Genomic DNA, 57,671 nt, shown 5'->3' with positions numbered 1-57,671 from the left:
CCGGCAGCAGGTCGGACAGCGGCTTGCCGTCGACGGTGCAGCGCGACGGGACCGGGACCATGGTGTCGCCGTGCGAGCCCAGCGTGAGCGCCTTGACGCTCTTCACCGGCACCGCGAGGGTCTCGGCGATCGAGTTGGTGAAGCGCGCCGTGTCGAGCACACCGGCCTGGCCGAACACCCGGTTCTTGGGGAACTGGGTGGCCAGCTGGGCCAGCGCGGTCATCTCGTCGACCGGGTTCGACACCACGATCACGACGGCGTTCGGCGCGTACTTGGCGATGTTCTCGGCCACCTGGCGCACGATCTTCGCGTTGACCTCGAGCAGGTCCATGCGGCTCATGCCGGGCTTGCGCGGCAGGCCGGCGGTCACGACGACCACGTCGGAGCCCTCGATGGCCTCGTAGCCCTCGCCGTTCGTGCCGGTGGTGACGCCGACGACCTTGGTCTCGAAGCCCTCGATCGGCCGGGACTGGTTCATGTCGAGCGCGAGACCAGCCGGCTTGCCGTCGATGATGTCGGTCAGCACGACGGTGTCGAAGATGTCGTACTCAGCCAGGCGCTGCGCGGTCGTCGAGCCGTAGAAACCGGCACCTACGACGGTTACCTTCTTGCCCATAGCTCTATCCACTCCCAGTCTCCGGGACGTTTTTTCGGACGCTATCAGTCGGTTACCGGCGTATTACCGGCCGGTCGCCTCAACGCGAGTTAAGCCACTGTCGCACCGTACGCGGTCGCGAACCGCACGGCCTGGCTGATGTCGATGGTGGCGCCGCCGAGGTCGACGCCCCGCAGTTCCACCCCGTCGAGGTCGGCGCCGCGCAGGTCGGCGCCCTTGAGGGTCGCGTCGGTCAGCCGGGCGTTCGACAGGTCGGCGTCGCGCAGGTCGGCCCGGCTGAGGTCGGCCCCCAGCAGGTCGGCCTCGCGCAGCCGCAGACCGGCCAGCCGGGCCCCGGTCAGGTTCTGCCCGCGCAGCGACACGAAACCCCAGTCGCCGCCCTCGACGGTGATCGGTCGCAGCCCGCAGTCGATGAACTGCGTGCCGGTCAGCTTGCAGTCGGTCAGCGTCGCGTCGAAGAACGAGCAGCGCTGCACGGTCGACTGCATGATGGCGACCCGTTCCAGCGTCGCCGCGTTGAACCGGACATTGCCGAAGGTGCAGTTGGTGAAGACGCAGCCGGTCAGCCGCGCCTCCGACCAGTCGACGTCGTGGAACGCGCAGTCCTCGTAGCGGACGCCGGTGACCTCCTCCAGCGCCCAGTCCCGGCCGCGGAAGGTCTCGTCCTGGACGAGGTCGGTCATCAGCCGTGGTAGAAGTGCCGGGTGCCGGTCAGATAGACGGTCATGCCGGCCTTGGCCGCCGCCTCGATCACCTTTTCGTCGCGGATCGAGCCGCCCGGCTGCACGACCGCCTTCACCCCGGCCGCGATCAGCACCTCGAGCCCGTCGGGGAACGGGAAGAACGCGTCGGAGGCGGCCACGCTGCCCTTGGCCCGGTCGGCGCCGGCCCGGTCGACCGCCAGGTGCGCCGAGTCGACGCGGTTGACCTGACCCATGCCGACGCCGACGGTCGCGCCGCCCGAGGCCAGCAGGATCGCGTTGCTCTTGACGCTGCGGATCGCGCGCCAGGCGAAGGCCAGGTCGGCCAGCTCGTCGGCGGTGGCGGGCTCACCGGTGGCGAGCGTCCAGTGGGCCGGGTCGTCGCCGGGGGCGTCGATGCGGTCGGCCATCTGCACCAGCACGCCGCCGCCGATCTGCTTCATCTCGGCCGGGGCCGGGTTCCAGGCCGGCGCGGCCAGCACACGCAGCTTCTTCTTGGCCCGGAAGATCTCGAGCGCGCCCGCCTCGTACGACGGGGCGACGATGACCTCGGTGAAGATGCCGTCGAGCTGCCGAGCCATCGCCTCGGTGACCTCACGGTTGACCGCGATGACGCCGCCGAACGCCGAGACCGGATCGCAGTCGTTGGCCTTGCGGTGCGCCTCGGCGACGTCGGCCCCGACCGCGATGCCGCACGGGTTGGCGTGCTTGATGATCGCCACGCAGGGCTGGTCGAAGTCGTTGGCGCTGCGCCAGGCGGCGTCGGCGTCGACGTAGTTGTTGAACGACAGTTCGCCGCCGTGCACGAGCTCGGCCTGGGCCAGCCCGACCGGCGCGTTCGGGTCGAGGTAGAGCGCGGCCTGCTGGTGCGGGTTCTCGCCGTACCGGAGGGTGTTGGCCCGCTTGAGGGCGAGGCCGGCGAACTCGGGCCATTCGCTGGGGGCCAGGGTCGTGGCCGTCCAGTTGGCCACGGCGACGTCGTACTCGGCGATGTCGGCGAAGGCCCGGGCCGCGAGCGCCTTGCGCTGGGCGAGCGTGAAGCCACCGTTCCGCACGGCGTCGAGAATCAGCCCGTACGCCTCGACGGCCGTGACCACCGCGACGGACGGGTGGTTCTTGGCGGCCGCGCGCACCATGGCCGGACCGCCGATGTCGATCTGCTCGACGCACTCGTCGACGCTCGCGCCCGACGCCACCGTCTGCGTGAACGGGTAGAGGTTGCTGACCAGCAGTTCGAACGGCTGGATGTCGAGCTCGGCCAGCTGTGCGGCGTGGCTCTCGAGCCGCTGGTCGGCCAGCAGGCCGGCGTGGACGCGCGGGTGCAGCGTCTTGACCCGGCCGTCGAGCGTCTCGGGGAAGCCGGTGAGCTGCTCGACCCGGGTGACCGGGACGCCGGCGGCCTCGACCGTCGAGGCCGTCGAGCCGGTGGAGACGATCTCGACGCCGGCCGCAGCGAGCGCCTGGGCCAGCTCGACGAGGCCGGTCTTGTCGTACACGCTCAGCAGTGCCCGCTTGATCGGGCGGCGGCCCTCGTCGGTCATGCCGACACTCCGCTTCGCTCCGCGCCGGCAAGCCCCTGGACGCTGAGCCTAATGATTCCCTCGCTGCACTCGGTCATGCGGAATGCGTACCTTCCTGTTCTCGATGGTCCAGCCCGCACGCACCAGGCGGCCGACAAAATCGACCAGCTGGGCCCGCTCGGCCACCTTGATCCGCTCGGTCAGCGTGTCCTCCGTGTCGTCGTCGAGCACGGGCACCGCGACCTGGGCGATGATCGGGCCGGTGTCGACGCCGGCGTCGACGAAGAAGAGGGTCGCCCCGGCGATCTTGACGCCGTAGGCGAGCGCGTCACGCGGGCCGTGGATGCCGGGGAAAGCCGGCAGCAGCGCGTTGTGGGTGTTGATGTAGCGGTCGCCGAACGCGGCCAGGAACTGCGGCCCGACCAGTTTGAGGAAGCCGGCCGAGACGATGAGGTCGGGCTTGAACTCGGCGACGTGGGCGGCGAGGGCGGCGTCCCAGTCGTCCCGGGTCTCGTACGCCTTGACCGAGTCGACAAAAGTGGGCACGCCGGCAGCGGCAGCCCGGTCGAGACCGGCGATGCCGGCACGGTCGGCGCCCACGGCCACGACCTGCGCGCCGTAGGCGGGGTCGGCGGACGCGTCGAGCAGGGCCTGCAGGTTGCTGCCCGAACCGGAGACGAGGACGACCAGGCGGGCGGGCGCGGGGTCGGTCACCTGAGCACCCTATCTCGCACACGGTGGGACGGCCGACAACGGGTCAGCCCGTCAGGCACGCAAAACAGCTGATCATCGGATACGCTGCCGGTCCTCAGACATTCGAATCGCTCACTTCGGTCAACACCGTCGGCAAACTGGAGGACAGCCCGTGACTACCCCACCCCCTTACTACGGTCCGCCCGGTGGCGAGCCGGGTGGCGTGCCGGCCGCCCCGCAGAACACCCAGGGTCTCGTCGGCATGATCCTCGGCATCGTGTCGATCCCGCTGGTCTGCTGCTTCTACCTCGGCATCCCGCTCGGTATCGCGGCCGCGATCGTCAGCTACCTCGGTCTGCAGAAGGCGAACGCCGGCCAGGCCACCAACCGCAGCCAGGCGATGGCCGGTCTGATCACCGGCGCCGTCGGCGCCGTGCTGGGCATCGCGCTGCTGATCTGGGCGGTCACCGCCGGTCAGAACATCAACTGGGAAGACATCACCAACAACTCGGGTAACTGAGCTGTCCGAAGGGGGACGCCCGGGTGGGCGTCCCCCTTCTTCATGTCTTCCGCCGGACCACCGCGCGTTCAAGCCTTCGGCGTACGGAACATCCGCGCGGCCGCCGCGCCCAGGGCTGCCGAGACGCCGAGCACGGCCGTGGCCAGCAGGCCGACCTGCCACGGATCGGGACCGATCGTCGCCATCCGGTCGTCGCCGAGCGGCCCGCCGGAGAACTCCGCGGCCAGGCCCAGCAGGATCCCGGCCACCGGACCGGCGATCAGGCCGCTGCCGAGGACGAGCGGCCAGGCGAGTTCCCTCGGCTTGGTCTCTTTCTCGCCGGCTTCCTTACCCTCGCGGGTGAGGCGCAGGGTGAGCAGCCAGCCGGCGGCCAGGCCGGCCAGCACGGGCAAGGCCAGCAACAGGGTGCCGGCCGCGCCCATCGGGCCGTTGGGCAGACCGGCCAGCAGCGGCAGGGTCGGCAGCGGGCCGACGGTCACCTCGGTCAGCCGCACGATCGAGCCGGTGCCGAGCGCGAACCCGGGACCGAGCAGATAGGCCGCCGCCCAGACCGAGCCGTTCACCCCGTAGGCCAGGCTGACCAGCGTGATGCCGGCCTGACCGGCCACCCCGGTGCGATAGGCGGAGATCATGTCCGCCGCCTGACCGCCGCCCAGCGCGATCGAGAGCCCGGTGACCGCTGCCCCGGCCGCGAGCACGAACAGGGCCGCGATGACACCGGTGCGGACGCCGTGCCGCAGCGGCCCGGGCAGCCGGCCGGCCCAGACGCTGAGCGCGTCGGTGCCGCGCAGCGACCCGGCCAGCGAACCGGCCAGGCCGATGAGGAAGAAGTTGAGCGCGGCCCGGCCCGCGGTGACCTCGGTGCCCTTGCCGTCGACGACGAGCGCCAGGATCGAGCCCAGCAGCGAGTAGGTCAGGGCGATGGCGAAGGCCACCGACAGCGCGCGGGACGTGGAGCCCGTGCGGCGGGCCCCGACAGCCCGGGTGACGTGCAGGCCGGCCCGGTTGAGCCGCCACACGATCAGCATGCTGAGCAGCAGCGGGGCCAGCCCGAGGGCACCGATCGACGTGCCGATGGACACGCCGTGGCCGAGCATCCAGCCGGCCAGCCCGGCGTGGGCGGCGCCGGCCAGACCGCCGCTGCCCTCGAGGGTGCGGGCGAGACCGACGACGGCGGCGACCGGGACGTACGACAGCAATGCGGCCCACAACGTGGCGAAGGCCGCCGCTACCGGCAGCGGGGCCCGGCTCTGCGGGCGCTGCGGCGGGCGGCGCTGGGTGGGCAGCCGGACGGTTTGGCGGTTGCCGAGCACCTCGTCGTCGACCAGGACCGTGCGCTGTTCCCGGGCTACGTCCACGGTTTCCCGGGACACCGGCCCGGTTCCCTGTGCCACGGCCTCGGTCGGGCGCCCGACCGCGATCGGCTCGGTGTCGTGGGCGACCTGCGTCGCCTCGGCGACCGCGAAGGGGTCGTCCGAGTCGTCGGGACGCTCGGGTGTGCTGGGCATCGGCGACTACTTTTCCACGCCGGAGCCGGGTGAGCGATGCAAAAACGGCGGCGCGCCGCCGTTCGGGTCGCGGGGACCCGGACGACGGCGCGCCGATCGCTGGTGGGTGATCAGCTCATGACCTCACGCATGAGACGGGCGGTCTCGCTCGGCGTCTTGCCGACCTTGACTCCCGCGGCCTCGAGGGCTTCCTTCTTGGCGTCCGCGGTGCCCGCGGAACCCGAGATGATCGCGCCGGCGTGGCCCATGGTCTTGCCGGGCGGGGCGGTGAAGCCTGCGATGTAGCCGACCACCGGCTTCGTGACGTTCGCCTTGATGAACTCGGCCGCCCGCTCCTCGGCGTCGCCGCCGATCTCACCGATCATGACGATCGCGTCGGTGTCGGGGTCGTCCTGGAACGCCTTCAGCGCGTCGATGTGCGTGGTGCCGATGATCGGGTCGCCGCCGATGCCGACCGCGGTCGAGAAACCGAAGTCGCGCAGCTCGTACATCAGCTGGTAGGTCAGCGTGCCGCTCTTGCTGACCAGGCCGATGCGGCCGCCCGGGGTGATGTCGGCCGGGATGATGCCGGCGTTGCTGGCCCCCGGTGACGCGATGCCCGGGCAGTTCGGGCCGATGATCCGGGTCTTCTGACCGCGGTCCACGTTGTAGGCCCAGAAGTGCGCCGAGTCCTGCACCGGGACGCCCTCGGTGATGACCACGGCCAGCGGGATCTCGGCGTCGATGGCCTCGATCACGGCGGCCTTGGTGAACGCCGGCGGCACGAAGATGACCGACACGTCGGCGCCGGTCTCCTTGATGGCCTCGCCGACACTCGCGAAGACCGGGAGCTCCGTGCCGTCGAAGTCGACGGTCGTGCCGGCCTTGCGCGGGTTCACGCCGCCGACCACGTTGGTGCCCGCGGCCAGCATGCGCCGGGTGTGCTTGGAGCCTTCGGAGCCGGTCATGCCCTGGACGATGACCTTGGAATCCTTGGTGAGCCAGATAGCCATGACAGTCACTTCCCCGCAGCAGCGAGCTCGGCGGCCCGGGCGGCCGCTCCATCCATCGTGTCCACTCGCTCGACCAGCGAGTTGTTGGCCCCGTCGAGGATGGCCCGGCCGGCCTCGGCGTTGTTGCCGTCGAGGCGTACGACGAGCGGCTTGGTCACCGTCTCGCCGCGCTCGCCGAGCAGGGCGAGCGCCTGGATGATGCCGTTGGCGACCTCGTCGCAGGCGGTGATGCCGCCGAAGACGTTGACGAACACGGACTTCACGGCGGGGTCGCCGAGCACGATCTCGAGGCCGTTCGCCATCACCTGGGCGCTGGCGCCACCGCCGATGTCGAGGAAGTTGGCCGGCTTGACGTTGCCGTGCTGCTCACCCGCGTAGGCGACCACGTCGAGAGTGGACATGACCAGGCCGGCGCCGTTGCCGATGATGCCGACCTCACCGTCCAGCTTGACGTAGTTGAGGTTCTTGGCCTTGGCCGCCTGCTCCAGCGGGTCGACCGCGGACTGGTCGATCAGCGCCTCGTGGTCGGGGTGCCGGAACGCCGCGTTCTCATCCAGCGTGATCTTGGCGTCGAGCAGCAGCACCCGGCCGTCGCCGACCTTGGCCAGGGGGTTGACCTCGACCAGCGTGGCGTCCTCGGCCACGAAGGCCTGCCACAGCTTCACGGCGATGTCGACGATCTGCTCGGCGACCTCGGCCGGGTATTGCGCCGCGGCGACGATCTCGCGGGCCTTCGCCTCGTCGACGCCCTTGACGGCGTCGATGGCGATCTTGGCCACCCGGTCCGGCTGCTCCTCGGCGACCGTCTCGATCTCCATGCCGCCGGCGACGCTGGCGATGCACAGGAACGTGCGGTTGGCCCGGTCGAGCAGGTAGGAGAAGTAGTACTCCTCCTTGATGTCGGCCGTCTCGGCCAGCATCACCTTGTGGACCGTGTGGCCCTTGATGTCCATGCCCAGGATGTCGGTCGCCCGGGCCTCGGCCTCGTCCGCGCCGTCGGCCAGCTTGACGCCGCCCGCCTTGCCCCGGCCGCCGACCTTGACCTGCGCCTTGACGACGACCTTGCCGCCGAGCCGCTCGGCGATCGCCCGGGCTTCCTGCGGGGTCTCGGCGACGCCACCGCCCAGCACGGGCAGCCCGTGCCGTTCGAAGAGGTCGCGCCCCTGATATTCGAACAGGTCCACGTGTCTCCTTTCGCTCGCGACGCCATGCGCCGGCAAGCCGCACCGCCCGCGTCCCGACCTGTTTGCGCGGCGGCCTTGGCGGCGTCGCCGGCGTGAAGAATGTCCGGCCCTACGGGCCATCATTCGCAGACTAGCGACCGGGACCACTGCTCCGGAGCCGCGGGTGCACGGTGTGCAAGACCGCACACCCGGGGTACGGGCAACAGCCGCGCCACGCGGGGCCGGAGTGACCCGGAAACTCCCGGGGTTCTTCGCGTAACCCTCCCTCGGAGGCTTCGTTGAGTGTGGTGTCGGAACGCTGAGGCAGACCGGCGCGAAGGCGGCCGATGCCCTGTCGGTCGAGGGGTGGCGGCGGGGCATCGTGCATGGAGGGGCCGGACGTGTGAGGGGTGCGTCCGGCCTCTCCCCTTGCCTTTTGTTCGCGTTGCCTTTTGTTCGCGTCGCCTTTGATTAGCGGGTAGCGGCCGATCGGCCCACCGGCTTCGCGCCTCGTGACCGATCAGCCCACCGGCTTCGCGCGTCGCGGCAGGTCAGCCCACCGGCGAAGAGACATTGGCGCGTACCCATTCAATGATGGACGCGGTAGTAGCGCCCGGAGTGAAAATGCGGGCCACCCCGAGCTGTTCCAATTCCGCGATGTCGTCGGCCGGGATGATGCCGCCGCCGAATACGACGATGTCACTCGCGTCACGTTCCGCGAGCAGCTCGATGACGCGCCGGAACAATGTCATGTGCGCCCCGGACAGAACGGACAAACCGATCGCGTTCGCGTCCTCCTGAACGGCGGTCTCGACAATCTGTTCCGGCGTCTGGTGCAGGCCCGTGTAGACAACTTCCATGCCGGCGTCGCGCAGCGCCCGGGCCACCACCTTGGCCCCGCGGTCATGCCCGTCCAGCCCCGGCTTCGCGACGACCACCCTGATCCGTGCTTGCATCCTGACCCTCCGAGCCACTGACCGCGTTGTCACCTGAACGAACGGTAACCTGCCGGGCCGCCGGGAGACAGTCGCCGCCCCGAACCGGAGATCACCTGCGGTGACCGAAAATGTATTCTGCGTCACCTCACTATCTGTTTTTGATGCCATTACTCCGCGTGCGCGAACACTTCTTCGAAAAAGGCCGCCAATTCGGACATTCGCTGCGCAATACGGACCAGGAACTGTCAGCGATTTGGCGCTGCGACTTGTGACCCGGCAGACGTTTGGCTACCGTGGCTCCCGGCTGTCAACCAGTTAACGCTGATCTGACAGCGCGGATGCCTCTCGAATCACCGGAAGTTCGGCCTCGGGAACCTGCACTTTGCCACCGACGGAGGGTTGTTCGTGCGCCAGCGCTTGTCGTCTGAGCCCGATCGTTATCGCGGTCGTCGCCGCGTCCCCACCCCTCCGCGCTCCCGCTACGCCATCGCCGTCACCGCTGCCTTCGCCGGGGCCGGTGTTGTCGCCCTGGGCGCCTCGAACATGCCCGACGCCAAGACCGTCGACCCGCAGGCCCTCAAGGGTCTCGGAGGCAGTCAAGTAGCGGCCGAGGCACTGGCCGAGCGTGACGCCGGCGCCGACGCCGCTTCCCGCGGCGAGAGCCGCAACTCGACGGCCACCACCAAGCTGAGCGCCGAGGAGGCCGCGGCCGACGTCTGGCTGCTCCCCCTCGAGGAATACACCTTCACCTCCGGCTACGGCATGCGGTGGGAGAAGCTGCACGCCGGCATCGACCTGGCGGCGCCCGAGGGCCTGCCCTACAAGGCCATCCACGCCGGCAAGGTCACCCAGGCGGGCTACTTCGGCGCGTACGGCTACGCGGTCACGATCGAGGACGACGAGGGCAACGAGGTCATCTACGCCCACTCGCGCCGCGTGCTCGTCGAGAAGGGCCAGGTCGTCAAGGCCGGGCAGGTCATCGGCCAGGTCGGCAACACGGGCGCCTCGTACGGCACCCACCTGCACCTCGAGATCCACGTCGACGGCGCCCCCACCGACCCGATCCCGTTCCTGCGTCAGCGCGGCGTCGACATCAAGCTTCAGGTCGAGTCGGTCTTCGCCGCCGGCGTGACCGGCGCTTCCTGATCTTCCCTTCCAGCGCTCGCTGAGGGTGTTCTACCCCTCGGTCCGCGCCTGAACCATCCCGATCGCGTGGTCCGGCCAGCTGGCGCTCGCTGACTCTGGTTCATACCTCCCACTGCGGACGACTCCGTACGGCGCTGGTCCTCGCGGACGACACCGCACGACGCTGGGCCGGGCGTACGCGGACGACACCCACCGCGCGGATGAGACGGCACCGCCGCTCAGCTTCAGGCACCGCGAGGGCACCAAGCGCAACCGGCGACGGCGAGCGGCACCGCCGGCCGAGTTCCACCCACCTGCGGGTGGCCCCGTTCATCAGGGGCCATGGTCTTCTTGGTTGCAAGTCGGGTGAACCGGGGTCTACCTCTCTCAAGAAGTCTTCGGGTGGGCCGACAGGCAGACGTCAGTGATCGTTCTGCCTGGGAGGTTGTGCCGCGTGGCGTTTCAAGCCGAGACCCGTTCCGCCGGGCGGCACCGCCGGGAACTGGCCGGGCGGCACCGCGCTCCGCGCTCCCTCACCCTCGCGAGCCCGCTGCTCCACTCCGTCGCGAGCCCGCTGCTCCACTCCGTCGCGAGCCCGCTGCTCCACTCCATCGCGAGCCCGCTGCTCCACTCCATCGCGAGCCCGCTGCGCAGCGACAAGGGCCGTGCTGTGCTGCTGACCGCGGCACTGGGCAGCGCGCTCATCACCGGTGTGGCCGGCGGTACCGCCGCGGCCGCCGCCGATTCGGCCACCCCAGCCTCCATCGTCGCAGCCGCCCCCACTCCGACTTCCGCTTCCGAGCCGGATGCCGTCACCGAGGCGCCGGTCGCTCCGTGGAAGCCCCCGGCGGCGGGCACGGCCGCCGGGACGCCACGCAAGGTCAAGCCCCGCCCGATCGCCCCGGTCAAGGCCAAGGCGAAGACGCAGGCCGCCACCACAGGCTGGGTCAACCCGAACCCGTCGGGCCGGGTGACCTCGTGCTACGGCCAGCGCTGGGGGCGCCTGCACGCGGGCGTCGACATCGCCGGGCCACACGGCTCACCCATCCTGGCCGCCGGCAGCGGTGTCGTGGTGCGGGCCGGTGACGCGCAGGGCTATGGCCTGGCCGTCCTCGTCGACCACGGCAACGGCTACCTCACCCACTACGGGCACCTGTCCGCCATCGCGGTGCACGAGGGCCAGCGGGTCGAGGCCGGCGAGCAGATCGGCGACGAGGGTTCCACCGGCCACTCCACCGGGCCGCACCTGCACTTCGAGGTGCACCAGGGCCTCTACAAGAACCCGATCGAGCCGACCGCCTGGCTACGCGAACGAGGAGTTCCCGTACCCGGCTGCGACTGACCCCGCAGCACCCCGAGGCGGCATCTCAGATCTTCTCGATGAGGGCGTCTCAGATCTTCTCGATGGGGGCGTGGCGCAGGATCAGCCACATCACCTGGTCGCCGAAGTCGACCTGGGCTCGAGCGCCGGGGCCCTGGCCCTCGACGGTGATCACGCGGCCCAGGCCGTAGCGCTGGTGGTTGACGCGGTCGCCCGGTGAGACCTTGGGCGCCTGACGCAGCTCGCTAGCGGTCGACAGCTTGCTGCCGTCGATGCCGAGGCGGCTCGCCAGCTGCTGGGCCTTGGGCGTACCCCCGGAGAAACCGCCGCCGCGGGACCGGTCGCCGCCACCGCGACCACCCACCCCGCCGCCCGTGCCGGACCACGAGGTGTAGGAGCCGGCCGTGCGCTCCCAGCGGATCAGCTCGGGCGGCAACTCGTCGGTGAAGCGCGAGGGCGGGTTGTACTGCGGCTGGCCCCATGCGGCCCGGGTGACCGCGCGGGAAAGGTACAGCCGTTGGCGGGCGCGGGTGATGCCCACGTAGGCCAGGCGGCGTTCCTCTTCCAGCTCGTTGTTGTCGCCGAGGGCGCGGGTGTGCGGGAAGACGCCGTCCTCGAGACCGGTCAGGAAGACCACCGGGAACTCGAGACCCTTGGCCGTGTGCAGCGTCATCAGCGTGACCACGCCCTGGTGGTCGGGGTCGTCGTCGGGCAGCTGGTCGGCGTCGGCCACCAGCGCCACCTGTTCGAGGAAGCCGGCCAGCGTGGCGACGGGGGTGTCATCGTTCTCGTCGGCCTGGGCCTCGACGCGCTCGGAGTACTCGCGGGCGACGCTCACCAGTTCCTGCAGGTTCTCGACCCGGCCCTGGTCTTGCGGGTCGAGGCTCTCTTCCAGCTCGGAGAGCAGGCCGGAGCGCTGGAGGGCGACCTCCAGCACCTCTTCGGGCGGGGCGGTGGCCGACATCTCGCGCAGGTCGTCGAGCAGCTGGACGAAGTCGGTGATGCTGTTGGCGGCGCGGGTGGAGATGCCGGGCGCGTCTTTCGCACGGCGCAGTGCCTGGCCGAACGAGATGCGGTCGCGGCTCGACAACGCCTCGACGCAGGCCTCGGCCCGGTCGCCGATGCCGCGCTTGGGGGTGTTGAGCACGCGGCGGATGCTCACCGTGTCGTCGTCGTTGACCACGGAACGCAGGTAGGCCAGCGCGTCACGGACCTCTTTGCGCTCGTAGAACCGGACGCCGCCGACCACCTTGTAGGGCAGGCCGACGCGGATGAACACCTCTTCGAAGACACGGGACTGCGCGTTGGTGCGGTAGAAGACGGCCACATCGCCGGGGCGCACGTCCTCGCGGTCGCTCAGCCGGTCGATCTCGCGGGCCACCCAGTCGGCCTCGGCGTGCTCGGTGTCGGCCACATAACCGACGATCTGCTCGCCGGCGCCCTGGTCGCTCCAGAGTCGCTTGGGCTTGCGCGAGGTGTTGCGGTCGATCACCGCGTTGGCCGCCGACAGGATCGTCTGGGTGGACCGGTAGTTCTGCTCGAGCAGGATCGTGCGGGCCTCGGGGTAGTCGCGCTCGAACTCGAGGATGTTGCGGATGGTGGCGCCGCGGAACGCGTAGATCGACTGGTCGGCGTCGCCCACCACACACAGCTCGCCGGGCTCGACCTCCCCACCCTTCTCGCCCACCAGCTCCTTCACCAGCGTGTACTGCGCGTGGTTGGTGTCCTGGTATTCGTCGACCATGACGTGGCGGAACCGGCGACGATAGGTCTCGGCGACGTGGGGATGCGACTGGAACAGGTGGACCGTGGTCATGATGATGTCGTCGAAGTCGAGCGCGTGCGCCTCGCGGAGGCGCCGCTGATACAGCTCGTACGCCTCGGCGACAGCCCGCTCGTTGGGGCCCTTGGCCTTGTCCTTGAACTCTTCCGGCTCGACCAGTTCGTTCTTCAGGTTGGACACCTGGGCGGCCAGGCCGCGCGCGGAATAGCGCTTGGGGTCGAGGTCGAGCTCGCGGATCACCAGCGTCATCAGGCGGCGCGAGTCGTCGGCGTCGTAGATCGAGAAGGTGCTCTTGAGGCCGGCGTGCTCGTGCTCGGCCCGCAGGATGCGGACGCAGGCCGAGTGGAACGTCGACACCCACATCAGCCGTGCCCGCGGGCCGACGAGGTGAGCGACCCGCTCCTTCATCTCGCCCGCGGCCTTGTTGGTGAACGTGATCGCGATGATCTGGCCGGGGTGGACGTCGCGCTCGGCCAGCAGGTAGGCGATGCGATGCGTGAGCACCCGGGTCTTGCCCGAGCCGGCGCCGGCCACGATGAGCAGCGGCGAGCCGGCGTGGGTGACCGCGTCGCGCTGGGGGCCGTTGAGGCCGGTCAGCAGCGTCTCGGGGTCGCGTCTGCGCGGTGGCCGCGCCTCGGCGGGAGGGCGCGTGGCAGGCACGGCGAACAGGGTGCCGTCGGGGGTTTCGGAAGAAGGTCGCATCGCGGGGGCAAGTCTATGCCGACCCTCCGACAAGAATCGTCCGCCGCACAGCCGTCCACTAGTTGTCCACAGCCGGTAGCGCTCACCAGCGTCTATACAGCAGGCTGTGGTAGTTGCCCAAACACATACTCAGGAGATCGAACATCATGGACCGTCTCCGTCGCCGGACCGTGCTGCGTCACCTCGCCGCACCGGCCCTGGCACTGGCTGTGGTCGCGGCACTGCCGCTGGCCCCCGGCCCCGCCACGCCCGCGGCCGCCGCGCCGCCCGAGTTCCAGCCCGTCAGCGTGAGCTACGGCCCGCCCCCGGGCGCGACCGTCAAGGGCCAGTTCCTGAGCTACAACGACTTCCACGGCGCGATCGACCCGCCGTCCGGCAGTGGCGCGGTCGTCAACGCGTCCGGCACGTCCACTCCCGCCGGCGGCGTGGAATACCTGGCGACGTACCTCAAGAAGCTGCGGGCCGAGGCCAAGGCCGAGGGCCGGCAGACGGTGACCGTCGGCGCCGGCGACCTCATCGGGGCGACGCCGCTGGTCAGCGCCGCGTTCCACGACGAGCCCACGATCGAGCTGATGAACCAGATCGGCCTGCAGGTGAGCTCGGTCGGCAACCACGAGTTCGACGAGGGCGTCAACGAACTGATCCGCATGCAGCGCGGCGGCTGCCACCCGACCGACGGCTGCCAGGACGGTGACGGCTTCGGCGGGGCGAAGTTCACCTACCTCGCCGCCAACACGATCAACAAGAAGACCGGCCTGCCCATCCTGCCGCCGATCGACATCAAGATCATTAACGGCGTACCGGTCGGCTTCGTCGGCATGACGCTCGAGGGCACAGCCGCCATCGTCAACCCGGCCGGCATCCAGAACGTGCGCTTCGCCGACGAGGTCGAGACGGCCAACAAGTGGGGCAGCGTGCTGAAGCTGCTCGGCGTCAAGGCGCAGGTGCTGCTCGTGCACGAGGGCGGCTCGCAGGCCACGGCCACGCCGACGCCCGGCGTGAGCGACTGCAACGGCTTCACCGGCCCGATCGTGCCGATCGTGGCCGGGCTCAACCCCGAATTCGGGCTGGTCGTCTCCGGCCACACCCACCGGTTCTACTCGTGCACGCTGCCCAACAAGAAGGGCACCTCGGTCGTCACCAGCGCCGGCACCAACGGCCAGATCGTCACCGACACCGACTGGTCGATCGACCGCCGCACCGGCCGCTTCGCCGAGATCACGGCCAAGAACGTGATCGTCGAGAACGGTGTCCCGGACGGCAACGGCGGCTGGCAGCGCGACGCCAACGGCATCTTCCTGAGGAACCCGGCCACGGCCGACGCCGCCGCCAAGAAGGTCGCCGACAAATACCGTACGGCGGTCGCGCCGATCGCCAACCGCATCGTCGGCCGCATCACGGCCGACATCACCCGCACCGCGACGCCGGCCGGCGAGAGCCCGCTCGGCGACGTGATCGCGGACGCCCAGCTGGCCCGCACCACGGGCGAGGGCGCTCAGATCGCGCTGATGAACCCGGGCGGCATCCGGGCCGACTTCGACGCCGAGGCGTCGGCCGGCGGCGAGGCCAACGGCGAGATCACGTACGGCGAGGCGTTCACCGTCCAGCCGTTCAACAACCTGGTGGTCACCCAGACCTTCACCGGCGCGCAGCTCAAAGAGGTGCTCGAGCAGCAGTTCGTCGGCTACAACGGCCAGAACTCCACCAAGATCCTGCAGGTGTCGGCCGGCCTCACCTACACGTGGAGCGCCTCGGCCGCTCTGGGCTCCAAGATCTCGAACCTGGCCCTGAACGGCACTCCGATCGACCCCGCCGCCTCATACAAGATCACCACGAACGACTTCCTGGCCAACGGCGGCGACGGCTTCTCCTCCCTCACCGCCGGCACCGGCCGGGTCACTGCCCCGGGCTTCGACGTCGACGCCCTGGTCGCCTACCTGGGCGCCGGCGCCCCGGTCGCCCCCGGCCCCGCCAACCGCATTTCCACGGTCGCGTGAGCCGTGGCGGTGATCGTGTCCCACGGATCGGGCGGTTTTCTTGCGTAGCCGTTCGGGACGGGGGCATACTCGGCCTCGTGATCCAGCAGACGCGATTTTTCTATGGCCCCGGATGTCCGGCTGCCGTAGCTAGCGTCTGAACGACAGACCTACATCGAGCCCCGGGCCTTCCCGCCCGGGGCTCGATGCTGCCCGGGCCGGGTCGACCGGGGCGCCAGCACCCGAGGAGCACGACATGAGCGCCGACGTGATGGACCAGAACACCGGAGCCGGCGAGCCGCTGGCCGCCGACGAGATCCGCGCGATGCGCGAGCGCATCGACGAGATCGACCAGCAGATCATCGACCTCTGGCAGGAGCGGGCCCGCCTCTCCCAGACGGTCGGCAAGACCCGCATGGCCAGCGGCGGCACCCGCCTGGTCCTCTCCCGCGAACGCGAGATCGTGGAACGCTTCCGCGAGGCCATGGGCCCCGACGGTGCCCAGGTAGCCTTGATGATCCTCCGCGCCGGCCGCGGCCCTCTCTAGGCGAAGAGCGCCTCAGGGAACGCGACACCGAGGATCTCGAACTCCTGGCGCAGCAGGTCGCGGAAGGCCTGCCCGCCGGGATCCACCCTGGCGTACGCGCCGATGTTGTCGTGGACCGCGCGGATCCGCCTCGATCTGGTCCTGGATCGAGGCGTCGGCCAGGACGGATCGCAGTTCCACCCGCACGACCAGGAACTGTTCGGGCGGCAGAACCGCAGCCAGCACCCGGGTCGCAACATGCCCCGGAGCTTCCCAGGTGGGCATGATCCAGACATTCCCCCGGAAGGTCAGGAGCGGCGCATCACATCTCGGACCTCGGCGAAGTGGCAGGCGCTGGGGTGGGGCGAGCGCTGGCGGATCTCGAGCAGGGGCTCGTGATCGGCGCAGGCCGGTTGGGCTTTCCAGCAGCGGGTTCGGAAGCGGCAGCCCGAGGGCGGGTCGGCTGGGGACGGGACGTCGCCTTCCAGCATGATGTGGTCTCGGCGGCCTCGTAGGCGGGGGTCGGGGACGGGGACCGCGGAGAGCAGGGCCTGCGTGTACGGGTGGGTGGGCTGTTCGTAGATCGCGGCGTGATTGCCGGTTTCGACGATCTTGCCCAGGTACATGACGGCGACCCGGTCGGAGATGTGGCGGACCACCGACAGGTCGTGGGCGATGAAGACGTACGCCAGGCCCAGTTCTTTTTGCAGGTGCTCCAGCAGGTTGATGATCTGGGCCTGGATGGAGACGTCCAATGCGGACACCGGCTCGTCACAGACGATGATCTCGGGCCGCAGGGCCAGGGCCCTGGCTATGCCGATTCGTTGGCGTTGGCCGCCGGAGAACTGGTGCGGGTACCGGTTGATGTGGTCGGGGTTGAGGCCTACCACCTCGAGCAACTCTTGTACCGCGCGCGCCTTGCCGTAGGGGGGCGCCGCGTCGGGGTGAATGGCGAACGGCTCGCCGATGATGTCGCCGACCGTCATGCGCGGGTTGAGCGAGGTGTACGGGTCCTGCAGCACCATCTGGATGTTGCGGCGGGCGCGGCGCAGGGCGGCTCCGCCGAGGCGGGTCATGTCCTCACCGCGTACGCGGATCTCGCCCTGGGTCGGCTTTTCCAGGCCGACCAGCAGTTTGGCCAAGGTTGACTTGCCGCAGCCGGATTCGCCGACGATGCCCAGGGTTTCGCCGCGGCGCAAGTTCAGGTCGACCCCGTCGACCGCGCGGACGGCGCCCGCCCTGGTCCGGAAGACGATGCCCTTGTTGATCGGGAAGTGCTTGACCAGGCCCCGGGTCTCGAGCACGACGTCAGACACCGAGGACCTCCCGGACGAAGTGGCAGCTGGTGACGCGCTGCGGCGCGATCTGGTAGGCCGGCGGCGGCTCGAGGCGGCAGATCTCCCGGGCGTACGCGCATCGGGGGTGGAAGGCGCAGCCGCTCGGGATGTCGGTGAGGGCCGGGGGCAGGCCCCGGATCACGTTGAGTGGCTGCCCCTTGTGGTCGAGCCGCGGGATCGATTCGAGCAGCGCCTTGGTGTAGGCGTGGGCCGGGTGCGCGTAGATGTCGTACACCGGCGCGTCCTCGACGACCTTGCCCGCGTACATGACCGCGATCCGGTCGGCGACGTCGGCGACCACACCCATGTCGTGGGTGATCAGTATCAGGCCCATGTTGCGCTGCCGCTGCAGGTCGGCCAGCAGGCTCATGATCTGGGCCTGGACCGTGACGTCAAGGGCCGTGGTGGGCTCGTCGGCGATCAGCACCTCGGGGTCCAGGGCGAGCGCCATCGCGATCATGACGCGCTGCCGCATGCCGCCGGAGAACTGGTGCGGGTAGTCGTCGACCCGGCGTCCGGCGTCCGGAATGCGTACCTGGTCGAGCAGGTCGACCGCGTGGCGCTTGGCCTCCCGGCGGGAGGCGCCGCGGTGGACCCGGAACAACTCGGCGAGCTGGAACCCGACGGTGTAGACCGGGTTCAGCGCGCTGAGGGCGTCCTGGAAGATCATGGCGATGCGGTTGGCCCGCACCTTGCGGCGCTCGTTCTCGGGCAGGCGCAGCAGGTCGACGCCGCGATAGAGCACCCGGCCGGCGGTCACATGACCGGGCGGGGTGTCCAGAATGCCCATGATCGCCTGGGCGGTCACCGACTTGCCGCAGCCCGACTCGCCCAGCACGGCGAGCGTCTCGCCCGGGTTGAGCCACAGGTTGACGCCGTTCACCGCCCGGGCGACGCCGTCGCGGGTGCGGAACTCGACGTGCAGGTCGTCCACGTGCAGCAGCGGCGCCCGCGGGTCCATGCCGGGCAGCGCGTCCATCTGAGCCGTGATGTCGGTCATCGGCGCCTCACCGCAGTTTCGGGTCGAAGGCGTCGCGGATCGCGTCGCCGAGCATGATGAAGGCGAGCACGGTGGCCGCCAGGAAGACCGACGGCCACACCAGCGGGGCGGCCACGGTACGCGCGTACGGCCCGGCCTCGGCGATGGCGAGGCCCCAGCTGACCGAATCGCCCTTGAGCCCCACACCGAGGTACGACAGGGTGGCCTCGCCGGCGATGTTGATGCCGAGCAGCACGGTCAGCACGACGATGAACGGGCTGATCGCGTTGGGCAGGATGTGCCGCAGCATCAGCCGGGCCGGGCTCGCGCCGAGCATCCGGGCCGCGGCCACGTAGTCCTGGTTCTTCGCCGAGATCACGGCCGAGCGCATGACCCGGGCCGCGGTGGTCCAGCCGAGCACCCCGAGGGTGACGATCACGGCGAACACGCCGTCGCTCTCGGGATCGGACGACAGCCGCCGGGCCAGCACGATCGCGCCGAGGATGAACGGGATGGCCAGCACGAGGTCGAGGAAGCGGGACAGCACCGCGTCCACCCAGCGCCCGAAGTAGCCGGCCAGGAGCCCGACGGCCAGGCCGATCAGCCCGGCGATCAGCGTGGCGGTGACACCGACGAGGATGGAGTCGCGGGCGCCGTACACGGTCTTGGCGTAGACGTCGCAGCCCTGGAAGTCGTACCCGAAGGGGGCGCCGCCGCTCGCTCCGGCGTTCTTGCGGGCGAGCAGGCAGTCCCGCGGGTCGGCCGAGGTGAACAGCGACGGCCACGCGGCCATCAGCAACACCACGACGACCAGCACCGCCGCGATCCAGAAGATCTTGCGGGTACGCAGGTCGAGCCAGGCGTCGCCGGCCAGGCTGCGCGGCGTCTTCGAGGGCGCCTCGGCCGCCACGACGGCGTTGGGGTCACTCATAGCGGATCCGGGGGTCGAGGGCGGCGTAGAGCAGGTCGACGATCAGGTTGATCACCAGGAAGACGATCACGAGCACACTGACGAAGCTGACCACCAGCGGGCCGTCCTCGGTGCGGATGCCACGCAGCAGGTTGAAGCCGACGCCGGGAATGTTGAAGACGCCCTCGGTCACGACGGCGCCGGACATCAGCACGCCGATGTCGACACCGATCAGCGTGACCACCGGGATCAGCGAGTTCCGCAGCACGTGCACGCCGACCACCCGCTTGGGCGCGAGGCCCTTGGCCCGGGCCGTGCGCACGTAGTCGGAACGCAGGTTCTCGGCCACCGACGCGCGGGTCACCCGCAGTTCGGTCGCGACGACCAGGGTACCCAGCACCAGGGCGGGCAGCAGCAGTTCATAGAGGTTGGCGTCGCGGGTCGCAGTCGGCGGGAACCAGCCGAGCTGGATGCCGAAGACCAGCTGGGCCAGTGGCGCCAGCACCACGATCGGCATGGCCAGCACGAGGAGCGTCAGCACCAGGGTCACGGTGTCGAACGCGCCGCCGCGCCGCAGGCCCGAGAGCACGCCGGCCCCGACCGCGACGGCGGCCGCGATGACGATGGCGAGCAGCGCCAGCCGCACGGTGACCGGCCACGCCTGGGCGAGCATGTCGCCGATCGGACGGCCGGTGAGCGACTGCCCCAGGTCGCCGGTGAGCAGGCCCGACACGTAGTGCCAGTACTGCGTGAAGAAGCCGTCGTTCAGGTGGTACTGAGCGTTCAACGCGGAGCGCTGGGTGTCGGTCAGGGGACGGTCGCCGACCAGGGCCTGGAGCGGGTCGTCGATGTTGGCGAACATCAACGCGTAGACGACGAAGGTGGCCCCGAAGAAGGTCAGGACCATTTGAAGCAGTCGCCGCACGATGTAGCGGAACATGGAGAAGCCTTTTGGGCGCGGAGGGGACGGGCAGACAGCGGTGGCGCCACGGTGTCATTCCCGCCGTGGCGCCACCACCGTTCGAACGGTCAATCAGTCAGCGAAGTCGATCGAGTAGATGTCGACCTTCTGGTAGAGATCCATGGTCACGTCGGTGACGCGGTCGGAGTAGCCGAAGACGTTCTGCCCGAATCGCAGCGGCAACACCGGCATGTCGCGGACCAGCAGATCTTCCGCCTCGCGCCACAGCTTCTCGGCCTGGGCCGTGGTGGGCGCGGCCGAGCCCTGACGCACCAGGCTGTCGAACGTGCTGTTCTTGTAGCCGTAGTAGTTCGACGAGCCGTCGCTGGTGTAGAGCGGGCCGAGGTAGTTCTCCATCAGCGGGTAGTCCATGGTCCAGCCGAGGCGGATCAGGCCGGCGTCCTCCTTGGCGCGCACCTTGTCGAGCAGGGTGCCGAGCTTCGGCTGGGGAGCGCCGGAGCAGTTGACGCCGAGCGACGCCTTGATCTGGTTGCACATCGCGTCGATCCAGGCCTTGTGGCCGCCGTCCGCGTTGTACCCGATCTTGATGTCCTTCGGGCCGTTCGCCGCCGTGTAGAGCTGGCGGGCCTTGGTCGGGTTGTACTCGCACCACTCGCCGCAGCTGTTCGGGCGGGCGCCGGACACGACCGGCGACACGAACGACTTGGCCGGCGTCTCGGAACCGAGGAAGACCTGGTCGGTCATCTCCTCACGGTTGATCGCCATGGAGAGCGCCCGGCGCACCTCGGGGTTCTTCCACTTGTCCACGTACAGCGGGAAGCCCATGAACGAGAACGCGGAGCTCGGGGTCTTGCCGAGGCGGGCGCCGAGGTCGCCGGAGGCCGAGCCCAGGCTCTCGATCGGGATCTTCGTCTCGACGTCGAGGTTGCCGCCGATCAGGTCGGCGTACTGCGCGCCGAGGTCCTGGTAGATCTTCCAGGTGATGCCGCCGATCTTGGGGACCGTGCCCTTGAAGTCGGCCACCTGCTCCACGACGATCTTCTCGTCGTGCGACCACTTGCCCTTCATCTTGAAGGGCCCGTTGCCGATCGGCGCCTCGCCGTACTCCTTGTTGAGCACGCCCGGAGCGGAGAAGGCGGCCTTGGGCAGCGGCAGGAAGGCGTCGTAGCCCATGACCGACTGCCACCCGGCGAAGTTCTCGGAGAGCGTCACCGTGAAGGTCAGGTTGTTGACCTTCTTGAGCCCGCGCAGCTTGGTGGCCTGGGGCTCAGCCGCCTTCTCGGGGCCGTCGTCGTCGGGGTCCTTGGCCTGGAGGTCGGCGAAGCCGTCGATCCGGCTGTAGAAGTACGACGCGAGCTGGGCGTTCGGCCCGTAGGCGCCGTAGTTCCAGGCCTCGATGTAGTTGTCGGCGGTGACCGGTTCGCCGTTGCTGAAGGTGAAGCCCGGCTTGAGCTTGACGGTCCAGACCCGGTTGGCCTTGTCGTGGGTGATCGACTGCGCGGCGACCGGGTACGGCTTGTTCTGCGGGTCGAATCGCACGAGCGGGTAGAACAGTGACGCCAGCACCTGTGAGGCGTTCGATTCCACCGCGTTCGACGGGACCAGACTCGAGGGCTCGCCGATGCCGATGCTGATGCTGTTGGGCAGAACTTCGGTGTCTTCCGAGGTGCTACCGCTGCAGCCGGCCGCCACTAAGGCGATGGTGGCCAGAGAGGCCGCCACCTTCCACGGGCTTTTCCCAGGCATGTGGGGGGTGCCTCCTTCAGGGGCGCTCACGGGGGTCGTGTGAGACGCAGCAACTGTGACACAGAGCCAACGACTGCCAAGGCCCCGTTACCAAGCCGATACTAGTCAGACCCTTCGATCACCCTGTGAAGCAGGCCCCTGAACTGGGGATATGCCGTTCGGTACGCGTTTCGCGACCGAACGTCAGACGAGGCGACGATCAGCCGCCCATCGTGACAATTCGTAACGGTTGCTCATTTGGAGCTTCCTCAGGACGTTCGAGACATGCGTCTCGACGGTCTTGATGGAGATGAACAGCTCCTTGGCGATCTCTTTGTACGCATAACCCCGCGCGAGCAGCCGCAGGACCTCACGCTCACGGTTGGTGAGCTGGTCGAGCTCGGGGTCGGCAACCGGCACGTCGGGCCGGGAGGCGAACGCGTCGAGCACGAAGCCGGCCAGGCGCGGACTGAACACGGCGTCGCCGTCGGCAACCCGCCGGATCGCCGCGGCCAGCTCGTCGGGCGAGATCGTCTTGGTGACGTAGCCTCGGGCGCCGGCCCGGATCAGGCCGATCACGTCCTCGGCGGCGTCCGAGACGGAAAGAGCCAGAAAGCGTACGTGGGGATGGGTGCGCCGCATCGCGTCGAGCACCGCCCGCCCGCCGCCGTCGGGCATGTGCACGTCGAGCAGCACCACGTCGGGCTCGACGGCGGCGATCCGGGTGACCGCCTCGGCGACCGAACTGGCCTCGCCCACCACCTCGACGTGGGCGCCGAGCTCGGCCCGCACGCCGGCCCGGAACATCGCGTGGTCGTCGACCAGGAAGACGGTCAGCCGCCGATCGGTCGTGGGCTCCTGAGGCTCGGTCATCGTGCAGTCTCCTTCCCCGCTGCCACGCTCTCGCGCGACACGGACATGATCAGCCGGACCTCTGTCCCATCGCCGGGGGCACTGCGGATCTCTGCTTTGCCACCGTGACGCTGCATGCGCCCGATGATCGAGCCTCGCACGCCGTGCCGCGACTCCTGCACGCCGGACAGGTCGAACCCGGCGCCGCGGTCGCGCACGAACACGCTCAGTTCCTCCGGCTCGACCTCGGCGTAGAGCGACACCGTCTGCACCCCGGCGTGGCGGGCCGCGTTGACCAGCGCCTCGCGAGCCGCCGCGACCAGGGCCGCGACCCGGTCGTCGCACTCGGTGTCGCCGACCACGACGGTCTCGACGGTGATCGCGTACGTGTCCTCCACCTCGGCCGCGGCCTGCTCGAGGGCGGCCGCGAAGCGCTCGGTGGGCGAGGCGGTCGGCTTGTAGAGCCAGTTGCGCAGGCTGCGTTCCTGGCCGCGGGCCAGCCGCTGCACCTCTTTGATGTCGGCCGAGTTGCGCTGGATCAGGGCCAGCGTGTGCAGCACCTGGTCGTGGATCATGGCGGCCAGCTCGGCGCGTTCCTGCTCGCGGATGCGGCCCTCGCGCTCGGTGCGCAGCTGGTTGAACATGCGCCACAGCAGCGGCGCGGCCACCACGCCGACGCCGAGCAGGCCGACCAGGGCGAAGATGACGCCGTTGACGACGGCCGAGAGGCTGCCGGCCGGGGCGTAGACGGCGACGACACCGATGATGCCGGTGGCGACCAGCACCCCGCCGCCGATGAAGCGGAACAGGAAGAAGCGGCGGTCGCTCTCGGCCACCACCGCGGCCAGCCACGGCTGCTGCGGCATCGCGCCGCCGAGGGTGCGGCGGCTGGGGTCGGACTGGTGCCAGATGATGCCCGCGCCGACCGCGACGACGGCGATGAGCCAGCCGACCGTGCCGGCGACACTGTCTTTGAAGACCAGGGCCTGCAGCAGCACCACGCCGAGGCCGATGGCGGCGAACGGGAGCAGCATGGCCTTGTCGCGGCGCTGGGGCGGGTCGGCCGTGACGACCTGCTGCGGCAGCACAGCCCAGAACGCCGCGTAGAGGAGCAGGCCGAGGCCGTTGAAGCCGAGCAGCACCACCAGCGCGATGCGCACGACCAGCACGGGAACGCCCAGGTGCTGCGCCAGCCCGGACGCGACACCGGCGATGACGCGGTGGTCGCGCGGCCGGTAAAGGCGGCGCGGGGGCGGGGTGACGGCGGCGGTGATGGTTCCTCCTCGGCTTGTGTCCCTCCGATCGTCACACGTTCGGGCTGCTTGGGCCACGGGGAACTCCCCCAGGTATCCGGCCCCGGGATCTCAGGGTGGCCTCAGGGTCGGAGCCGGAAGCGATTCGGGTGCCCGCGGGGCGAGGATCGATGTCATGAACGACGAAGCTGCCACCGCGCGGGGTCCCTCCGGTCCGTCGCAGGACGTGCCGGCGTCCGCCGCCGAGCCCACCACCCCGTCGGCGACTTCGGCGCCGGCCACCGAGCCCGGCCCGGCCACCGAGCCCGGCCCGGCCACCGAGCCCGGTCCAGCCACCGAGCCCGGCCCGGCCACTGAGCCGCCGCCGTGGTTCGGCACGGGCACCGGTCCGACGTTCTCGCGCGACAAGCTGGTGCGCCCCCGCCAGGGCCGCTATGTGGCCGGCGTCTGCGGCGCCCTGGCCCGCGCCACGAACACCGACCCGGTGCTGTGGCGGGTGTTGTTCGCCGTGCTGGGCGTGATCAGCGGTGTCGGCGTGCTGCTCTATCTGATCGGCTGGCTGGCCACCCCGGCCGAGGGCGACGCCGCCTCGCCGATCGAGTCGCTGCTGGGCAAGGGCCGCTCCGGCATGGCGCCGGTCTCGGTGGTGCTGCTCGGTGGCGCGGCCGTGCTGTCGTTCGCCTTCATCGTGCAGGACGGCATGCGGGCCAGCCTGCTGGCCTGCGCGGTCATCGTGGGCGCGATCCTGCTCATCAAGCGCAGCGGCAGCAACCAGCAACAGCAGCAGCCTTCGGCGTTTCCCACGGCCGCTCCGCCGCCCCGGCCGTTCGAGCCGAAGCCCTTCGAGCCGGGCCCCTTCGAGAAGACGGCCGAGTTCGGCGCCGTCCCGCCCGCCGCACCGCCGGCGGCCGCCACCGCAGCGTCCGCCGAGCCGGTGACCCAGCCCGTGGGCGCAGCACCGCCGCCGCCCTACACGCCGCCGGCCGGCAGCTACGCGCCGCCTCCGCCTCCGCCCTACGCGCCGCCGCCGGGCGGCTACCGGCCGCCGTTCGCGCCGCACGGCCCCTACGCCCGGCCCACCCCGGTCACGTATCCGCCCGCGCCTCCGGCGCCGATGGTGCGGGCCAAGCCGCCCAAGCCGCCGCGTGAGCGCTCCAAGCTGGGCCGCCTTACCTTCTCGGGTCTGATCGTGGTGCTCGGCGTGATCGCCGCGATCGACACGGCGGGCGCGAGCGTCACGGTGTCGGCCTACTTCGCCGCCGCGGTCGCCACGATCGCGGCCGGCCTGCTCGTCGGCGCCTGGCTCGGCCGGGCCCGCGGGCTGATCGCGCTGGGCCTGCTGGCCTCGATCGGCCTGCTGATCTCGACCGGCGCCGAGCGATGGGGCAGCGAGGTCGGCAACAGCGTCTACCGGCCCGCCACGCTGGCCGCGGTCGCCGACCGGTACGACTTCACCGCCGGCAACGCGACGCTCGACCTGCGCCAGGTCGCCTTCGCCGGTCAGACGCAGGCGGTCACCGTCACCATGAAGGTCGGCCAGCTGCGGGTGCTGCTGCCGGGGACGGTCGACACGACCACCACGCTCCAGCTCGACAACGGGCGAGCCGTGATCTTCGACAAGGAGTACACCGACCGCGATGCCGACGGACAGACCGTGACCGACCTCGGCGTCGACGGCGCCGGCGGGGGCACGCTCCAGCTCGACCTTCAGATGGACACGGGAAACGTGGAGGTGCTCCGATGAGGCCGCATCGTACGGATGGCGTCTCGCTCAGCTTCGGCATCCTGTTCCTGCTGGTCGTGGCGTGGTGGGCGGTGTCGCGGGTGATGACTCTGCACCTGCCCGCGGTGGGCTGGCTGGTGGCCGGTGGCCTGATCGTCTTCGGCGTGATCGGCCTGCTGGGCGCGCTGCGGTCGGCCCGCTCGGCACCCTCCCCGGCACCCGCGCCCGAACAGCCGGCCGAGCCCGAACTGCCCGGCGACCTCACCGCCGAGGTGCACGCGTCGATCGTCCGGGAACTGTTGGACGACCCCGCTGACCGCTTCTCGCAGGAACACCCGGGCCTGGCGACCGACCAGCCGCGCAAGGAGTAGGGCGGGCCGCGCAATATGCTCGTCAGCATGACTGCGTTCCCCGTTGTGTCCCGTGCGCCGATCGTCGGAGTCGGCGTCACGGCCGCCCGAGCCCTGACCGCCGAGTTCGCCCGACACAACGCGGCCACGTCCGCGATCGTGGTCGGGGCCGATCACGCCTCGCCGGTGGTGGCCGCCGCGGTCGAGGCCCTGCTGCCCGGCGACCGGCTCACGCTGGTCGCCGGCGAGCGCAGCACGGCCGACCTGCTCCGTGACCACATCGACGGGCTCGGCGGCTGGATCGCCGACCGGGTGCAGGTCGTCGAGTCGCTCGACGAGGCCCAGCCGGCCGGCGTGGTGATCGTCGGCGAGCCGCTGAGCGGCACCGCGGGCGAGGTGCGCGACCTGCTCGACCGCCTCGGCAAGCACCTCACCGACGGCGGCGTGGTGACAGTGGCCGTCCCGGCCACCCCGGGCCGTACGGGCGGGGCCGCGGCCGAGCTGTTCCGGCAGGGCGCGCTGTTCGGGGTCGGCTCCGACCTGGTGGTGCGCAACCAGCCGCCGCTGCGGGTACACAAGCTGCGTTTCACCCCGGCCGACCCGAAGGTCGCGGCCACGCTGGCCCCGGCCTACCGGCCCTCCAGCGTCCCCGTCACCCGGGGCATGCACATCGATTCCAACGGCGTCGTTGCCGCGGGCATCACGCTCGGCCTGGCCGCCGTGGCCCGCGTCGCCCGGCCCAAGTCGAAGCTCTGGCTGCTGCCGGCGCTGGCTGCGGGGCCGGTGGCGGCGTTCTTCCGCGACCCCGAGCGTGAGCTGCCGGACGACCCGGCCGCGGTCGTCGCGGCCTCCGACGGGCGGGTGCTCTCCGTCGAGCGGATGACCGACGAGCGCTTCGGGCCGGGCGAGTTCCTGCGGATCGCGGTGTTCCTGTCGGTGCTCGACGTGCACGTCAACCGGGTGCCGGTAGCCGGTCGGGTGGCCGACTACTTCGTCGAGGCCGGCGGCTACGCCAACGCGATGACCGCCGCGGCCGAGCACAACGTGGCGGCGTACACGGTGCTCGACACGGACCGCGGCACGGTGGTGGTGGCCCAGCGGACCGGCCTGATCGCCCGCCGCATCGTGCAGCGCGTCCCGGTCGGCACACTGGTCGCCCGCGGCGAGCGCATGGGACTGATCCGCTTCGGCTCGCGCACCGACGTCTACCTGCCCGCCGACAAGGCCGAGGCCCTGGTCAGCGTCAACGACAAGGTCATCGGCGGCTCGTCGATCATCGCCCGCTGGACCGACTGACCCCGGTGCCGGCCGGCGCCATGCCTCAGACGGGCAGGCGCCGGCCGGGAACCCGTAGTCGCGGTGACGTACCCGAGCGGCTCAAAGATCAGCGGCCCGGCCGCGGCCGGAGCTCAACGAGAGAAGGCCGCCCCCGAAGGGACGGCCTTCTCTGACAAGGAGCCTAGACGACCTGCCGGGCGCGGACCCACATGACCGGGCCGCTGAGCAGGTAGGCCGTGACGACCAGGACGAAGGTCAGGCGGGCGTCGACCAGGGCGCCGACCGCCGGGACCAGCCAGAGCCAGGCGGGCAGCCGGACCAGGCGGGCGAGCTTCGCGTACGGGAAGCTCGAGACCATGGCGAAGGCGAGCAGCGCCACCCCGGCGAGCAGCACCGGGCCGGGCAGCGGCAGGCCGATGAGCACGGCGAGCGCGAGCACGGCCGCGACCAGGGTCGTCGGGACGCCGCAGAAGAACTTGCCGTCCTTGGGCGAGACGTTGAAGCGGGCCAGCCTGATCGCGGCGCAGGCGGCGACCAGCATGCAGGCCACCGCGGCGGCCGGCGTGGGCACCGTGTGGGCCAGCGACGCGTAGACCACCACGGGCGCGGCCAGGCCGAACGAGCACATGTCGGCCAGCGAGTCCATCTGGGCGCCGAACGGGCTGGAGACGCCCAGCTTGCGGGCCAGCGCGCCGTCGAGACCGTCGAAGGCCACGCAGGCGACCAGGAACGCGGCCGCGAGCTGAACCTCGCCCTGCATCGCGAGCAGGATCGCGGTCAGGCCCAGAGCGAGACTGGCCAGCGTGCAGCCCTGCACGACCGCGAAGCGGACCTTGCGGGCCGTGGTGTGCTCACCGGGCAGGAGCGAGACCTCGGTGGCCTCCTCGACGGTGGCGGGAGCCGCCAGGTGCGGGGCGACCGGACCGAGCGTCCGGCCGTGCTCGGCACCGGTGTAGATGACTTCGGCCCGGGTGGCGGTGGCGGCCCGGCCGGACTCGGCCCGGCGCCCCACGCGCACCATCAAGGCCTGCCGCGCGAGCGTTCCGCTGCGGCGCAACCGGCCTGCCCAACGACGACCGGCGGGACGGGGACTATCCGTCGAGCGACGCCGGCGCCAAGGGGTTCTCGGCACGTGTTTCCTCCATGGGATCAGGTGGCCCACCGTGATTACGGTGAGCAGCGGCCCGGTCGCCCCTCGCACATGGGGCCCGGGGAAATGTGCGGGTAACACCATCGCACAGCGAGTCGACCTTGGCGAGAAGCCGAATCGTCGGTCGTTGGCCCGTTCGCTCCGCTGCGTTTGACCGGACAACGTTCGACCAGACAACGGAGGGGACAGGTCACTTGCCTCACCTCTCCCTGAGGCGATTTTACCTCGCCTGTTCCGCTCCGACTCGGTCTACCGCCGTGGCAGCCAGTTCGGTGAGGTTCAGAGCCTTGGCCTCGGCGAGGGTGAACCAGCCCGCCTCGGCGGTGGATCCGCCCGCTTCCTCGGTCACCGAAGGTTCTGTCGGCACCTCGATCGAAACCCTGAACAGGACGCGGATGACGTGCCAGTCGATCGGCACTCCTTCCGGCCCGAGCGCCGACGGATCGTAGCGGTGCGACATGCCCAGCAGGCCGGTCACCCGGCCGTGCTGCGAGGTTTCCTCGATCAGCTCGCGGGCCAGCGCGGCCTCGGGCGTTTCGCCGTGGTCGGTGCCGCCGCCGGGCAGGTGCCACCGGCCGGCGCCGGGGTAGCCGGCGGCGATGCGGGTGAGCAGGATCCGCCCGTCGGGGTCGGTCGCAGCCGCGTACGCCCCGAAGCGCTGCACCCGCTGCGGACGGGCCAGCTCCTCATCGCCGTCCGGCGTGTCCGACTCGGCCGCGCCGCCGAGACCGAGCGCGATCGCCGTGAACGGCATGAGCGGCAGCCGGCGGATGTCTTCGACCGTGAGCCACTCGACCGTTTCGGTGGTGCCGGACACCTCGGAGGCCAGCGTTCCGCCGCGCGAGGAGACGTCGTAGATGACCCGATCGGTGTGTTCGAGCTCGCCGGTCGGCAGCCGGAAGACGTCGGCGGTGACGGTGCGCAGCGCGTCGGCCCGTACAGACAGACCGGTCTCCTCAGCGAATTCGCGCACCACCGCGTCGTCCGGGTGTTCGCCCTGCTCGACACCGCCGCCGGGCAGGGTCCAGAGGCCGGGGAACGAGCTCAGCGGCGAATTCCGGGCGAGCAGCACCCGCCCGGCCTCGTCGCGGCAGATCCCGTACGCCCCGACCCTTCTGATCTTCACCCGGCCTAGATTAGTCCCGCCTTGCGCAGAGCCTCGGCCGTGACCTCGGTCAGCTCGTCCTCGGGCAGGTCGGCGATCTGCTTGACGGGCACCCAGCGGGCCTCGGAGGTGGAGCCGCCCACGTCCCGGACGGCGACCTCGGTGGGGTCTTCCACGATCACCCGGTAGAAGGCGCGTACGCCGTGCCAGTCGATCGGATAGCCCTCCGGGCCGAGCGACGCCGCGTCGCGGTGGCTCGCCACACCGAGCAGTTCGACCAGCCGGCCCTCCTGACCCGTCTCCTCGACCAGCTCGCGGATCAGCGCGGTGCCGGGCTGCTCGCCGTAGTCGGTGCCGCCGCCGGGCAGGTGCCAGCGCCCCTCGCCCGGGTAGCCCGGAGCGATGCGGGTGAGCAGCAGGGTGGTGTCGTGCGGGTCGGTGGCGATCGCGTATGCCGCGAAGCGCTGAGCCCGGTGCAACCCGTCCGGCCCCGGATAGGCGTAGAAGGACGGGAAGGTCGGCGCCGGCTCGGGCCGCAGGTCGGCCGAGGCGCTGCCCAGCCCGAGCGCGGTGGCCGTGAACTGCCGGAGCCGGAGGCGCCCGGCCTCTTCGAGCGTGTGCCAGCGAGCCAGGTCGGTGGGGTGGCCGACCCGGTCGATCAGCGTGCCGCCCCGGATCGAGACCGAGTAGATGAGGCGGTCGGTATGGATGGTGACACCACGGTGCGGCAGGGCGCGCATGTCGGCCAGCACATCGTGGAGCCCGGTGACTGCGACAGAGAGGCCGGTCTCGGCGGCCGTCTCGCGCACGACGGTGTGGTTGGGGTCTTCGCCGTGATCGACGGCGCCGCCGGGCAACGACCAGACGCCCGGCGTGCCGGAACTGCTGGAGGCGCGGACGAGCAGCACGCGGCCGTCGTCGTCGGTGGCAACGGCGTAGGCGGCGATCCGGCGGAGCGGTTCGAGTGCGGGGGTCACAGGGCGGCATTCTGCCCGGAATATGTGAACTCCAGAAAACGTCTGTCGGATTCCTGACAGGTGGTTAGCGCTGCGTAATTGCTGATCAGAGCGCCTCCCTGCACAAAGCGCTCGTGATCCACCACACTGCGTAATGGCTAAATCAGGGTCGGTCTCCGGGTGCTCACCGAGGTTGCCGGGGCCCTTGCGCGGACACCATGGAGGCATGACACAGCTCCCCCACGGCAGCTCCGAGGCGCCGTACAAGCAGCTCCGCCGGCCTCTGGACGACCGTCTCGCCGCTGGCGTCTGCAGCGGCGTCGGCCGCTACTTCGAGATCGACCCGGTGCTCGTGCGGGTGGCCTTCGCTCTGCTGGCAGTGGTCACCCTGGGCACGGCGCTGCTCGCCTACCCCATCATGTGGTTCCTGATGCCGGAGGAGGCAGCGCCCGCGCCCTGGGCCTAGCGGCCCGCCTGACTCATTCCCACTCGATGGTGCCCGGGGGCTTGCTCGTGACGTCGAGGACGACCCGGTTGACCTCGCGCACCTCGTTGGTGATGCGGGTCGAGATCTTGGCGATCGTCTCGTAGGGCAGGCGTGACCAGTCGGCGGTCATCGCGTCCTCGCTCGAGACCGGGCGCAGCACGACCGGGTGGCCGTACGTGCGACCGTCGCCCTGCACGCCGACGCTGCGCACGTCGGCCAGCAGCACCACCGGGAACTGCCAGACGTCACGGTCGAGGCCGGCCGCGGTCAGCTCTTCCCGGGCGATCAGGTCGGCCGCGCGCAGCAGGTCGAGCCGTTCGCGGTCGACCGCGCCGATGATGCGGATGGCGAGGCCGGGGCCGGGGAACGGGTGCCGCTGAACCATCTCTTCCGGCAGGCCCAGCTCGGCCCCGAGAGCGCGTACCTCGTCCTTGAACAGGGTGCGCAACGGCTCGATCAGCGCGAACTGCAGGTCGTCGGGCAGGCCGCCCACGTTGTGGTGGGACTTGATGTTGGCAGTGCCCGTGCCGCCGCCCGACTCGACCACGTCGGGATAGAGGGTGCCCTGCACCAGGAACTCGATGTGCCGCTCGTCGTCGAGCTCGCGGGCCGCGGCCTCGAACGTGCGGATGAACTCGCGACCGATGATCTTGCGCTTCTGCTCGGGGTCGGTGACGCCGGCCAGGTGCCCCAGGAAGACATCGGACGCGTCGACCACCTTGAGCCGGATGCCGGTGGCGGCCACGTAGTCCTTCTCGACCTGTTCCGCCTCGCCCGACCGCAGCAGGCCGTGGTCGACGAAGATGCAGGTCAGCTGGTCGCCGACGGCCTTGTGGACGAGCGCGGCGGCGACCGCCGAGTCGACACCGCCGGAGAGACCGCAGATCACCTGCTTGTCGCCGACCTGAGCGCGGATCGCGGCCACCTGGTCGTCGATGATGTTGCTCGGGGTCCAGGTGGGCTCGAGGCCGGCGATGTCGTAGAGGAAGCGCTCGAGCATGCGCTGACCCTGTTCGGTGTGTGCCACCTCGGGGTGGAACTGCACGCCGGCCCGCTTGGCGGTCAAGTCTTCGAAGGCGGCCACGGGGGCGCCCGGCGTCGACGCGGTGACCGCGAAGCCCTCGGGCGCGACCGCGACGCTGTCGCCGTGGCTCATCCAGACCGGCAGGTCGTCGGGGAGCTCGCGCAGCAGCGTGCCCCCCTGGGCGGTCAGGTGGGTGCGGCCGTATTCCCGCGAGCCGGTGTGGGCCACCGTGCCGCCGAGCGCCTGCGCCATGGCCTGGAAGCCGTAGCAGATGCCGAAGACCGGGACCTCGTTGTCGAACAGGCCCGCGTCGAGCACGGGGGCGCCGGGCTCGTAGACGCTGGACGGGCCGCCGGACAGGATGATCGCGGCGGGATTCTTGGCCAGCATCTCGGCGACGGGCATCGAGTGCGGGACGATTTCCGAATACACCCGCGCCTCACGCACGCGGCGGGCGATCAGCTGGGCGTATTGCGCGCCGAAGTCGACGACGAGAACCGGGCGGGGAGTACTCACCCACCGAGTTTACCGTTGACGACCCGCAGGTTCCCGGCCCGGTCGTACGCCCGGACGACTACGCGGCGGGCCTTCGCGGGCACGACGAACCGGCCCGAAGCCCCGGCCTTACGCACGGTGATCCGGCCGTTGACGACCAGTTCCAGCCGGGCCACGCCGGCCGGGTCGGTGGCCCGGACGGTCAGGGTGCGGCCGGCCTTCGCGAGCCGCACGACCGGTCCGGTGTTGTCGGCGCGCACGTGGCGGCGCACCACGGTCAGGTTGCCGCGGCGGTCGTAGGCACGCAGCTCCAGCGGCACGGTGGCCGTGTTCGGCGCGGACTGCCAGGCGAACGAGTACGGCGCGGTGGTGTCCGTGGCGACCAGGCGGCCCCCGGCGTACAGCTGGACCCGCGAGACGCCGTGCTGATCGGCCGCGGCGGCCGTGATCGTCACCCGGCCGCGGACGAGGGTCCCGACCGGGCCGAAGGCGACCGCGGGCCGCGTGACGTCACCGTCGATGGGCAGGGCCCGCAGCGCGGACGGCACATCGATCCGGCCGGACCGGGTCATCCGCGAGGCGACGAGCGCAGCCCGGATCTGCGCGGCCGAGGGCGTCGGATGGGTGGCCGCGAGCAGGCCCGCCACCCCGGCCACGAACGGTGTGGCCGATGAGGTGCCGCAGTACTGCCCGATCAGCCCGGTCGGTCCCTGCGCCGAGTTGCAGCCCGGGGCGGTCACGTCGACCCAGCTGCCGTGGTTGGACCAGTCGTAGCGGCTGCCGGACGGGGTGACGCCGCCGACGGCCAGCACCGACGGGATGGCCGCCGGGTAGTGGGCGGTCGAGACGCCTCGGTTGCCGGCCGCGGCGACGATCAGCGCGCCCCTGCTCTCGGCGTAGCCGACGGCGTCGCGCAACAGTGGGCTGTCGTCCGAGCCGCCCAGCGAGAGGCTGATGACGGCGGCGCCGCGGTCGGCCGCGTAGCGGATGCCGAGAGCGATGTCGGTGTAGCTGCCGCCGCCCTTGGCGTTGAGCACTTTGACCGGGAGGATCCGGCAGTACCAGCAGACACCGGCGATCCCGATGCGGTTGTTGCCGGCGGCCGCGATCACGGTGGCGGCCATCGTGCCGTGCCCGTTGTCGTCGGACGCGTTGTTGTCGTGATTGACGAAGTCCTTGCCGGGCAGCAGGCGTCCGGCCAGCTCGGGCAGCGGGCTCACGCCGGTGTCGACCACCGCGACCACCACCCGGGACGAGCCGCGGGTGGACGACCAGGCCTCGTCGACCCGGGTCTGGGTGAGGCCCCACTGGCCGGCGAAGCCGGGGTCGGCGGGGCGGACCGGTGCAGCCTGTGCCGGCGCCGCGACCAGCATCGACGCGCCCACGAACAGACCAGCGACCAGCTTGCGCATGCTGAGGACCTCGCAACGATGAAGGAGCCGGCCACGATGGCCGGCTCCTTCACCTTCGGTCCGTTGCTTGACCGTCCGGTTTGTTGTCCGGAGCGGTCAGGGTGCTAGCGGGTGTAGGTCAGCTTGACCGAGTTGGTCGAGTTGCCGGCCTTGTCGTAGCCGCGCACCTGCACCGTGAAGCTCTTCGGCACCGAGGTGGTGGCGAAGGTGAACGGCTTGACGACCGTGCGGGACTGTGTGGCCTTGCCGTTGATCAGCAACAGCCACTTGCCCATGCCGTTGGCGTCGGAGCCGCTGAACTTGATCGTCACCGTGCCCTTGAGCTTGGTGCCGCTCTTGGGGGCAGAGGTGATCTTCGTGGCCGGGGCCTTGTTGTCGACGGTGACCACGCCCTTGACGACCTTCTGGTTGTTGGCCTTGTCGAAGATCCGCAGCTCGATGTTCGTCTTGCCCGAGTAGCCGGCGGTGTTGAAGGTGATCCCGTAGGGCGCGTTCCGGCTGTAGCTCTTGTAGACGCCGTTCACGTAGAGCAGCGACTTCTGGATGCCGGAACGGTCGTCCTTCAGGTTCACCGGGCGCACCGGGATGCTGCCCCGGGCGAAGCCGCCGTTGGGCGAGATGCCGGTGGCGGTCGGCGCGATGGAGTCCGTCGGGATGTCGAACGACGTCGACGCGTTGACCAGGCCGTACGTGACCCCCGAGACCCTGCGGGCCGAGGCCGCCTTGTAGATCGAGCCGGCGATCGACCAACCGGTGTAGCTCGGGTTCTTGGTCTTCACCAGGGCAGCCACACCGGCCACGATCGGCGCTGAGAAGGACGTGCCGCTGGCGTCGACGTAGGTGCCGTCGTTGGTCATCGACGTCACGTCGCCCACAGCCGCCACGTCGACCCACGTCGCGCCGGACGCGTTGCGGGACGAGTACGACGTCAGGGTCTGGTGGCCGACGGTGCAGGTCGGCTGGGTCTCGTACGCCGTGCAGCGGCGGGTCGCGGCGACCGTCACCACGTCGGGGTAGGCGGCCGGGTACTGGAAGGCGGTGTTGCCCGCGTTACCCGCGGCGGCGACCACCACAGCGTTGTTGATGTTGGCGTAGGCGACCGCGTCCTGGAGGACCTTGGCGCCGGGGCCACCGAGCGAGAGGTTCAGGATCCGGGCGCCGTTCTTGACCGCCCAGATGATGCCCTGAGCGACGTCGCTGGCCGTGCCCGAGCCCCTGCTGTCGAGCACCTTGACCGGCATGATCTTGCAGGTCCAGCAGACACCGGCCATGCCGCTGCCGTTGTTGCCGCGGGCGGCGATCAGCGCGGCGACCGCGGTGCCGTGACCGCGGTCGTCGGTAGCGCTGGAGTCGTCGTTGACGAAGTCATGGCCGGGAACGGTGGCGCCGGCCAGATCGCCCCGGGCGTTGACGCCGGTGTCGATGACGGCGACGACCACGCCGGAGCCCGTGGTGGTGTCCCACGCGTCCGGGGCCTTGACCGAGTGCATCTCGTTCTGCAGCACGAAATACGGGTCGTTCGGCGTGGTGTCGAACTCCTTGACCTGGACATCCTTCTCGACGTAGGCGACATTCGGGTCGCTGCGCAGGGAGGCCATGGCCGCCGCGATGCGGCTGTTCGGCACCGTCACGCGCGAGGCGTTGATCTCGGCGAGCGTCGACTGCGAGGTGCCGGAGTCGGTGGCCCGCAAGCCGGCCGCGGACAGGCTGCGCGTCGTGGCGGCCTTCGCGATCCCGGCCTTGTAACCGACGATGAGTTGGACGGGCGTGTTGGCGGCGGCCGAGGTCGTGCCGGCCTCGTCGGCAGCCAGGGCCCAGGTGGTCACGCTCGTCATCGACACGACGACGGCGGTGGAGATGAGACCGACGGTTACCCGTCGCTTGGTGAGCTTCATTGAAGCGCGTGCCTCCCCCGTTGATTAGCGGCGGCCAGCGTACGGTGAAACCGAGGGAAGCACGGACCCGTTTCACATTGCGAGATCTCGCATGATTGAGCTGCCGATGCCGCTGCCCTACTGTTCCGGCATGCGGAACAAGAGGGTGGGTATCGCGGTCGCCGGAGCGGTGGCCGTGGCGCTGCTCGCGGGCGGGGGCATCGCCTGGGCAGTACGTTCAGGGTCGGACAAACCTACAGCAACGCCCACTCCGGCGGCGCCGCCGACGCCGTCGGCCGAGCCCACCACGCCACCGCCGTCGCCCGGCGCCGACATCGACGGGCCGCTCGACCTGCTGCTGATCGGCGTCGATACCCGGGTCTCGATCCCCGGCTGGGAGCCGCACGCCGACGCGATCATGCTGTTGCACGTCGAGCGGGGGCTGGAGAAGGCGTACCTCTACTCGCTCCCCCGCGATCTGCGGGTGAAGGTCCCCGGCCACGGCAACCGCAAGGTCACCGAGGCCATGAGCGTCGGCTCCCGGGTGTCCGGCAACAAGCAGCCGAGCACCGAGAAGGGCTACCAGCTGCTCTCGAAGTCGCTCAGCGGGTACACCGGGATCAAGCAGTTCCAGGCGGGCGCGATCCTCAACTTCGGCGGGCTGGACAAGCTGACCGACGAGCTCGGCGGCATCGACCTGGTGGTCGACCAGCGGGTCGAGTCGCGGCACCGCAAGCCGGACGGCTCGTTGCGCCCGCTGCGCGGCGGCGACTACATCGGTCCGCAGGCGGTCTACCAGCCCGGCCGCCGGCACCTGACCGGCTGGCAGGCGATCGACTACGCCCGCCAGCGCTACGGGCTGCCCGACGGCGACTACGACCGGCAGCGGCACCAGCGCCAGTTGGTCGGCGCGCTGCTGACCAAGGCGCTCGGCGAGGGGTTCGACACCGATCCGGCCAAGGTCGGCCCGCTGATCGAGGCGCTCGGCGACACGTTCGTCTACGTGGGCGGGCGCAAGCCGCTCGAGTACGCGTACGCCCTGCGCAACCTGTCGCCCGACAAGATCACCCGAGTCAGCCTGCCCGGCCGCGGGGTCGGCCGGGGCAGCGGCTATCTCGGCGAGCAGCTCACCGCCGAGGGCAAGGGCTTCGTCGAGGCCGTGGCCGACGGCCGGGCCGCCGCCTACCTGGCGAAGCACCCCCAGCTGGTCGACAAGTGATCAGGGCTTGGCCGGCTTGCCGGTGGTGAAGAGCCAGGACTGGAAGAGGTCGTCCAGCTGCTTGCCGGAGACCTCTTCGGCCAGCGCGATCAGGTCGTCGGTGCTCGCGTTGCCGTCCTTGTGCTCGCTGGTCCAGCGCTTGAGCAACTGGTCGAAGGCGGGATCCCCGATCGCCTTGCGCAGCGCGTAGACGGTCATGCCGCCGCGCTGGTAGACGGCCGCGCCGAAGATCCGCGCGGCACCGGGGTCGCCGGCCTCGCCCGGCTGGTTCCACTGGAACGAGTTGTAGACGTCGTTGAAGCTCTGCTCGACCGTCCGCCGGCCCTTGTGCTCGTCCCACAGCCACTCGGAGTAGGTGGCGAAGCCCTCGTTGAGCCAGATGTCCTGCCACTTCTCGAGGGCCACGCTGTCGCCGAACCACTGGTGGGCGAGCTCGTGGGTGATCACCGACTCGTTCGGGCCGCCGTTGAAGAACGCGGGACCGTAGACCGGCCGGCTCTGCGTCTCGAGCGCGTAGGCGATGTTCCGGTCGTCGACCGCCACCCCGCCGTTGGCGTCGAACGGGTACGGCCCGAACTTGGTGGCCAGGAAGTCGGTGATCTCACCCGTCTTGGCCAGCGACTGTGCGGCCGGGCCGTTGGCGGGCAGGGACTCGGCGACGGCCAGCACCATCGGCTTGCCGTTGTGCGTTGTCGTCGTGATCCGGTACTGCCCGACCACGACCATGGCCAGATAGCTGGCCATGGGCGCGCTCTCGGCCCAGTTCCAGGTGGTCCAGCCCGCGGTGGTGGTGGACGGGCCGGGCACGCCGTTGCTGATCGCCTCGACACCCTCGGGCACGGTCATCGCGAGCTTGAAGGTGGCCTTGTCGGACGGGTGGTCGTTGACCGGGAACCAGGTGCTGGCCGACTCGGGCTGGCCGAGCGCGATCGCGCCGTCCGGGTTCTCGAGCCAGCCACCCTCGCCCAGGACGGCGTTGCCGAGCTGGCCCGGCTTTCCGCCGTACTCCACGACCACGGTGAACGGGCGGCCGTCGACGATGCCCTCGGCCGGAGTGACGACCAGCTCGGTGCCCTCGGCCTTCGAGGAGGCCCGGACGCCGTCGACCGTCACGTTCCGGGCGGCCAGCTTGGACAGGTCGAAGTTGAACCGGGAGAGATCCTGCGTGGCCGTGGCGGTTATCGTCGCCGTGCCGCTCAGCTCGTCGGTCTTCGGGTCGAACCGCAGCTTCAGGTCGTAGCCGGCCACGTCGTAGCCGCCGTTGCCGTACTTGGGGAAGTAGGCGTCGCCGATGCCCTCCGCGCCGGGGGCGAACACCGGCGCGGAGGACGGGGTCGAGGACGGGGCCGGCTCGTCGTCCGCCGAACAGCCGGTCACCGCCAGCGCGACACAAAGAACTCCAGCAACACCCGCACGGCTCATAGGCGCGAGGTTAGCGCTGTCGTCCGAAAGGACGCGGAAAGGCCTCAGCGATCGAGGACCAGCGCGACCTTCTGGAACTCCTTGACGTCGCGGTAGCCGCACTTGGCCATCGCGCGCCGCAGCCCGCCGAACAGGTTGAGCTGGCCGTCGGGGCGGTCGGCCGGGCCGAACAACAGCTCTTCCAGCGTGCCGTCGGGCTCGCCGGCGATGCAGAAGCCGCCGCGCGGAAGCTGCGGGTGGCTCGCCGACGAGTGCCACCACGCGCCGCCGGCCGGAGCGCCCTCGGCCAGCGAGAGCGGCTCGCCCAGCATCACCGCGTCGGCGCCGCAGCCGATCGCCTTGGCGATGTCGCCCGAGGTGGAGATGCCACCGTCGGCGATCAGGTGGACGTAGCGGCCGCCCGTCTCGTCGAGGTAGTCGCGGCGGGCCGCGGCGGCGTCGGCGATCGCGGTCGCCATCGGCACCCGGATGCCCAGCACGGTGTCGGTCGTCGACCACTCGTCGGCGCCGACCCCGACGATGACGCCGGCCGCGCCCGTGCGCATGAGGTGCAGCGCCGTCTTGTAGTCGGTGCAGCCGCCGACGATCACCGGCAGGTCGAGGTCGGCGATGAACTCCTTGAGGTTCAGCGGCTCGTCCGTCGTGGACACGTGCTCGGCGCTGACCAGGGTGCCCTGGATGACCAGCAGGTCGACACCGGCGTCGAGCACCACCGGGGCCAGCGCGAGCGTGTGCTGCGGCGACACCCGGACGGCGACGGTGATGCCACCCTCGCGCATCGTGCGCACCCGCTCGGCGATCAGCTCGGGCCGGATCGGCTCGGAGTAGACCTCCTGCAGGCGCCGGGTGGCGTCGGCGTCCTCGTCGAGCGAGGCCAGCTCCTCCAGGATCTTGCTCGGGTCCTCGTAGCGGGTCCACAGGCCCTCGGCGTTGAGCACGCCCAGGCCGCCGTGGCGGCCCAGGGCGATCGCCGATTCCGGGCTCATGGTCGCGTCGGAAGGGTGCGCGACGCAGGGGATCTTGAAGGGGTACGCGTCGACGCGCCACTCGGTGGACACGTCGTCCACGTCGCGGGTGCGCCGGCTCGGGACGATGGCGATCTCGTCCAGGTGGTACCCCCGCTGGGCGGTCTTGCCGAGACCGATCTCCACTACGTCACGCATAATGACTCAGTCCTTCAGGTCGCCTCTTGGGGCGGCGGGTGGGGTGGTTGGAAGGCTCTGCTGCTGGGTGCTAGCGGGAGTGGTAGTTGGGGGCCTCGACAGTCATCTGGATGTCGTGCGGGTGGCTTTCCTTGAGGCCCGCCGCGGTAATCCTGATGAGCTGGCCACGCTGCTGCAAGTCGGGAATCGTCTCGGCGCCCGCGTAGCCCATCGCCAGCCGTACGCCACCGACCAGCTGAGCCACCACCCGCGAGAGCGGGCCGCGGTAGGGCACCTGACCCTCGACACCCTCGGGAACGAGCTTCTCCTCCGGCACATCATGCTGGAAGTAGCGGTCCTTCGAGTACGACTTGGCCTGTCCCCGCGACTGCATGGCGCCCAGCGAGCCCATGCCCCGGTAGGACTTGTACTGCTTGCCGTTGACGAAGATGAGGTCGCCGGGGCTCTCTTCCGAGCCGGCCAGCAGGCCACCGAGCATGACGGTCTCGGCGCCGGCCACGATCGCCTTGGCGATGTCGCCGCTGTACTGGATGCCGCCGTCGGCGATCACCGGCACGCCGAACGGGGCGCAGGCGCGCTGGGCCTCCATGACGGCGGTGATCTGCGGTACGCCGACCCCGGCGACGATGCGGGTGGTGCAGATGGCGCCCGGGCCCACACCGACCTTGACCGCGTCGGCCCCGGCCTCGGCCATCGCCTTGGCCCCGGCGTACGTGGCCACGTTGCCGCCGACGATGTCGGTCGCGGTGTCGCGCTTGAGCCGGGCGATCATGTCGAGCACCTGCCGCTGGTGACCGTGCGAGGTGTCCACGATGATCACGTCGACGCCGGCGTCGATCAGCCCGCGAGCCCGCTTGTAGGAGTCGTCACCCACGCCGACCGCGGCCGCGACCCGCAGGCGGCCCTGCGCGTCCTTCGTCGCGTCGGGGTACTGCTCGCTCTTGGTGAAGTCCTTCACCGTGATCAGGCCGCGGAGCCGGCCGCTGTCGTCGATCAGCGGCAGCTTCTCGATCTTGTGCTGCTGCAGCAGGCCGAGAGCGTCGTCCTTGCTGACGCCGACCGGGGCGGTGATCAGCGGCATCTTGGTCATGACGTCGCGGACCTTGGCGTTCTCGTTGGTGACGAAGCGCATGTCGCGGTTGGTCACGATGCCGACCAGGGTGCCGTCACCATCGGTGACCGGCACGCCGGAGATGCGGTAGCGGCCGCAGAGCTGGTCGACCTCGCGCAGCGTGGCCTCGGGGCTGCAGGTCACCGGGTTGGTGATCATGCCGGATTCGGACCGCTTGACCAGGTCGACCTGGGCCGCCTGGTCGTCGGCGGAGAGGTTGCGGTGGAGCACCCCGATGCCGCCCTCGCGCGCCATGGCGATGGCCATGCGCGCCTCGGTGACCGTGTCCATCGCCGCGGACAGCAGCGGGATGGTCAGCTCGATGTTCCGGGTGAGCCGGGTGCGGGTGTTGACCCGGCTCGGCACGATGTCCGATTCGCCGGGCTGGAGGAGCACGTCGTCGAAGGTCAGACCGAGCGGTACCGTGCGGGCCGAGTCAGATTCCACGGAGCATCCCTCAAAGATGGAAGACGAATGGTTCATCGTACCCATCCGCTCGCCGTGCCCTCGCACGACGGACAGCACGTGCGGGCCAGCACACATCAGTCCGGAGTGAGTACGGTAAGGGGGTGCAAGATGAGCCGATCGACCCGTTCAACGGCGATCCCACCGACCCGGCGGCCGGGCTCGACGACCTCGACGAGGACGCCGAGGCCGAACCGCTGACCGACGCCGAACGGCAGGACGTCATCGAGGATCTTTCCGACCTCGAGATCTATCAGGCGCTCCTGAGCCCGACCGGCATCCGTGGCCTCGTGATCGAGTGTGAGGACTGCCACGAGCCGCACTACTTCGACTGGGACCTGCTCCGCGGCAACCTGCGCCACCTGCTCAGCAGCGGGCGCCCGCGCGTGCACGAGCCGGCCTACGACCCCGACCCTGAGCACTACGTCACGTGGGAGTACGCGCGCGGCTACGCCGACGGCGTGCACGACACACTGACCGAGGGCAACGAGGAAGACAAAGAGTGAGAAAAAGGGGGCTGAGCCAGCCGGCTCAGCCCCCCTTTTTCGTTTACGCCACCAAGCCGGCTCGGAAGCCGGCGGCCACCGCGTGTGCACGGTCCCTGGCCCCCAGTTTCCGGAAGAGCCGCCGGGCATGGGTCTTGACCGTGTCCTCCGAGACGAAGAGCTCGCGGCCGATCTCCGCGTTGCTCTTGCCGTCGGCCATCCCCCGCAGCACCTGCAACTCACGCTCGGTGAGTGTGAGCCGCCGCCCCGCGGGCGCCGGGTCGGCCACGCCGACCTGGGTCTCGTTGCCGGGCCAGGCCACCATCGGCCGGCCGGTGGCCGGGTCGATCGGGGCGTCGCCACGCTGGGCCGGCACCATCGGCGCGTTGGGCCCGAGCACGGCCGGCACGGAGGCCGCGTTCGGCGCGCTCATGCCGAGCCCGCCGTTCTGATAGGCGGCCCGGGCCGCGGTCGAGTTGTTGTTGCGGGCCCCGCCGGCCACGGTGGCGGGCTGGGCGTTGGCCCCGTTGATCGGCATGCCCTGCGGGCGCACCGGGAGCAGTAGCAGGAGCAGGGCCTTGGCCACGACGCTGACCAGATCGTGCTCGACGCCGCGGATGACGCCACGGGCGCCGGCTGCGACAGCTGCCGCAGCCACCCGGGGGTCTTCGGCGCCGAACAGCACTACCTGGGCCTGCGGCGCGCGGGCCAGGACGCGCCGGGTGAAGCCGACGCTGTCGGGACGGGTCACGGCGGTGTCAGCCAGAACCACTTCAGCCGGCCGTTCAGCCAGGCGGATCATGGCCTCGGTCTCGCTGACCGCCGTCCGGACGACGCCGGTCATGCCGAGCCGGGCCGCGGTGGACGCGACGGTCTGGGCCGCCAGCGGGGTACGGACGCACACGAGGACGGTACGCACAGTGATCCTCCTTCTCTCTCAGAGGAGATCACGCGAGGGCCGCAGCATTACGCGCTTTAGATGGAAAAAATGGGAAAGATCGGTATGACTTGCCGGGCCGATGCCATGCGGGTTCAGAAGACATCGACAAGTTGCGTGTGAGCCGGGAATTCCCGGGGTAACACGCCGACAGGCCTGAGCAAGGCCCCTCATGACGACACTCCGCGGTGCCGCGCGGGAGGAGGGTGTTCCATGTCGAACGTTCGCAGACTGCCCGGGCCCATCGCCGATCTTTGGGACTGGCAACGACTCGGTTTGTGCCGAGGCCGAGACAGCGCGCAGTTCTTCCACCCGGACGGCGAGCGCGGGTCGTCCCGCAACCGCCGAGAGGCCAAAGCCAAGAGCATGTGCGGCGCGTGCCCGGTACGGGCCGAGTGCGCCGCCCACGCCCTCGCGGTTCGCGAGCCGTACGGGGTCTGGGGCGGCCTCACCGAGGCGGAGCGGCTGCGGCTGCTCGCTGTCGGTTGGGAGGACACCGCCGACCGCCATCACGGACGTGTCGACCTTGCCCGGCTCGAGGCCCGGCTGGGCCGGCCCCACAAGTCGGCGGTTCCGGCACAGCGACAGGCGCCTGCTGCCTGACGCCGGCGCCCCGGGATCACCATGACGATCCGGTCCCCTGTCGGGGGCCGGGTCGAGTTGTTCGACGGCTCTTCAACAACCGCATCGGTGGACATGCAAGCCACCGTATGAGCGACTTGAACACGAACGACGGACCGCCGGTGCGGCCTTCAACCAATCGGCACTCAATCGATCCGGACGCTGATGCTGTGCCACCCGGAGGCTCCGTCCGGCGCCGGCGCGGCCGGTGTGCTCGTCTGCGTGGCCCCTGAGCCGTCGGTGGCCCGTACGCGAAGCCGGTGTTGACCCGGAGTCGCCGGCCACCCGAAGCTCCACTCGCGCCAGGTGTCGCTCGACACCGTGGCGGCCAGCGTCGCCTCGGCCCAGGGCTCGTCGTCGACCTGCACCTCGACCTTATCGATGCCGCGGTGCTGGGCCCAGGCCACGCCGCCGACAACCACACTGCCGGGTTTGCGGGAGGCGCCGTCGCGTGGCGTGTCGATCCGGGATGCCGTCTTGATCGGCGCCTGCGCGGCCCACCCGCGCGGCACCCAGTAGGCGTCGAAGTCGGCGAACCGGCTCAGCTCGATCTCGGTGATCCACTTGCACGCGCTGACGTAGCCGTACAGGCCGGGCACCACCATCCGGGCCGGGAAACCGTGATCGACCGGCAGCGCCTCCCCGTTCATACCGACCGCGAGCAGCGCGTCCCGCCCGTCCATCAGCACCGACGTCGGACTGCCGCAGGTCCAGCCGTCGACCGAGCGCTGCACGACCTGGTCGGCGCCGGGCAGTGGACCGGCCTCCTCGAGCAGCTCGCGGATCGGCGTCCCCAGCCACAGCGCGTTGCCGATCAGGTCGCCGCCGACCTCGTTGGACACGCAGGCGAGTGTCACGTACCGCTCGATCATGGGCCGTTGCAGCAGCTGTTCCCAGGTGAGGGTGATCGGGTTGCGGACCATGCCGTGGATGCGCAGCTGCCACGTCGACGGATCCACCTGGGGCGGGATGAGCGCGGTGTCGATGCGGTAGAAGTCTTTGTTGGGCGAGATGTACGGCGTCACGCCCGGCACCTGCACGCCGGCCGGCAGCGGCGGCGGGGTCTGCCGGGGCGCGGGCAGCACGACGTCGTTACGGGCCGCGGCCACCGCCCGGCGCGAGGCCAGCCAACGCCCGCCGAAGCCGGTCGCCGCCGCCGCCCCGAACGCGATGCCGAGCAGCTTCAGGAAATACCGACGATCTTCCACGTACGCGGGACCGGCCGCCGGCGGCTCGGCCGTGCTGGTCGGGCCGGGACCCGCCGCGCCGACGGCGACCGGCACAGCCACCACCGGTGCGGCTGCGCCGGCACCCGCCCGATCGAGCAGCAGGCGCAGCACCCAGACGGCCAGGGCCGCCCCCACCACCGTGGGCAGCCAGGCCAAGACGCTCGCGTCGTGCCTGGTCTGCGCGGCGGCCACGCCGACGGCCGCGAACAGCCCGATCCCGGCCAGGCCCAGGTGCCACGACCGCCGGGCAACCACGCCGACGCCGTACGCGTAGATCGCCAGCAACACGCCCGTGCCCACGATCAGCGCCGTCTTGTCGTGCACCCCGAAGACGCTGATCCCGAAGTCTTTGACCGGGCCGGGCACGTTGTCGATGACGACGCCGCCCACGGCCGGCACGGGCGCGGTCAACGGCCCGGTCAGCACGGCCACGACTTCGGACGTGCCCACAGCCACCGCCGCGGCGGCCACCCCAGCCAGCCCGCTACCCACCGAAAGCTTCACGTTCCCATCGTGCTCCCGGTCCGGGCCGATGGCGACGGCTCAGGCCATCGGGTAAGCAACCCGTAAGCAACGCCACATGCTCGATCAGCGGCCGCGGTAGTTGCGGTACGAGCGACGTACGCCGACAACGCCGTACGCGGTGAGGCCGGCGCCGACGATCACAACGGCGATGGTGAGCCAGGCGTCCTCGGTGTCGAACGTGAGGGTGTACGCCATGAGCAGCGTGACGATCAGCCCGAGCAGCGTCAGCGGCACCCGGATGAGCAGACCCAGCACGCCGGAGACGCGGCGGTCGATCACCTCCTCGGTGTCCTGCGGTCCGGGCGGCGCCGGCTGCGGGATCCGGCCGGGGTCGCGGGCGGGCTGGACGACCCGGACGGCCGGCGGCGCAGCGGCGTCGATCCGGGCCGCCACGCCCGCGGCCCCGTCGAACAGGGTGGGCTCGAAGAAGACCACGATGCCGTCGTCGCCGACCAGCTGGCGACCGCCGTCGGGCCAGGCCCGCACGATGGCGCAGGCGTCGAAGCGTACGGTCGCGCAGTTGCCCTCCCCGACGACGCTGACGCCCTCGGAGCCGAGGACCAGCTTCTCGCCCGGCGTCTCCAGCGAGCGGTACTCCGTGCCGGTCACCGCGTGGTCGGAGCAAGTGGGGGCGGCGGTGAAGCCGGCCCAGTCGGCCCGGGCCTGCGGCGTCATCAGCAGGCCGGCGTTCCAGGCCTCGGCCGCCACCTGCGCGACCTCGACCGCCGTGACCGCGCGCAGGCCTTCGGCCACCTCGTCGACGTCGAGCACCTCGCGCCCGGAAAGCAGGTTGAGCGCCTGCCCCGGCAGCCGCGCGCCCTGCTCCTCGGCGTGCCGCAACGACTCGGTCTGCTTCTTGACCACGGCGGCTACGTCGGCCTCGTCAATCCGGCCCACCCGCAGCCCGGCCAGCACGTCGACGAATCCGCCGAGGACGGCGCCCTGCTTGCCGGGCAGCACATCGGCCACGGCGGTCACGTGCGCCCGGTCCACGCCGACCGGCTCGTAGGCGGCGTGGGCCGCGTACGAAAGCCCGCCCTCCTGCCGCAGCTCGCGGAACATGACCCGTTCCAGCACGCCGGCGAAGACGGCCGAACGCGGCGCCCGCGGTACCAGGGCATCCCAGACCAGCATGCCGGACGTGCCCGGGAACCAGGCCGGGGTGTCGGGCAGCGCCGAAGACATCGCCGGCGGCTTGCGCCGTACGCCGGTGGGCAGATCCAGCCGCAGGCCGGCCGGCACCTCGTCGCCAGCCACCCAGAGCACGGCGTTCTCGCGCGTGAAATAGCGCCCTACCCAGTCCCGCAGGTCGTCCTCGGTGATCGCCGGCAGTCCGTACTCGGAATAACTGGGCATGCCGTAGTCGCGCGCCCCGTGCCGCCACAGCGCCATCTGGTCGGCCGCGCCCGGGTTGCGCCCATTCGCCTCGACCCGCAGCAGGTCCTTCTCGACGGCCAGCCGGTGCATCGGCAGGTCGCTCAGCGAGGCGCAGACCGCGGTGAGGAACTCGCCCAGCTCCTCGGACGAGCCGTGCACGTGGAAGTAGGTGTACTCGACGCCGGTGGCGCCGTTGTAGTGGTAGTCGGCGACCCCGGTCGAGAAGAGCGCCAGATGCTCGATCAGGTGCGTGATGCCGCGCCGGGCCAGCGGCTCGTCGGCGAACCCGACCCGGAAGGCCAACCCGGCGTGCCCCGGCCCGGTCGCCGGCGACAGCAGGGCCGGCACCCCGTCGATCTCGGTCTGCTTGATCATCGGGCTGCTCCGGCCAGCGCGCGACGGCGGTGGTTGCGTACGTGCTCGGCGGTGTCGCCACCCAGGTACTGCCACGGGTACTCGGTGGCCCGGTCGCCCAGCATGGCGAAGAGCGGGGCGGCCGAGCGGCGGTCGTTGATCAGGCTGAAGACGAAGGCGAAGCTGCTGGCCGCCGCGACCCAGCCGAAGTCGCGGCCGAAGTCCGGGTGCAGCACCGAGCGTTCGGCCGCCTCGCGCAGGTCGGCACGGACCGGTCCACCGTTGAGGTACGCCGTGTCCGTGCCGACCGGCAGCTCCAGCCAGTGCTCGATGTGCGCCTCGGCGACCAGCACGCCCTGCACGGCCCCGGGCGGCGCCGCCAGCATCTCGTCGCGGGCCCACGGGTGCAGCTGCTCCCAGCTGCCACTCCACTTGGGACACAGCTGCTGCAACATCTGGGACTGCGCCGAGAGGTTGTGGGGGTCGAGCATTTTGACCCGGTCGTAGCGGCGGCGGGTTTCGGCCGATCCGACCTCGAGCCCACGGGCCGACGCCAGGCGGACGGCCCAGATCGCCGGATCACGTGGGCTGCGCGCGGCCCCTTCGATCAGCACCGTCTCGGCCTTGATCAGCCAGTCGCGGAACTCGGCGAACTGCTGCGAGCTCACGTACTCGGCCCGGGCCGACGAGCGGATCGCCCAGCCGATGTCGATGAGGCAGGAGCCGAGCATCGCGGCCGCCGCCCCGTCGCCCGGGTCGCGGTCGTAGACCTCGCGCAGAAACGGTTCCACACCGGCGGTGGACCCGCCGTGCCGGATGACCATGGTGCGGCCGGCCGGGGACAGGCCGTCGAGCAAGGCGCGGACGCCGGCCCAGTCGTGCGTGGCCAGCCGGGCCCGCACAGCGGCCACCTCGGGGTAGGCGTCCGCAGGGTCGAAGAGGACAGTCACGGGCGGGGAGCATAGACGATCTTCACGGGTGCCGCGTGTCCCACCGGCGTCGCCGGAAGCCCGCCGCCTCGGGTGGGCACGTGGACCCGTACGTCTAGTTCAGCAGTGGATCTTCGAGGAGGTGCTCGAAGGCCAGCTCGGCCGCGCCGATGAGGGCCGCGTCGTTGCCGAGTTCGGGGGTGCGCAGACGGATGTGCTCGCGACAGGCCGGCAGGGCGATGGCGGTGAGCCGGCTGCGGATCTGGGCCGCGGCGACCAGGTAGATGTCGCGGAGGGTGCCGCCGAAGATGACGGACTCCGGGTTGAAGATGTTGACCAGATTGCCGACGCCGAAGCCGATCCACTCGCCGACCTGCCGCACGGCGAACTGGGCCTGGCTGTCGCCGCGCATCGCCGCCTCGACCACATCAAGCACCGCCTCCCGTCCCGTCCGGTCGGCCCGACCGGCGTGCTTGAGCAGCGCGTACTCGCCGATCTCGGTCTCCCAGCAGCCACGCGAGCCGCAACTGCACTCGCGGCCGTAGGGGTTGACCACCATGTGGCCGACCTCGCCGCCGTAGCCGCCGTGACCCGCCACCCGGCGTCCGTCGGCGATGATGCCGGCGCCCACACCGACGTCGCCGTACAAGTAGATGACGTTGTCGCAGCCGGCCGCCGCGCCACGGCTGTGCTCGACCAGCGCGGAGACGTCGGCGTGGTTGCCCACCGTCAGCTTTCCCGCGTCACCGAGTTCGGCGCCGAGCGCGGCGCCGACCGGTTCCTCGACCCAGCCGATCGTGGGGGCCAGGCGGACCATCCCGTCCGCCCGGCGCACCATGCCGGCCACTGCCACGCCGGTGCCGACGTAGCGGGCGTCGCTGGGCACGTCGGCCCGCATCTCGTGGACGAAACCGGCCAGCGGCTGCACCGCGTCGAGCACCTGCATGCCGCGGGGCCGGTCGGTCTCGCGGCGGTCCAGGATGCGGCCGCCCAGCCCGACCCGGGCCGCCCGCAGGCGGTCGACCTCGATGCTCAGCGCGTACGCGTACACCTTGGACGACTCGGGCCGGACGACCAGCGACGGCCGTCCGGCCCGGCCGGTCTCTCGTGGTGCCGCCTCGGTGACCAGCCCAGCGGTGGTCAGATCGGCGGTCAGGGCCCCGATGGTGCTTCGGTTCAGGCCGAGCCTGCTGGTGAGTTCCGCCCGGGACGTGGCGCCGTGCACGTGTACGTACCGCAGCAGGGTCCCGAGGTTGTGCCGGCGAACCTCCTCCTGGCTGGGGCCGGCCCGCATCAGCGTGCCGTCCCCAGTACCAGGTGGATGTCGTTCATCGGTTGCCGGTTGCGGCCGCTCTGCGCCGGGCCAAGGCGTCGACGCTCGCGGCGACCAGCAGGATCAGACCGGTCACAATGAACTTGGTCCCGGAGTTGAACCCCATCAGGGTCATGCCGTTGTCGATGACGGCGATCACCGCGCCACCGATGACGGCGTTGATGATCTTGCCCTTGCCGCCGAAGAGGCTGGTGCCGCCGATGACAGCCGCGCCCACCGAGTAGAGCAGGATGTTGCTGCCACCGGTGTTCGGGTCGACCGAACTGGCCCGGCTGACGGCCATGATGCCGCCGATCGCGGCCATGAACGAGCCGATCACGAAGACCGAGATGCGGATCCGGTCGACCGGGATGCCGGCGCGACGGGCCGCCTCGGTGTTGCCACCGACCGCGTAGACGTGCCGGCCGTAGGCGGTGCGGCCCAGAACGAAGGTCCACAGCACCAGGAAGAAGCCGATGATCGGCACCACGATCGGCACGCCCTTGAGCGAGTTGATCGCGGGGTTGATCGCGCGCTCCTGGGTGAGGACCGCGGTCGCCACCAGGATCAGCACGGCCAGTCCGCCGATGCGCATCAGCACGATGCCCATCGGGTCGGTCACCAGACCCCGCCTGGTCCGGTTGCGCATCACGTTGAACTGCGCCGCGGCGTATCCGACGACGGCGACGACGGCGAAGATCCAGCTCCACGCCACCGACAGGTTGTTGTTGTTGAGCGAGTTGAAGAACTCGTTGCGGGTCGAGATGTTGGTACCGCCGCCGAGCAGCACCAGCAGAACGCCCTGGAAGGCGAGGAACGCCGCCAGGGTGACCACGAACGACGGAATGCCCAGCTTGGCCACCAGCAGGCCCAGGATGAAGCCGATGACGACGCCGGTGACCAGCGCGGCCGGGATGGCGGTGTACCACTCCCAGCCGTGGTTGGTCAGCAGGATCGCGACGACCGCGCCGCAGACGCCGGAGGCGAAACCGGCGGAGAGGTCGATCTCGCCCAGCAGCAGGACGAAGATCAGGCCCATCGCGATGAACACGACCTGGGCGCTCTGGTTGAACAGGTTCGCGAAGTTCAGACCGCTGAAGAACGTGTCCCGGGCGATGCCGAAGATCAGGCTCAGGACGATCAGACCGAGGATGGCCGGCAGCGCGCCGAGGTCACCGCCGCGGACCCGGCCCCAGTAGTCGTGGATGTAACTGGCGACGGTCGGCTTAATGACCTTGACGCCGCCCGCCGTAGTGGTCGTGGTGGTCACTTGTCGCCTCCCGGCGTGATGTCGACGACGTCCCCGCCGAAGTCAGCCGGCTTCTCGGGAGGCAGGCCGATGTTGCCGCTGCGGCCGCCTGTGATGAGCTCGACCACCTGGGAGTGGGTCACGTCGGTGGTCTTGACCTGGGCCGCCATCCGGCCGAGGTAGAGCGCCGCGATGCGGTCCGAGACCGCGAACACGTCGTTCATGTTGTGCGAGATCAACACGACGCCGAGGCCGTTGTCAGCCAGGCGGCGGACCAGCTCGAGCACCTGCGCGGTCTGCGCGACGCCGAGGGCGGCGGTCGGCTCGTCGAGGATGACGACCTTCGAGTTCCACAGCACGGCCTTGGCGATCGCCACGGTCTGTCGCTGCCCACCGGAAAGGCTGGCGACGAGCTGCCGCAGCGACTTCAAGGTGCGCACCGAGAGGCTGGCGAGGGCGTCGCCGGCCATCTGTTCCATGGTCGGCTCGTCGAGCACGATGCCGCGCTTCTTCTCACGGCCGAGGAACATGTTCTGGACGACGTCCAGGTTGTCGCAGAGAGCGAGGTCCTGGTAAACGACCTCGATGCCCAGGGCGGACGCGTCGCTCGGGGCGTGGATGGCCACCTGGTTACCTTCGAAGGCCACCGTTCCCGAGTCGATCTGGTAGATGCCACTGATGCACTTGACCATCGTCGACTTGCCCGCGCCGTTGTCGCCCACGAGGGCGGTGACTTCACCGGGATAGACGCTCAGGTCGACGCCATGCAGGACCTGAACGGGACCGAAGGCCTTGTTGATCCCGTTTAGCTCCAAGAGGGGTGTCGCGGCCACGGTGGTTCTCCTTCGCTGAGTGACCGGGTTGCCGCCCGCGGCACAGCCGGGGCGGCGGGTTGGGGGGAAACCCAACTCCGGCGCCGCCCCCAGCCCCGTTTGGGGAGGTGAGCGGCGCCGTCGTCAGTTCGGGTCTAGCCCGTGATCAGTTGAGGATTTTCAGCTGATTCCCGCGTCGGTGCAGGCCTTGGCGAAGTCGGCGGTGCAGACCGCGTCCTTGGTCACGAAGCCGTCGGCGATGACGTCCTTGACGTTCTCCTTGGTGATCGACTGCGGCTCGAGCAGCACCGAGGGGACGTCGGCGCCCGACTCCGGGTCCTTGGTGGTGCCGGTGGCCGTGGTCGGCTTCTGCTTCTTGGCCAGGGCAACCGCGAGATCGGCGGCCGCGTCGGCCTCCTTCTTGATCGCCTTGTAGACCGTCATGCACTGGTCGCCGGCGAGGATGTTCTGCAGGCCCTGAACGGTGGCGTCCTGGCCGGTCACCGGGACCTGGCCGTTCAGCTGGTTCTTCTTCAGCACGGTGATGGCCGCGTTGCCGAGACCGTCGTTCGCGGCGAGAACGCCCTTGATGTTCTTGTTCGAGGTCAGCATCTGCTCGAAGATCGTGCCGGCCTGCGCGTTGTCCCAGTCCGGAACGTCCTGGTTCGGGCCCTTGGTGAAGGTGCCGTCCGCGTACTTCGGGTCGAGGATGCTGTCGTAGCCCTGCGCGAACAGGGTGGCGTTGTTGTCAGTCGGGGAGCCGTTGAGCTCGGCCACGACCGGCTTGGTGTACTTCTTCTCCTCGAGGCACTTGACCAGGCCCTCGCCCTGCAGCTTGCCCACCGCGACGTTGTCGAACGACACGTAGTAGTCGGCGCCACCGCTCAGGGTTAGACGGTCGTAGTCGATCGTCGCGATACCGGCCTTCTTGGCCTTCTCGAGGACGGCCTTACCGGTGCCGGAGTCGAGGTTGACGATCATGAGGACGGCGACGCCGCTCGAGATCATGCCGTCGGCGATGGTCTGGAACTGCGTCTTGTCGCCCTGCGCGTTCTGGATCTCAACCGGAACGCCGGCCGCGTCGAACGCCGCCTTCAGGAACTTCGGGTCGTCGGTGCCCCAGCGCTGCGAGCTCTTGGTGTCGGGCAGAATGATGCCGACCTTGCCGGCGGCGGCGCTGCCGCCACCCGTGCTGCCGGAGTCGCTGCCACTGTCGTCGCCGCAAGCGGCAATGCTGCCGGTCGCCAGCAGGCTGACCGCGGCAAGGGCGAACAGTCCCTTACGCATTCCTAGTGTCCTTTCGGGTAAATCCGGGTCTACATCGGATTCGATGGTGTGCGCTGCGGGAGTGTCGCTCCCCGAGACGCCAAGTGATCGAGAGTGATCAGGAGCTAGTTTGTTGTGTCCGGCAACGTATTCCCGTTGCGGGCGGTTACACAAGCGATGTCGGCGGGCGATCTCGTAACCCGGCATAACAATCCGGCAACACGGCGGTGACAGGAGTCGAACGGCCCTGGTGACGCCCGGCCCCCCGCCTCCGGCCGATCGCTGACGTGGCTCACCATGTGACGCTAAGTCAGCAACCTGACCGGTTCGCACCATTCTCTAGAGAAAGATCCTCTCGGCGCGTAACGTTGTCGTAACGGCTCGCGGCCATGATGCTGTTTCGGGCTCTATGTCCGGATCATGACGGCTACGGCGTCGGTGAGGCGAAGCAGATCGGCCGGTCTCAGACTGACCTGGAGACCTCGCCGGCCCGCCGAGACGTACATCAGATCGAGCCCGAGCGCCGAGTCGTCGACGACCGTCGGCAGCTTCTTGCGCTGGCCCAACGGGCTGATCCCACCCCGCACATAACCGCTGCTGCGCTCGGCGGCGGCGCGATCGGCCAGGACTGCCCGTTTACCCCCGGCCGCTTGCGCGAGCGCCTTGAGGTCGAGTTCGCCGGTCACCGGCACCACACCGACCACGAGCCCGCCGTCCACCTCGGCGACCAGCGTCTTGAAGACACGCTCCGGCGCCACCCCGAGAGCCTCCGCGACCAGCGCGCCGTAGTTCGGGGCGTCGGGCGAGACGTCGTACGGATGCAGGGTGTGCTCGACCTTCTGGGCGGTCAGCAACGCGGCGGCCGGCGTGCCGGCGGCGGCCTTCTTAGCCATGCCGCGCACGGTACTCGCGGCTCCCCCGGCACGCGGGCCTGCCCCGCCGCGCCTCAGGCCCCGCAGAGAATCACTGTCGGCGCGCCTGCCACTCGGGTGAGCACCAACGAGGCCGCCTGCGGGCCGGACAGACGCAGATCCTTGCGGAGCTGGTCCGGCTCGAGGGCAGAGCCGCGCTTGCGGATCTCCAGGCGGCCCACGCCCCGCTCCCGGAGGAGTGCCCGCAGCCGCTTCAGCGAGAACGGCAGCACGTCGGTGATCGCCAGGCGGCGGGCGAAGGGTGTGTCGACGGGGTGGTCGGTGTAGACGTACGCGATCGACGGGTCGCCCAGCCGGCCGCCGACGGTGTCGGCGAACTCGGCGACCAGATGCGCGCGCACCACGGCCGGATCCGGGTCGTAGAGGTACGTCCCGACGCCACCCACCTCCGCCGTCCGCTCGCCACTTCCGGTCAGCTCCACTCCTCCGGCGGCGCCTCCCGCCGCGGCGCCGGAGGGCACCAGGGACGCGCGGCGGGGCACTTCCGCGAGGGGGCCGCACCAGAACGCGGCCTCGACCAGGTCGCCGCCCACGCTCACCCACTCCCCCTCGGCGCCGGGCGGCAGCAGGTCATGGTCGATGCCGGGGGCCAGCTTCAGCACCGTGCGGGGCACCCGCTCGGCCAGACCGGCGATGAAATCCCAGGGCGGCGAGTACGACCGGGGGTCGAAGACCCGCCCGCGGCCGGCCTTCCGCCGCGCCGGATCGGCGAAGACCGCGTCGAAGTCCTCGACGCGCACGGTTGTCGCGTCGGCGCACTCCACCGTGATCCGGTCGGCCAGGCCGAGCGCCCGGGCGTTGGCCGCCGCGAACTCCGCCGTCACCGGATCGGCGTCGACGGCGTACACGGCGATCCCGGCCCGAGCCGCAGCGAGCGCGTCCGAACCCAGCCCGCAGCCGAGGTCGGCCAGGGTCCTGACGCCGGCGGAGGCCAGCCGGGCGGCCCGGCGGTTCGCGACGACGGCCCGGGTCGCCTGCTCGAGGCCGGCCCGGGTGAAGAACATGCCGGCGGCGTCGGGGCCGAACTTCGCGACCGCACGGCGGCGCAGATCGACCTGCGTCAGCGCGGCGGCGGCGAGATCGGGCTCGACCCCGGCCGAGCGCAGCGCCGAGGCGGCGGCGAGCGGATCCCGGCCGGCGGTCTCGGCCGCCAGGGCCAGGGCGGTCACCCCTTCGGGGGTACGGAAACGGGCAGTCGACTCGGCGGTCACGCAGGCATTCTCCACGGCACACCGGAACTAGCACTCTGGTTGACGGAGTGCTAGTTCCGGCCTAATCTCCGATTAGCACTCTCAACATGAGGGTGCCAGCCGAGCGCCCGTCCCGGGCGATCGGTAGGCACCAGGCGGACCGGCACCCGCGACGACGGCCCCGCCCGGTGGCATGAGGCAGCAGAGTTCTTGTTTGCTCTGGCCGGCCAATCTCTGGCCGGCGAAACGATACCCAGGAGGGTATGCCCGTGACTACCGCGACCAAGGTTGCGATCAAGCCGCTCGAGGACCGCATCGTGGTCCAGGCGAACGAGGCTGAGACGACCACGGCGTCGGGCATCGTGATCCCCGACACCGCCAAGGAGAAGCCGCAGGAGGGCACCGTCCTCGCTGTCGGCCCCGGCCGCATCGACGACAAGGGCAACCGCATTCCGGTTGACGTCAAGGTCGGCGAGACGGTCCTCTACTCGAAGTACGGCGGCACCGAGGTCAAGTACGCCGGCGAGGAGTACCTGGTGCTCTCCGCCCGCGACGTCCTCGCGGTCATCGAGAAGTGACCTACTGACAGTGCTAATCGCCCTGGCCCGTGCGAACGGGCCAGGGCGGTGGTGCGTGAAGGGCTATTGAACAATGGCGAAGATTCTCAGCTTCTCGGACGACGCGCGCCACCTGCTCGAGCACGGCGTCAACGCGCTCGCTGACACGGTCAAGGTCACCCTCGGCCCGCGCGGTCGCAACGTCGTCCTCGACAAGAAGTTCGGCGCGCCCACGATCACCAACGACGGTGTCACCATCGCCAAGGAGATCGAGCTCACCGACCCGTACGAGAACCTCGGCGCGCAGCTGGTCAAGGAGGTGGCGACCAAGACCAACGACGTCGCCGGCGACGGGACCACCACCGCCACGGTGCTCGCCCAGGCGCTGGTCCGCGAGGGCCTGCGCAACGTGACCGCGGGCGCCAACCCGATCGCGCTCAAGCGGGGCATGGACCAGGCGTCCGAGACCGTCTCCAAGGCGCTGCTCGGCAAGGCCGTCGAGGTCGCCGACCACAAGGCGATCGCCAACGTGGCCACCATCTCGGCCCAGGACTCCACCATCGGCGAGCTCATCGCCGAGGCGATGGACCGGGTCGGCCGCGACGGTGTCATCACCGTCGAGGAGGGCTCGGCCATGGCGACCGAGCTCGAGGTCACCGAGGGTCTGCAGTTCGACAAGGGCTTCATCTCCCCGAACTTCGTGACCGACGCCGAGTCGCAGGAGGCCGTCCTCGAGGACGCGCACATCCTGATCACGACTCAGAAGATCTCCAGCATCGAAGAGATGCTTCCGCTGCTCGAGAAGGTTCTGCAGTCGAGCAAGCCGCTACTCATCATCGCGGAGGACGTCGAGGGCCAGGCCCTGTCCACCCTGGTGGTCAACGCCCTGCGCAAGACGCTGAAGGTGGCCGCCGTCAAGGCGCCCGGCTTCGGTGACCGGCGCAAGGCGATGCTCCAGGACATGGCGATCGCCACCGGCGGCGAGCTCGTCGCCCCCGAGCTCGGCTACAAGCTCGACCAGGTCACCCTCGACATGCTGGGTTCCGCCCGGCGCGTCGTGGTCGACAAGGAGAACACCACGATCGTCGACGGCGGCGGCCAGTCCTCCGAGGTCACCGACCGGGTCCAGCAGATCCGGAAAGAGATCGAGGCCTCCGACTCCGACTGGGACCGCGAGAAGCTCCAGGAGCGCCTCGCGAAGCTCTCCGGCGGCATCGCGGTGATCAAGGTCGGCGCCGCCACCGAGGTCGAGATGAAGGAGCGCAAGCACCGCATCGAGGACGCCATCGCGGCGACCAAGGCCGCGGTCGAGGAGGGCACCGTCCCCGGCGGCGGCGCCGCCCTGGCGCAGGTGGCCACGGAGCTCGACGGCGGTCTGGGCCTCACCGGCGAGGAGGCGATCGGCGTGTCGATCGTCCGCAAGGCGCTGGTCGAGCCGCTGCGGTGGATCGCGCAGAACGCCGGCCACGACGGCTACGTCGTGGTGGGCAAGGTCGCCGAGCTCGGGTGGGGTCACGGCCTGAACGCCGCCACCGACGAGTACGTCGACCTGGCGGCGGCCGGCATCATCGACCCGGTGAAGGTGACCCGCAACGCGGTCTCCAACGCCGTTTCGATCGCGGGCCTGCTGCTGACCACGGAAAGCCTCGTGGTCGACAAGCCGGCCGAGCCGGAGCCGGCCGCGGCCGGTGGCCACGGGCACAGCCACGGTGGCCACGGCCACCAGCACGGCCCGGGCTTCTGACCCGCCAGTAACGCAAAAGAAAGGGCGCGCCCCGTGCGGGACGCGCCCTTTCGCTGTGTACCGGGAGTCACCGCCGGTGCATTTTTCGCTGCGCGCCTGGCGTTCGCGCTGCCTGCGGGGGCGTCCTTTCGCTGCGTGCCGGGGGTCGCGCCACGGCGGTAGAGTGCGGCCGTGGACATCCGGGCATCCGATGACGACCGGCAGCGGACCGTGGCCGCGCTCGAACGGCACGCGGGCGCCGGGCGCCTGACGCTGGACGAGTTCGCCGAGCGGGCCAAGGTCGCCCACAGCGCCCGCACCCTCGACGAGCTGGCCGCGATCACCGGCGACCTGCCGGCCGAGACGACAGGTGGCGCCGTCGCCGTCGAACCCAGCCGCGACCTGCTCATCCTCTTCGCCGTGGCCGCCGCGACCCTGATCCTGCTCGGCGTCTTCATCGCCATGATCCGCGCCTGACCGTCCGGCCCGCCGCCCTCGCGCGACGCGCACCTTGCCTGGCCTGACCGGCCTGCCTGCTCCGCCCGCGCGCTGCCCTGCCCGGCCTGCTGCGCCCTGCCCGGCCTGCTGCGCCCGACCCGCTCTGCCCGGCCCGGCCTGCTGCGCCCGACCCGCTCTGCCCGGCCCGCTGCGCCCGACCCGGCCTGCTGCGCCCTGCCCGACCCGCTCTGCCCGGCCTGCTGCGCCCGGCCCGCTCTGCCCGGCCCGGCCTGCTGCGCCCGGCCTGCTCTGCCCGACCCACTGCGCCCGGCCTGCTCTGCCCGACCCACTGCGCCCGACCCGCTCTGCCCGACCCACTGCGCCCGGCCTGCTCTGCCCGACCCACTGCGCCCGACCCGCTCTGCCCGACCCGCTCTGC

Annotated in this window: 51 protein-coding genes (1 of these 51 running past the window's edge); 15 read left to right on the top strand and 36 right to left on the bottom strand. The window is 70.5% G+C overall.

What is annotated here, in order from left to right; genetic code table 11:
* The 4 genes from mdh to purN all read right to left on the bottom strand — a co-directional run.
* Positions 1-616: the 5' portion of a malate dehydrogenase gene (gene mdh, locus LXN57_RS20200; protein WP_251799718.1), read on the bottom strand. The gene continues 335 nt to the left of window position 1, outside the view; only the first 616 of its 951 coding nucleotides appear in the window; it begins with the start codon at positions 614-616; its stop codon lies beyond the left edge, outside the window.
* Positions 617-705: 89 nt separating this feature from the next.
* Positions 706-1,299: a pentapeptide repeat-containing protein gene (locus LXN57_RS20195; RefSeq protein ID WP_251799717.1), complete on the bottom strand. Its 594-nt coding sequence runs from the start codon at positions 1,297-1,299 to the stop codon at positions 706-708.
* The gene (gene purH, locus LXN57_RS20190) at positions 1,299-2,858 is read right to left on the bottom strand and encodes a bifunctional phosphoribosylaminoimidazolecarboxamide formyltransferase/IMP cyclohydrolase (protein ID WP_251799716.1); all 1,560 of its coding nucleotides are present in this window, start codon (positions 2,856-2,858) and stop codon (positions 1,299-1,301) included. Before purH ends, LXN57_RS20195 begins: the two co-directional genes overlap by 1 nt.
* A gap of 48 nt (positions 2,859-2,906) precedes the next feature.
* Positions 2,907-3,551, bottom strand: a complete 645-nt coding sequence (purN, locus tag LXN57_RS20185; protein ID WP_251799715.1) for a phosphoribosylglycinamide formyltransferase — start codon at positions 3,549-3,551, stop codon at positions 2,907-2,909.
* 151 nt (positions 3,552-3,702) lie between these two features.
* On the opposite strand from purN, the gene LXN57_RS20180 reads away from it, so the two are divergent.
* Positions 3,703-4,050, top strand: a complete 348-nt coding sequence (locus LXN57_RS20180; RefSeq protein ID WP_251799714.1) for a DUF4190 domain-containing protein — start codon at positions 3,703-3,705, stop codon at positions 4,048-4,050.
* A gap of 68 nt (positions 4,051-4,118) precedes the next feature.
* Here the strand turns inward: LXN57_RS20180 and LXN57_RS20175 are convergent, their stop codons facing one another.
* The 4 genes from LXN57_RS20175 to icmB form a co-directional block, all read right to left on the bottom strand.
* Positions 4,119-5,558, bottom strand: coding sequence for a cell division protein PerM (locus LXN57_RS20175; protein WP_251799713.1), 1,440 nt, complete (start codon positions 5,556-5,558; stop codon positions 4,119-4,121).
* Between the two features lie 110 nt (positions 5,559-5,668).
* Positions 5,669-6,550 carry a succinate--CoA ligase subunit alpha gene (sucD, locus tag LXN57_RS20170; RefSeq protein ID WP_251799712.1) on the bottom strand — a complete coding sequence of 294 codons (882 nt, stop codon included), beginning with the start codon at positions 6,548-6,550 and terminating at the stop codon, positions 5,669-5,671.
* 5 nt (positions 6,551-6,555) lie between these two features.
* Positions 6,556-7,734, bottom strand: coding sequence for an ADP-forming succinate--CoA ligase subunit beta (gene sucC, locus LXN57_RS20165; protein ID WP_251799711.1), 1,179 nt, complete (start codon positions 7,732-7,734; stop codon positions 6,556-6,558).
* Positions 7,735-8,264: 530 nt separating this feature from the next.
* Positions 8,265-8,669: a coenzyme B12-dependent isobutyryl CoA mutase small subunit gene (gene icmB / locus LXN57_RS20160; protein ID WP_251799710.1), complete on the bottom strand. Its 405-nt coding sequence runs from the start codon at positions 8,667-8,669 to the stop codon at positions 8,265-8,267.
* A 387-nt stretch (positions 8,670-9,056) separates the two neighbouring features.
* On the opposite strand from icmB, the gene LXN57_RS20155 reads away from it, so the two are divergent.
* Together LXN57_RS20155 and LXN57_RS20150 are read left to right on the top strand one after the other, a co-directional pair.
* Positions 9,057-9,797, top strand: a complete 741-nt coding sequence (locus LXN57_RS20155; protein WP_251799709.1) for a M23 family metallopeptidase — start codon at positions 9,057-9,059, stop codon at positions 9,795-9,797.
* Positions 9,798-10,230: 433 nt separating this feature from the next.
* A complete protein-coding gene (locus tag LXN57_RS20150; RefSeq protein WP_308206638.1) occupies positions 10,231-11,118 on the top strand; it encodes a M23 family metallopeptidase in 888 nt (295 codons plus the stop codon).
* A gap of 49 nt (positions 11,119-11,167) precedes the next feature.
* On the opposite strand, the gene pcrA is transcribed toward LXN57_RS20150, so the two are convergent.
* Complete coding sequence (gene pcrA / locus LXN57_RS20145; RefSeq protein ID WP_251799708.1) at positions 11,168-13,582, bottom strand: DNA helicase PcrA; 2,415 nt, start codon at positions 13,580-13,582, stop codon at positions 11,168-11,170.
* 146 nt (positions 13,583-13,728) lie between these two features.
* On the opposite strand from pcrA, the gene LXN57_RS20140 reads away from it, so the two are divergent.
* Positions 13,729-15,579, top strand: coding sequence for a bifunctional metallophosphatase/5'-nucleotidase (locus LXN57_RS20140; protein ID WP_251799707.1), 1,851 nt, complete (start codon positions 13,729-13,731; stop codon positions 15,577-15,579).
* A gap of 235 nt (positions 15,580-15,814) precedes the next feature.
* Positions 15,815-16,105, top strand: a complete 291-nt coding sequence (locus LXN57_RS20135) for a chorismate mutase (protein ID WP_221376777.1) — start codon at positions 15,815-15,817, stop codon at positions 16,103-16,105.
* Here LXN57_RS20135 and LXN57_RS20130 read toward each other — a convergent pair.
* From LXN57_RS20130 to LXN57_RS20095, 8 genes are all read right to left on the bottom strand, one after another.
* Positions 16,102-16,344 (bottom strand): hypothetical protein, encoded by a 243-nt coding sequence (locus LXN57_RS20130; protein ID WP_251799706.1) that lies wholly within the window; start codon positions 16,342-16,344, stop codon positions 16,102-16,104. The two genes, LXN57_RS20135 and LXN57_RS20130, sit on opposite strands and share 4 nt — an antisense overlap.
* Before the next feature lie 48 nt (positions 16,345-16,392).
* A complete protein-coding gene (locus LXN57_RS20125) occupies positions 16,393-17,400 on the bottom strand; it encodes an ABC transporter ATP-binding protein (protein ID WP_251799705.1) in 1,008 nt (335 codons plus the stop codon).
* Positions 17,393-18,421, bottom strand: coding sequence for an ABC transporter ATP-binding protein (locus tag LXN57_RS20120; RefSeq protein ID WP_251799704.1), 1,029 nt, complete (start codon positions 18,419-18,421; stop codon positions 17,393-17,395). Before LXN57_RS20120 ends, LXN57_RS20125 begins: the two co-directional genes overlap by 8 nt.
* A 7-nt stretch (positions 18,422-18,428) precedes the next feature.
* Positions 18,429-19,331 carry an ABC transporter permease gene (locus tag LXN57_RS20115; protein ID WP_251799703.1) on the bottom strand — a complete coding sequence of 301 codons (903 nt, stop codon included), beginning with the start codon at positions 19,329-19,331 and terminating at the stop codon, positions 18,429-18,431.
* Positions 19,324-20,250: an ABC transporter permease gene (locus LXN57_RS20110; protein ID WP_251799702.1), complete on the bottom strand. Its 927-nt coding sequence runs from the start codon at positions 20,248-20,250 to the stop codon at positions 19,324-19,326. Before LXN57_RS20110 ends, LXN57_RS20115 begins: the two co-directional genes overlap by 8 nt.
* 93 nt (positions 20,251-20,343) lie before the next feature.
* Positions 20,344-21,978 (bottom strand): peptide ABC transporter substrate-binding protein, encoded by a 1,635-nt coding sequence (locus LXN57_RS20105; RefSeq protein WP_251799701.1) that lies wholly within the window; start codon positions 21,976-21,978, stop codon positions 20,344-20,346.
* Positions 21,979-22,161: 183 nt separating this feature from the next.
* Positions 22,162-22,830: a response regulator gene (locus tag LXN57_RS20100; protein WP_251799700.1), complete on the bottom strand. Its 669-nt coding sequence runs from the start codon at positions 22,828-22,830 to the stop codon at positions 22,162-22,164.
* The gene (locus LXN57_RS20095) at positions 22,827-24,083 is read right to left on the bottom strand and encodes an ATP-binding protein (protein ID WP_251799770.1); all 1,257 of its coding nucleotides are present in this window, start codon (positions 24,081-24,083) and stop codon (positions 22,827-22,829) included. The genes LXN57_RS20100 and LXN57_RS20095 overlap by 4 nt, the downstream gene beginning before the upstream one ends.
* A gap of 154 nt (positions 24,084-24,237) precedes the next feature.
* Between LXN57_RS20095 and LXN57_RS20090 the strand changes: the two genes are divergently transcribed.
* Genes LXN57_RS20090 through LXN57_RS20080 form a run of 3 tightly spaced genes read left to right on the top strand, consistent with a single transcriptional unit; the run spans position 24,238 to position 27,431 of the window.
* Positions 24,238-25,806: a PspC domain-containing protein gene (locus tag LXN57_RS20090; protein ID WP_251799699.1), complete on the top strand. Its 1,569-nt coding sequence runs from the start codon at positions 24,238-24,240 to the stop codon at positions 25,804-25,806.
* Complete coding sequence (locus LXN57_RS20085) at positions 25,803-26,156, top strand: hypothetical protein (protein ID WP_251799698.1); 354 nt, start codon at positions 25,803-25,805, stop codon at positions 26,154-26,156. The genes LXN57_RS20090 and LXN57_RS20085 overlap by 4 nt, the downstream gene beginning before the upstream one ends.
* Positions 26,157-26,183: 27 nt before the next feature.
* Positions 26,184-27,431, top strand: a complete 1,248-nt coding sequence (locus LXN57_RS20080) for a phosphatidylserine decarboxylase (RefSeq protein ID WP_251799697.1) — start codon at positions 26,184-26,186, stop codon at positions 27,429-27,431.
* Positions 27,432-27,594: 163 nt separating this feature from the next.
* On the opposite strand, the gene LXN57_RS20075 is transcribed toward LXN57_RS20080, so the two are convergent.
* The 3 genes from LXN57_RS20075 to LXN57_RS20060 form a co-directional block, all read right to left on the bottom strand.
* On the bottom strand, positions 27,595-28,470 hold the full coding sequence (locus LXN57_RS20075) for a CDP-alcohol phosphatidyltransferase family protein (RefSeq protein ID WP_251799696.1): 876 nt from the start codon (positions 28,468-28,470) through the stop codon (positions 27,595-27,597).
* A 313-nt stretch (positions 28,471-28,783) separates the two neighbouring features.
* Positions 28,784-29,689 carry an NUDIX hydrolase gene (locus LXN57_RS47935; protein ID WP_285904647.1) on the bottom strand — a complete coding sequence of 302 codons (906 nt, stop codon included), beginning with the start codon at positions 29,687-29,689 and terminating at the stop codon, positions 28,784-28,786.
* 5 nt (positions 29,690-29,694) lie between these two features.
* On the bottom strand, positions 29,695-30,645 hold the full coding sequence (locus tag LXN57_RS20060; protein ID WP_251799695.1) for an NUDIX hydrolase: 951 nt from the start codon (positions 30,643-30,645) through the stop codon (positions 29,695-29,697).
* A 205-nt stretch (positions 30,646-30,850) separates the two neighbouring features.
* Between LXN57_RS20060 and LXN57_RS20055 the strand changes: the two genes are divergently transcribed.
* Entirely contained in the window at positions 30,851-31,090 is a 240-nt protein-coding gene (locus tag LXN57_RS20055) for a PspC domain-containing protein (RefSeq protein WP_251799694.1), read from the top strand.
* A gap of 13 nt (positions 31,091-31,103) precedes the next feature.
* Here LXN57_RS20055 and guaA read toward each other — a convergent pair whose 3' ends face one another.
* The 3 genes from guaA to LXN57_RS20040 all read right to left on the bottom strand — a co-directional run bounded on the left by guaA (position 31,104) and on the right by LXN57_RS20040 (position 35,937).
* Positions 31,104-32,651 carry a glutamine-hydrolyzing GMP synthase gene (gene guaA / locus LXN57_RS20050; RefSeq protein ID WP_251799693.1) on the bottom strand — a complete coding sequence of 516 codons (1,548 nt, stop codon included), beginning with the start codon at positions 32,649-32,651 and terminating at the stop codon, positions 31,104-31,106.
* Positions 32,648-34,042, bottom strand: a complete 1,395-nt coding sequence (locus LXN57_RS20045; RefSeq protein WP_251799692.1) for a S8 family serine peptidase — start codon at positions 34,040-34,042, stop codon at positions 32,648-32,650. The genes guaA and LXN57_RS20045 overlap by 4 nt, the downstream gene beginning before the upstream one ends.
* A gap of 104 nt (positions 34,043-34,146) precedes the next feature.
* Positions 34,147-35,937, bottom strand: a complete 1,791-nt coding sequence (locus tag LXN57_RS20040) for a S8 family serine peptidase (RefSeq protein WP_251799691.1) — start codon at positions 35,935-35,937, stop codon at positions 34,147-34,149.
* Between the two features lie 130 nt (positions 35,938-36,067).
* Here LXN57_RS20040 and LXN57_RS20035 point away from each other — a divergent pair, with 130 nt between their 5' ends.
* A complete protein-coding gene (locus LXN57_RS20035) occupies positions 36,068-37,135 on the top strand; it encodes an LCP family protein (protein ID WP_251799690.1) in 1,068 nt (355 codons plus the stop codon).
* Here the strand turns inward: LXN57_RS20035 and LXN57_RS20030 are convergent, their stop codons facing one another.
* The 3 genes from LXN57_RS20030 to guaB form a co-directional block, all read right to left on the bottom strand.
* Complete coding sequence (locus LXN57_RS20030; RefSeq protein WP_251799689.1) at positions 37,136-38,557, bottom strand: M1 family metallopeptidase; 1,422 nt, start codon at positions 38,555-38,557, stop codon at positions 37,136-37,138.
* A gap of 44 nt (positions 38,558-38,601) precedes the next feature.
* Entirely contained in the window at positions 38,602-39,720 is a 1,119-nt protein-coding gene (locus tag LXN57_RS20025; RefSeq protein ID WP_251799688.1) for a GuaB3 family IMP dehydrogenase-related protein, read from the bottom strand.
* 70 nt (positions 39,721-39,790) lie between these two features.
* Complete coding sequence (guaB, locus tag LXN57_RS20020) at positions 39,791-41,323, bottom strand: IMP dehydrogenase (protein ID WP_251799687.1); 1,533 nt, start codon at positions 41,321-41,323, stop codon at positions 39,791-39,793.
* Between the two features lie 77 nt (positions 41,324-41,400).
* Between guaB and LXN57_RS20015 the strand changes: the two genes are divergently transcribed.
* On the top strand, positions 41,401-41,802 hold the full coding sequence (locus LXN57_RS20015) for a DUF5319 domain-containing protein (RefSeq protein ID WP_251799686.1): 402 nt from the start codon (positions 41,401-41,403) through the stop codon (positions 41,800-41,802).
* Between the two features lie 43 nt (positions 41,803-41,845).
* On the opposite strand, the gene LXN57_RS20010 is transcribed toward LXN57_RS20015, so the two are convergent.
* Positions 41,846-42,700 carry a helix-turn-helix transcriptional regulator gene (locus LXN57_RS20010; RefSeq protein WP_221376800.1) on the bottom strand — a complete coding sequence of 285 codons (855 nt, stop codon included), beginning with the start codon at positions 42,698-42,700 and terminating at the stop codon, positions 41,846-41,848.
* Between the two features lie 231 nt (positions 42,701-42,931).
* On the opposite strand from LXN57_RS20010, the gene LXN57_RS20005 reads away from it, so the two are divergent.
* Entirely contained in the window at positions 42,932-43,321 is a 390-nt protein-coding gene (locus LXN57_RS20005) for a WhiB family transcriptional regulator (RefSeq protein ID WP_184953664.1), read from the top strand.
* Between the two features lie 164 nt (positions 43,322-43,485).
* Here the strand turns inward: LXN57_RS20005 and LXN57_RS20000 are convergent, their stop codons facing one another.
* From LXN57_RS20000 to LXN57_RS19960, 9 genes are all read right to left on the bottom strand, one after another.
* The gene (locus tag LXN57_RS20000) at positions 43,486-45,072 is read right to left on the bottom strand and encodes a molybdopterin-dependent oxidoreductase (RefSeq protein ID WP_251799685.1); all 1,587 of its coding nucleotides are present in this window, start codon (positions 45,070-45,072) and stop codon (positions 43,486-43,488) included.
* 84 nt (positions 45,073-45,156) lie between these two features.
* Complete coding sequence (locus tag LXN57_RS19995) at positions 45,157-46,845, bottom strand: M16 family metallopeptidase (RefSeq protein WP_251799684.1); 1,689 nt, start codon at positions 46,843-46,845, stop codon at positions 45,157-45,159.
* A complete protein-coding gene (locus LXN57_RS19990) occupies positions 46,842-47,774 on the bottom strand; it encodes a hypothetical protein (RefSeq protein WP_251799683.1) in 933 nt (310 codons plus the stop codon). The genes LXN57_RS19995 and LXN57_RS19990 overlap by 4 nt, the downstream gene beginning before the upstream one ends.
* Before the next feature lie 94 nt (positions 47,775-47,868).
* Entirely contained in the window at positions 47,869-49,047 is a 1,179-nt protein-coding gene (locus LXN57_RS19985; protein ID WP_251799682.1) for an ROK family transcriptional regulator, read from the bottom strand.
* A gap of 34 nt (positions 49,048-49,081) precedes the next feature.
* Positions 49,082-50,335 carry a sugar ABC transporter permease gene (locus LXN57_RS19980; RefSeq protein ID WP_251799681.1) on the bottom strand — a complete coding sequence of 418 codons (1,254 nt, stop codon included), beginning with the start codon at positions 50,333-50,335 and terminating at the stop codon, positions 49,082-49,084.
* On the bottom strand, positions 50,332-51,147 hold the full coding sequence (locus LXN57_RS19975) for an ATP-binding cassette domain-containing protein (RefSeq protein ID WP_251799680.1): 816 nt from the start codon (positions 51,145-51,147) through the stop codon (positions 50,332-50,334). Before LXN57_RS19975 ends, LXN57_RS19980 begins: the two co-directional genes overlap by 4 nt.
* 159 nt (positions 51,148-51,306) lie before the next feature.
* Complete coding sequence (locus tag LXN57_RS19970; protein WP_251799679.1) at positions 51,307-52,413, bottom strand: sugar ABC transporter substrate-binding protein; 1,107 nt, start codon at positions 52,411-52,413, stop codon at positions 51,307-51,309.
* A gap of 386 nt (positions 52,414-52,799) precedes the next feature.
* Positions 52,800-53,285: a Cys-tRNA(Pro) deacylase gene (ybaK, locus tag LXN57_RS19965; RefSeq protein ID WP_251799678.1), complete on the bottom strand. Its 486-nt coding sequence runs from the start codon at positions 53,283-53,285 to the stop codon at positions 52,800-52,802.
* A gap of 53 nt (positions 53,286-53,338) precedes the next feature.
* Positions 53,339-54,535 carry a class I SAM-dependent methyltransferase gene (locus LXN57_RS19960; RefSeq protein ID WP_251799677.1) on the bottom strand — a complete coding sequence of 399 codons (1,197 nt, stop codon included), beginning with the start codon at positions 54,533-54,535 and terminating at the stop codon, positions 53,339-53,341.
* 248 nt (positions 54,536-54,783) lie between these two features.
* Here LXN57_RS19960 and groES point away from each other — a divergent pair, with 248 nt between their 5' ends.
* The 3 genes from groES to LXN57_RS19945 all read left to right on the top strand — a co-directional run bounded on the left by groES (position 54,784) and on the right by LXN57_RS19945 (position 57,271).
* A complete protein-coding gene (groES, locus tag LXN57_RS19955) occupies positions 54,784-55,092 on the top strand; it encodes a co-chaperone GroES (RefSeq protein ID WP_015619077.1) in 309 nt (102 codons plus the stop codon).
* Between the two features lie 73 nt (positions 55,093-55,165).
* Entirely contained in the window at positions 55,166-56,815 is a 1,650-nt protein-coding gene (groL, locus tag LXN57_RS19950) for a chaperonin GroEL (protein ID WP_251799676.1), read from the top strand.
* A 171-nt stretch (positions 56,816-56,986) separates the two neighbouring features.
* Positions 56,987-57,271 (top strand): DUF1707 SHOCT-like domain-containing protein, encoded by a 285-nt coding sequence (locus LXN57_RS19945; RefSeq protein WP_251799675.1) that lies wholly within the window; start codon positions 56,987-56,989, stop codon positions 57,269-57,271.
* Positions 57,272-57,671: the final 400 nt, after the last annotated feature.

It is taken from the genome of Paractinoplanes hotanensis (genome assembly GCF_023717965.1).
Taxonomy (GTDB): domain Bacteria; phylum Actinomycetota; class Actinomycetes; order Mycobacteriales; family Micromonosporaceae; genus Actinoplanes; species Actinoplanes polyasparticus.
This window is presented reverse-complemented; position numbering and strand designations above follow the sequence as displayed.

Bases quoted from the DNA above. Each gene is read 5' to 3' on its own strand.
- LXN57_RS20195 (WP_251799717.1), bottom strand. From the start codon at position 1,299: ATGACCGACCTCGTCCAGGACGAGACCTTCCGCGGCCGGGACTGGGCG.
- purH (WP_251799716.1), bottom strand. From the start codon at position 2,858: ATGACCGACGAGGGCCGCCGCCCGATCAAGCGGGCACTGCTGAGCGTG.
- LXN57_RS20175 (WP_251799713.1), bottom strand. From the start codon at position 5,558: ATGCCCAGCACACCCGAGCGTCCCGACGACTCGGACGACCCCTTCGCG.
- sucD (WP_251799712.1), bottom strand. From the start codon at position 6,550: ATGGCTATCTGGCTCACCAAGGATTCCAAGGTCATCGTCCAGGGCATG.
- icmB (WP_251799710.1), bottom strand. From the start codon at position 8,669: ATGCAAGCACGGATCAGGGTGGTCGTCGCGAAGCCGGGGCTGGACGGG.
- pcrA (WP_251799708.1), bottom strand. From the start codon at position 13,582: ATGCGACCTTCTTCCGAAACCCCCGACGGCACCCTGTTCGCCGTGCCT.
- LXN57_RS20140 (WP_251799707.1), top strand. From the start codon at position 13,729: ATGGACCGTCTCCGTCGCCGGACCGTGCTGCGTCACCTCGCCGCACCG.
- LXN57_RS20135 (WP_221376777.1), top strand. From the start codon at position 15,815: ATGAGCGCCGACGTGATGGACCAGAACACCGGAGCCGGCGAGCCGCTG.
- LXN57_RS20130 (WP_251799706.1), bottom strand. From the start codon at position 16,344: ATGTTGCGACCCGGGTGCTGGCTGCGGTTCTGCCGCCCGAACAGTTCC.
- LXN57_RS20120 (WP_251799704.1), bottom strand. From the start codon at position 18,421: ATGACCGACATCACGGCTCAGATGGACGCGCTGCCCGGCATGGACCCG.
- LXN57_RS20115 (WP_251799703.1), bottom strand. From the start codon at position 19,331: ATGAGTGACCCCAACGCCGTCGTGGCGGCCGAGGCGCCCTCGAAGACG.
- LXN57_RS20110 (WP_251799702.1), bottom strand. From the start codon at position 20,250: ATGTTCCGCTACATCGTGCGGCGACTGCTTCAAATGGTCCTGACCTTC.
- LXN57_RS20105 (WP_251799701.1), bottom strand. From the start codon at position 21,978: ATGCCTGGGAAAAGCCCGTGGAAGGTGGCGGCCTCTCTGGCCACCATC.
- LXN57_RS20100 (WP_251799700.1), bottom strand. From the start codon at position 22,830: ATGACCGAGCCTCAGGAGCCCACGACCGATCGGCGGCTGACCGTCTTC.
- LXN57_RS20090 (WP_251799699.1), top strand. From the start codon at position 24,238: ATGAACGACGAAGCTGCCACCGCGCGGGGTCCCTCCGGTCCGTCGCAG.
- LXN57_RS20085 (WP_251799698.1), top strand. From the start codon at position 25,803: ATGAGGCCGCATCGTACGGATGGCGTCTCGCTCAGCTTCGGCATCCTG.
- LXN57_RS20080 (WP_251799697.1), top strand. From the start codon at position 26,184: ATGACTGCGTTCCCCGTTGTGTCCCGTGCGCCGATCGTCGGAGTCGGC.
- LXN57_RS20055 (WP_251799694.1), top strand. From the start codon at position 30,851: ATGACACAGCTCCCCCACGGCAGCTCCGAGGCGCCGTACAAGCAGCTC.
- LXN57_RS20045 (WP_251799692.1), bottom strand. From the start codon at position 34,042: ATGCGCAAGCTGGTCGCTGGTCTGTTCGTGGGCGCGTCGATGCTGGTC.
- LXN57_RS20040 (WP_251799691.1), bottom strand. From the start codon at position 35,937: ATGAAGCTCACCAAGCGACGGGTAACCGTCGGTCTCATCTCCACCGCC.
- LXN57_RS20035 (WP_251799690.1), top strand. From the start codon at position 36,068: ATGCGGAACAAGAGGGTGGGTATCGCGGTCGCCGGAGCGGTGGCCGTG.
- LXN57_RS20030 (WP_251799689.1), bottom strand. From the start codon at position 38,557: ATGAGCCGTGCGGGTGTTGCTGGAGTTCTTTGTGTCGCGCTGGCGGTG.
- LXN57_RS20025 (WP_251799688.1), bottom strand. From the start codon at position 39,720: ATGCGTGACGTAGTGGAGATCGGTCTCGGCAAGACCGCCCAGCGGGGG.
- guaB (WP_251799687.1), bottom strand. From the start codon at position 41,323: ATGGGTACGATGAACCATTCGTCTTCCATCTTTGAGGGATGCTCCGTG.
- LXN57_RS20005 (WP_184953664.1), top strand. From the start codon at position 42,932: ATGTCGAACGTTCGCAGACTGCCCGGGCCCATCGCCGATCTTTGGGAC.
- LXN57_RS19995 (WP_251799684.1), bottom strand. From the start codon at position 46,845: ATGATCAAGCAGACCGAGATCGACGGGGTGCCGGCCCTGCTGTCGCCG.
- LXN57_RS19985 (WP_251799682.1), bottom strand. From the start codon at position 49,047: ATGCGGGCCGGCCCCAGCCAGGAGGAGGTTCGCCGGCACAACCTCGGG.
- LXN57_RS19970 (WP_251799679.1), bottom strand. From the start codon at position 52,413: ATGCGTAAGGGACTGTTCGCCCTTGCCGCGGTCAGCCTGCTGGCGACC.
- ybaK (WP_251799678.1), bottom strand. From the start codon at position 53,285: ATGGCTAAGAAGGCCGCCGCCGGCACGCCGGCCGCCGCGTTGCTGACC.
- groL (WP_251799676.1), top strand. From the start codon at position 55,166: ATGGCGAAGATTCTCAGCTTCTCGGACGACGCGCGCCACCTGCTCGAG.